At 66.5% G+C, this 55,514-nt stretch carries 55 protein-coding genes (2 of these 55 cut by a window edge); 31 read left to right on the top strand and 24 right to left on the bottom strand.

Annotation, left to right across the window (positions count from 1 at the left end):
• The 7 genes from RAM80_RS15910 to flgL all read left to right on the top strand — a co-directional run.
• Positions 1–363, top strand: the end of a protein-coding gene (locus RAM80_RS15910) for a flagellar basal body rod protein FlgF (RefSeq protein ID WP_416421453.1). It extends 393 nt beyond the left edge of the window; 363 of the gene's 756 nt are visible here — the last part of the coding sequence; the start codon falls outside the window, past its left edge; the stop codon is at positions 361–363.
• A gap of 18 nt (positions 364–381) precedes the next feature.
• Entirely contained in the window at positions 382–1,164 is a 783-nt protein-coding gene (gene flgG / locus RAM80_RS15905) for a flagellar basal-body rod protein FlgG (protein WP_416421452.1), read from the top strand.
• Between the two features lie 8 nt (positions 1,165–1,172).
• Positions 1,173–1,832 (top strand): flagellar basal body L-ring protein FlgH, encoded by a 660-nt coding sequence (locus RAM80_RS15900; RefSeq protein WP_416421451.1) that lies wholly within the window; start codon positions 1,173–1,175, stop codon positions 1,830–1,832.
• Between the two features lie 11 nt (positions 1,833–1,843).
• Complete coding sequence (locus tag RAM80_RS15895) at positions 1,844–2,965, top strand: flagellar basal body P-ring protein FlgI (RefSeq protein WP_416421450.1); 1,122 nt, start codon at positions 1,844–1,846, stop codon at positions 2,963–2,965.
• Positions 2,965–3,849 (top strand): flagellar assembly peptidoglycan hydrolase FlgJ, encoded by an 885-nt coding sequence (flgJ, locus tag RAM80_RS15890; RefSeq protein ID WP_416421449.1) that lies wholly within the window; start codon positions 2,965–2,967, stop codon positions 3,847–3,849. The genes RAM80_RS15895 and flgJ overlap by 1 nt, the downstream gene beginning before the upstream one ends.
• 171 nt (positions 3,850–4,020) lie before the next feature.
• Positions 4,021–5,631 (top strand): flagellar hook-associated protein FlgK, encoded by a 1,611-nt coding sequence (gene flgK / locus RAM80_RS15885; protein ID WP_416421448.1) that lies wholly within the window; start codon positions 4,021–4,023, stop codon positions 5,629–5,631.
• A 16-nt stretch (positions 5,632–5,647) separates the two neighbouring features.
• Complete coding sequence (flgL, locus tag RAM80_RS15880; RefSeq protein ID WP_416421447.1) at positions 5,648–6,847, top strand: flagellar hook-associated protein FlgL; 1,200 nt, start codon at positions 5,648–5,650, stop codon at positions 6,845–6,847.
• 6 nt (positions 6,848–6,853) lie between these two features.
• Here the strand turns inward: flgL and fliR are convergent, their stop codons facing one another.
• From fliR to fliF, 13 genes are all read right to left on the bottom strand, one after another.
• The gene (fliR, locus tag RAM80_RS15875; RefSeq protein WP_416421446.1) at positions 6,854–7,645 is read right to left on the bottom strand and encodes a flagellar biosynthetic protein FliR; all 792 of its coding nucleotides are present in this window, start codon (positions 7,643–7,645) and stop codon (positions 6,854–6,856) included.
• A 6-nt stretch (positions 7,646–7,651) separates the two neighbouring features.
• Positions 7,652–7,921 (bottom strand): flagellar biosynthesis protein FliQ, encoded by a 270-nt coding sequence (gene fliQ, locus RAM80_RS15870; RefSeq protein WP_416421445.1) that lies wholly within the window; start codon positions 7,919–7,921, stop codon positions 7,652–7,654.
• A 25-nt stretch (positions 7,922–7,946) separates the two neighbouring features.
• Positions 7,947–8,594 (bottom strand): flagellar type III secretion system pore protein FliP, encoded by a 648-nt coding sequence (gene fliP, locus RAM80_RS15865; RefSeq protein ID WP_416427494.1) that lies wholly within the window; start codon positions 8,592–8,594, stop codon positions 7,947–7,949.
• A gap of 101 nt (positions 8,595–8,695) precedes the next feature.
• Positions 8,696–9,076, bottom strand: coding sequence for a flagellar biosynthetic protein FliO (fliO, locus tag RAM80_RS15860; RefSeq protein WP_416421444.1), 381 nt, complete (start codon positions 9,074–9,076; stop codon positions 8,696–8,698).
• Complete coding sequence (fliN, locus tag RAM80_RS15855; protein ID WP_416421443.1) at positions 9,073–9,552, bottom strand: flagellar motor switch protein FliN; 480 nt, start codon at positions 9,550–9,552, stop codon at positions 9,073–9,075. Before fliN ends, fliO begins: the two co-directional genes overlap by 4 nt.
• Positions 9,545–10,597 (bottom strand): flagellar motor switch protein FliM, encoded by a 1,053-nt coding sequence (gene fliM, locus RAM80_RS15850; protein WP_416421442.1) that lies wholly within the window; start codon positions 10,595–10,597, stop codon positions 9,545–9,547. The genes fliN and fliM overlap by 8 nt, the downstream gene beginning before the upstream one ends.
• A gap of 3 nt (positions 10,598–10,600) precedes the next feature.
• A complete protein-coding gene (locus RAM80_RS15845) occupies positions 10,601–11,056 on the bottom strand; it encodes a flagellar basal body-associated FliL family protein (RefSeq protein ID WP_416421441.1) in 456 nt (151 codons plus the stop codon).
• Between the two features lie 207 nt (positions 11,057–11,263).
• Positions 11,264–12,520, bottom strand: a complete 1,257-nt coding sequence (locus RAM80_RS15840; protein ID WP_416421440.1) for a flagellar hook-length control protein FliK — start codon at positions 12,518–12,520, stop codon at positions 11,264–11,266.
• An 8-nt stretch (positions 12,521–12,528) separates the two neighbouring features.
• Positions 12,529–12,981, bottom strand: coding sequence for a flagellar export protein FliJ (gene fliJ / locus RAM80_RS15835; RefSeq protein WP_416421439.1), 453 nt, complete (start codon positions 12,979–12,981; stop codon positions 12,529–12,531).
• A 12-nt stretch (positions 12,982–12,993) separates the two neighbouring features.
• On the bottom strand, positions 12,994–14,364 hold the full coding sequence (gene fliI, locus RAM80_RS15830) for a flagellar protein export ATPase FliI (protein ID WP_416421438.1): 1,371 nt from the start codon (positions 14,362–14,364) through the stop codon (positions 12,994–12,996).
• Positions 14,361–15,080, bottom strand: coding sequence for a flagellar assembly protein FliH (locus RAM80_RS15825; RefSeq protein WP_416421437.1), 720 nt, complete (start codon positions 15,078–15,080; stop codon positions 14,361–14,363). Before RAM80_RS15825 ends, fliI begins: the two co-directional genes overlap by 4 nt.
• Complete coding sequence (gene fliG, locus RAM80_RS15820) at positions 15,073–16,059, bottom strand: flagellar motor switch protein FliG (protein ID WP_416421436.1); 987 nt, start codon at positions 16,057–16,059, stop codon at positions 15,073–15,075. The genes RAM80_RS15825 and fliG overlap by 8 nt, the downstream gene beginning before the upstream one ends.
• Position 16,060: 1 nt before the next feature.
• Positions 16,061–17,758 (bottom strand): flagellar basal-body MS-ring/collar protein FliF, encoded by a 1,698-nt coding sequence (gene fliF / locus RAM80_RS15815; protein WP_416421435.1) that lies wholly within the window; start codon positions 17,756–17,758, stop codon positions 16,061–16,063.
• Positions 17,759–18,034: 276 nt separating this feature from the next.
• Here fliF and fliE point away from each other — a divergent pair, with 276 nt between their 5' ends.
• From fliE to RAM80_RS15750, 13 genes are all read left to right on the top strand, one after another.
• Entirely contained in the window at positions 18,035–18,355 is a 321-nt protein-coding gene (fliE, locus tag RAM80_RS15810) for a flagellar hook-basal body complex protein FliE (RefSeq protein WP_416421434.1), read from the top strand.
• Between the two features lie 363 nt (positions 18,356–18,718).
• Complete coding sequence (gene fliD / locus RAM80_RS15805; RefSeq protein WP_416421433.1) at positions 18,719–20,131, top strand: flagellar filament capping protein FliD; 1,413 nt, start codon at positions 18,719–18,721, stop codon at positions 20,129–20,131.
• A gap of 24 nt (positions 20,132–20,155) precedes the next feature.
• Entirely contained in the window at positions 20,156–20,581 is a 426-nt protein-coding gene (fliS, locus tag RAM80_RS15800) for a flagellar export chaperone FliS (protein WP_416421432.1), read from the top strand.
• Positions 20,559–20,930 carry a flagellar protein FliT gene (locus tag RAM80_RS15795; RefSeq protein WP_416421431.1) on the top strand — a complete coding sequence of 124 codons (372 nt, stop codon included), beginning with the start codon at positions 20,559–20,561 and terminating at the stop codon, positions 20,928–20,930. The genes fliS and RAM80_RS15795 overlap by 23 nt, the downstream gene beginning before the upstream one ends.
• Before the next feature lie 182 nt (positions 20,931–21,112).
• Entirely contained in the window at positions 21,113–21,460 is a 348-nt protein-coding gene (flhD, locus tag RAM80_RS15790) for a flagellar transcriptional regulator FlhD (protein ID WP_233270906.1), read from the top strand.
• Positions 21,453–22,007: a flagellar transcriptional regulator FlhC gene (gene flhC / locus RAM80_RS15785; RefSeq protein WP_416421430.1), complete on the top strand. Its 555-nt coding sequence runs from the start codon at positions 21,453–21,455 to the stop codon at positions 22,005–22,007. The genes flhD and flhC overlap by 8 nt, the downstream gene beginning before the upstream one ends.
• Positions 22,008–22,146: 139 nt before the next feature.
• Complete coding sequence (gene motA / locus RAM80_RS15780) at positions 22,147–23,022, top strand: flagellar motor stator protein MotA (RefSeq protein WP_416421429.1); 876 nt, start codon at positions 22,147–22,149, stop codon at positions 23,020–23,022.
• Positions 23,019–23,828, top strand: a complete 810-nt coding sequence (motB, locus tag RAM80_RS15775) for a flagellar motor protein MotB (protein WP_416421428.1) — start codon at positions 23,019–23,021, stop codon at positions 23,826–23,828. Before motA ends, motB begins: the two co-directional genes overlap by 4 nt.
• A 180-nt stretch (positions 23,829–24,008) precedes the next feature.
• The gene (flhB, locus tag RAM80_RS15770; RefSeq protein WP_416421427.1) at positions 24,009–25,178 is read left to right on the top strand and encodes a flagellar biosynthesis protein FlhB; all 1,170 of its coding nucleotides are present in this window, start codon (positions 24,009–24,011) and stop codon (positions 25,176–25,178) included.
• Entirely contained in the window at positions 25,175–27,265 is a 2,091-nt protein-coding gene (gene flhA / locus RAM80_RS15765) for a flagellar biosynthesis protein FlhA (RefSeq protein WP_416421426.1), read from the top strand. The genes flhB and flhA overlap by 4 nt, the downstream gene beginning before the upstream one ends.
• Positions 27,265–29,448: a flagellar biosynthesis protein FlhF gene (flhF, locus tag RAM80_RS15760; RefSeq protein WP_416421425.1), complete on the top strand. Its 2,184-nt coding sequence runs from the start codon at positions 27,265–27,267 to the stop codon at positions 29,446–29,448. Before flhA ends, flhF begins: the two co-directional genes overlap by 1 nt.
• Positions 29,441–29,914, top strand: a complete 474-nt coding sequence (locus tag RAM80_RS15755; protein ID WP_416421424.1) for a hypothetical protein — start codon at positions 29,441–29,443, stop codon at positions 29,912–29,914. The genes flhF and RAM80_RS15755 overlap by 8 nt, the downstream gene beginning before the upstream one ends.
• A gap of 125 nt (positions 29,915–30,039) precedes the next feature.
• A complete protein-coding gene (locus RAM80_RS15750) occupies positions 30,040–30,771 on the top strand; it encodes an RNA polymerase sigma factor FliA (protein ID WP_416421423.1) in 732 nt (243 codons plus the stop codon).
• An 84-nt stretch (positions 30,772–30,855) separates the two neighbouring features.
• Here RAM80_RS15750 and RAM80_RS15745 read toward each other — a convergent pair whose 3' ends face one another.
• From RAM80_RS15745 to RAM80_RS15725, 5 genes are all read right to left on the bottom strand, one after another.
• Positions 30,856–31,260 carry an adenylyltransferase/cytidyltransferase family protein gene (locus RAM80_RS15745; RefSeq protein ID WP_416421422.1) on the bottom strand — a complete coding sequence of 135 codons (405 nt, stop codon included), beginning with the start codon at positions 31,258–31,260 and terminating at the stop codon, positions 30,856–30,858.
• Positions 31,257–32,441 carry a tetratricopeptide repeat protein gene (locus tag RAM80_RS15740; protein ID WP_416421421.1) on the bottom strand — a complete coding sequence of 395 codons (1,185 nt, stop codon included), beginning with the start codon at positions 32,439–32,441 and terminating at the stop codon, positions 31,257–31,259. The genes RAM80_RS15745 and RAM80_RS15740 overlap by 4 nt, the downstream gene beginning before the upstream one ends.
• A 36-nt stretch (positions 32,442–32,477) precedes the next feature.
• Positions 32,478–33,356 (bottom strand): hypothetical protein, encoded by an 879-nt coding sequence (locus RAM80_RS15735; RefSeq protein WP_416421420.1) that lies wholly within the window; start codon positions 33,354–33,356, stop codon positions 32,478–32,480.
• A gap of 110 nt (positions 33,357–33,466) precedes the next feature.
• Positions 33,467–34,558, bottom strand: coding sequence for a FliC/FljB family flagellin (locus RAM80_RS15730; RefSeq protein WP_416421419.1), 1,092 nt, complete (start codon positions 34,556–34,558; stop codon positions 33,467–33,469).
• Positions 34,559–34,598: 40 nt separating this feature from the next.
• Positions 34,599–34,784: a hypothetical protein gene (locus RAM80_RS15725; RefSeq protein ID WP_416421418.1), complete on the bottom strand. Its 186-nt coding sequence runs from the start codon at positions 34,782–34,784 to the stop codon at positions 34,599–34,601.
• Between the two features lie 15 nt (positions 34,785–34,799).
• Here RAM80_RS15725 and RAM80_RS15720 point away from each other — a divergent pair, with 15 nt between their 5' ends.
• Positions 34,800–35,612, top strand: coding sequence for a motility protein A (locus tag RAM80_RS15720; RefSeq protein WP_416421417.1), 813 nt, complete (start codon positions 34,800–34,802; stop codon positions 35,610–35,612).
• Positions 35,609–36,382 carry an OmpA/MotB family protein gene (locus RAM80_RS15715; RefSeq protein ID WP_416421416.1) on the top strand — a complete coding sequence of 258 codons (774 nt, stop codon included), beginning with the start codon at positions 35,609–35,611 and terminating at the stop codon, positions 36,380–36,382. Before RAM80_RS15720 ends, RAM80_RS15715 begins: the two co-directional genes overlap by 4 nt.
• Here RAM80_RS15715 and cadR read toward each other — a convergent pair.
• Complete coding sequence (cadR, locus tag RAM80_RS15710; RefSeq protein ID WP_416421415.1) at positions 36,353–36,802, bottom strand: Cd(II)/Pb(II)-responsive transcriptional regulator; 450 nt, start codon at positions 36,800–36,802, stop codon at positions 36,353–36,355. The two genes, RAM80_RS15715 and cadR, sit on opposite strands and share 30 nt — an antisense overlap.
• 82 nt (positions 36,803–36,884) lie before the next feature.
• On the opposite strand from cadR, the gene RAM80_RS15705 reads away from it, so the two are divergent.
• From RAM80_RS15705 to RAM80_RS15680, 6 genes are all read left to right on the top strand, one after another.
• The gene (locus RAM80_RS15705; protein ID WP_416421414.1) at positions 36,885–39,143 is read left to right on the top strand and encodes a heavy metal translocating P-type ATPase; all 2,259 of its coding nucleotides are present in this window, start codon (positions 36,885–36,887) and stop codon (positions 39,141–39,143) included.
• Between the two features lie 10 nt (positions 39,144–39,153).
• Positions 39,154–40,017, top strand: a complete 864-nt coding sequence (locus RAM80_RS15700; protein ID WP_416421413.1) for a LysR family transcriptional regulator — start codon at positions 39,154–39,156, stop codon at positions 40,015–40,017.
• A 227-nt stretch (positions 40,018–40,244) separates the two neighbouring features.
• Entirely contained in the window at positions 40,245–41,306 is a 1,062-nt protein-coding gene (locus RAM80_RS15695) for a putative 2-aminoethylphosphonate ABC transporter ATP-binding protein (protein WP_416421412.1), read from the top strand.
• Between the two features lies 1 nt (position 41,307).
• Positions 41,308–43,020 (top strand): putative 2-aminoethylphosphonate ABC transporter permease subunit, encoded by a 1,713-nt coding sequence (locus RAM80_RS15690; protein WP_416421411.1) that lies wholly within the window; start codon positions 41,308–41,310, stop codon positions 43,018–43,020.
• A gap of 41 nt (positions 43,021–43,061) precedes the next feature.
• The gene (locus RAM80_RS15685) at positions 43,062–44,087 is read left to right on the top strand and encodes a putative 2-aminoethylphosphonate ABC transporter substrate-binding protein (protein WP_416421410.1); all 1,026 of its coding nucleotides are present in this window, start codon (positions 43,062–43,064) and stop codon (positions 44,085–44,087) included.
• 18 nt (positions 44,088–44,105) lie between these two features.
• Complete coding sequence (locus RAM80_RS15680; protein WP_416421409.1) at positions 44,106–45,257, top strand: TIGR03364 family FAD-dependent oxidoreductase; 1,152 nt, start codon at positions 44,106–44,108, stop codon at positions 45,255–45,257.
• A gap of 102 nt (positions 45,258–45,359) precedes the next feature.
• Here the strand turns inward: RAM80_RS15680 and RAM80_RS15675 are convergent, their stop codons facing one another.
• Both RAM80_RS15675 and RAM80_RS15670 read right to left on the bottom strand, forming a co-directional pair.
• Positions 45,360–46,724 carry a DUF3482 domain-containing protein gene (locus RAM80_RS15675; protein WP_416427392.1) on the bottom strand — a complete coding sequence of 455 codons (1,365 nt, stop codon included), beginning with the start codon at positions 46,722–46,724 and terminating at the stop codon, positions 45,360–45,362.
• Positions 46,708–48,081 (bottom strand): DUF2868 domain-containing protein, encoded by a 1,374-nt coding sequence (locus RAM80_RS15670; protein WP_416427390.1) that lies wholly within the window; start codon positions 48,079–48,081, stop codon positions 46,708–46,710. The genes RAM80_RS15675 and RAM80_RS15670 overlap by 17 nt, the downstream gene beginning before the upstream one ends.
• A 71-nt stretch (positions 48,082–48,152) precedes the next feature.
• On the opposite strand from RAM80_RS15670, the gene RAM80_RS15665 reads away from it, so the two are divergent.
• Positions 48,153–48,665: a dihydrofolate reductase gene (locus RAM80_RS15665; RefSeq protein WP_416427389.1), complete on the top strand. Its 513-nt coding sequence runs from the start codon at positions 48,153–48,155 to the stop codon at positions 48,663–48,665.
• A gap of 92 nt (positions 48,666–48,757) precedes the next feature.
• Here the strand turns inward: RAM80_RS15665 and RAM80_RS15660 are convergent, their stop codons facing one another.
• Positions 48,758–50,149 (bottom strand): L-cystine transporter, encoded by a 1,392-nt coding sequence (locus RAM80_RS15660; protein ID WP_416427388.1) that lies wholly within the window; start codon positions 50,147–50,149, stop codon positions 48,758–48,760.
• 245 nt (positions 50,150–50,394) lie between these two features.
• Between RAM80_RS15660 and RAM80_RS15655 the strand changes: the two genes are divergently transcribed.
• Positions 50,395–51,450: a haloacid dehalogenase-like hydrolase gene (locus RAM80_RS15655; protein WP_416427387.1), complete on the top strand. Its 1,056-nt coding sequence runs from the start codon at positions 50,395–50,397 to the stop codon at positions 51,448–51,450.
• A 106-nt stretch (positions 51,451–51,556) separates the two neighbouring features.
• Here RAM80_RS15655 and ilvD read toward each other — a convergent pair whose 3' ends face one another.
• Positions 51,557–53,398, bottom strand: coding sequence for a dihydroxy-acid dehydratase (gene ilvD / locus RAM80_RS15650; protein WP_416427386.1), 1,842 nt, complete (start codon positions 53,396–53,398; stop codon positions 51,557–51,559).
• Between the two features lie 462 nt (positions 53,399–53,860).
• Here ilvD and mgtE point away from each other — a divergent pair, with 462 nt between their 5' ends.
• Complete coding sequence (mgtE, locus tag RAM80_RS15645) at positions 53,861–54,907, top strand: magnesium transporter (RefSeq protein ID WP_416427385.1); 1,047 nt, start codon at positions 53,861–53,863, stop codon at positions 54,905–54,907.
• Between the two features lie 35 nt (positions 54,908–54,942).
• Here mgtE and RAM80_RS15640 read toward each other — a convergent pair whose 3' ends face one another.
• On the bottom strand, positions 54,943–55,514 hold the 3' portion of the coding sequence (locus tag RAM80_RS15640; protein WP_416427384.1) for a hypothetical protein. Its footprint extends 709 nt past the window's final position; only the last 572 of its 1,281 coding nucleotides appear in the window; its start codon lies beyond the right edge, outside the window; its stop codon occupies positions 54,943–54,945.

Below are 55,514 nucleotides of genomic sequence, written 5' to 3'. Positions count from 1 at the left end.
GGCAGTGAAGTCAGCATCGGCAGCGACGGCACCCTCACCGTGCGCGAGCAGGGCGGCGACGCCAAGGGCCTGGCCACGGTGGGCCGGCTGAAGATGGTATCGGCCCTGCCGGGCACCGTCGAGGCCGGCACCGATGGCCTGTTCCGTGCCCCGCCGGGCCCGGACGGCTCGGTGCAGCCGCTGCCCGCCGACGAAACCATGCGCCTGAGCCCCGGCAACCTGGAGGGCAGCAACATCAGCCCCACCAGCGCCATGGTGGCAATGATCGACAACTCCCGCCGCTACGAGATGCAGATGAAGGTCATCAGCAGCGCCGACGAAAACGCCAAGAGCGCCAACAGCCTGCTGTCCCTGCAGGGCTAATTGAACGAGGAATGATCGATGATCCGATCACTGTGGACGGCCAAGACCGGCCTGGAAGCCCAGCAGGCGCAAATGGACGTGATCGCCAACAACCTGGCCAACGTCAGCACCAACGGCTTCAAGAAGTCGCGGGCGGTGTTCGAGGACCTGCTGTACCAGAACATGCGCCAGCCCGGCGCCCAAAGCACCAGCCAGACCAAGCTGCCCTCGGGCCTGCAGGTGGGCACCGGGGTGCGCCAGGTGGCCACCGAGCGCCTGCACACCCAGGGCAACCTCACCGAGACCGACAACAGCAAGGACCTGGCCATCAACGGCAACGGCTTCTTTGAAGTCGACATGCCCGACGGCAGCACCGCCTACACCCGCGACGGCAGCTTCCAGCTCGACGCCAACGGCCAGATGGTGACGTCCAACGGCTACACCTTGACGGGCGGCATCACCATTCCCAGCACCGCCACCTCGGTGTCGGTGAGCAACGACGGCATCGTCTCGGTGGTGCAGTCCGGCTCCGCCACCTCCACCCAGGTGGGACAGTTGAACGTGGCGCTGTTCATCAACCCGGCCGGCCTGGAAAGCATCGGCCAGAACCTGTACCTGGAGACCGACGCCTCGGGCGCGCCCACCGAGACCACGCCGGGCCTCAACGGCGCCGGCACGCTGTCGGAAGGCTACGTCGAGACCTCCAACGTCAACGTCGTGGAAGAAATGGTCAGCATGATCCAGGTGCAGCGCGCCTACGAGATCAACAGCAAGGCGGTGGATGCGTCCAACGAGATGCTGCAACGCCTGACGCAGCTATGAGGTACGGCATGAACCTGAAGCCTTGCGTGGGCCTGCTGCTGGTGCTGCTGGCCGGTTGCGATGTGCTGCCGCACAAGCCGGTGGTGGCCGACGAAAGCATGGTGGTGCCGCCGTTGCCGCCGCGCCTGGCCGATGGCGCGATCTTCCAGGTGCGCCGTGGCGCGCAGCCGCTGTTCGAGGACCGCCGGCCGCGCATGGTCGGCGACACCCTGACCATCACCCTTAACGAGCAGGTCAGTGCCAGCAAGAACTCGGCGTCCAACGCCGGGCGCACCGGCACGGTGGGGCTGAGCATGAAGGCCACCTCCAGCCGGGCGTCCCAGGAGGGCAGCTATGGCCTGGATGCCTCGGTGGACAATGACTTCACCGGCAGTGGCGGCTCCCAGGCCACCAACTCGTTCACCGGCACCATCGCCGTGGCGGTGATGGAAGTGATGCCCAACGGCAACCTGCGGGTGCGTGGCGAGAAACAGATCGCCATCAACCAGGGCACCGAGTACATCCGCTTCTCCGGGGTGGTGAACCCGCGCACCATCACCGGCGACAACACCGTGGCGTCCACCCAGGTGTCGGACGCGCGCATCGAGTACGTCGGCGACGGCTATATCAACGAAGCGCAGCGCATGGGTTGGCTGCACCGCTTCTTCCTCAACATTTCCCCGCTCTGAGGGCCGGTGCCATGGCTGACCTGATTCGCTCCACCTTCGCCCGCTGCCTGGCGGGCCTGCTGTTGCTGGGCCTGGGTACCATCGCCCAGGCCGAGCAGATCCGCGACATCGCCGAATTCGCCGGCGTGCGCCCCAACAGCCTGGTGGGCTATGGCCTGGTGGTGGGCCTGGACGGCAGCGGTGACCAGACCACCCAGAGCCCGTTCACCGAGCAGAGCCTCACCAACATGCTGTCGCAGTTGGGCCTGACCCTGCCGGCCAACGCCAACATGCAGATGCGCAACATCGCGGCGGTGATGCTGACCGCCACCTTGCCGCCGTTCGCGCGGCCGGGGCAGCAGATCGACGTGGTGGTGTCGTCCATCGGCAACGCCCGCAGCTTGCGCGGCGGCACCCTGCTGATGACGCCACTCAAGGGCGCCGACGGCGATGTCTACGCCATGGCCCAGGGCAACCTGCTGGTGGGCGGCGCGGGCGCTGCGGCCAACGGCAGCAGCGTCACCGTCAACCAGCTGGCCGGCGGGCGCATTCCCCGTGGCGCGGTGGTGGAGCGCGAGGTGCCGCTGCGCCTGGGTGGCAACGACGGCGTGTTGAGCCTGTATTTGAACGAAGCCGATTTCGCCACCACCGAGCGCGCGGTGTACGCGATCAACAGCGAATTCCGCCGCACCGTGGCCTCGGCCGTCAACGGTGGGGTGATCCAGCTGCAGGGGCCGTTGTCGCCCAATGAGCGGGTCAACTTCATGGCCCGGGTAGAAAGCGTGCAGGTGCTGCCGGCCGACGCCAGGCCCAAGGTCATCATCGACTCGCGCACCGGCTCGGTGGTGCTCAACAGCGCTGTGAAACTGGGGCGTGCGGCGGTGGCCCACGGCAACCTGTCGGTGGTCATCGACACCAACAACCAGGTCAGCCAGCCTGGTGCGCTCAGCCAGGGGCAGACCGCCGGCAGCGCCAACAGCAGCATCTCGATCCAGGAGCAGGGCGGCCTGCTGCACCTGGTGGAAGGCAGCGCCAACCTGATGGACGTGGTCAAGGGCCTCAACGCCCTGGGCGCCACGCCCCAGGACCTGATGGTGATACTGCAGGCGCTGAAGGCCGCGGGTTCGCTGCGCGCCGAGCTGGAGATCATCTGATGAGCCTGGCCAGCAGCACCGATGGCTTCGCCCTGGACATGCAGGGCCTGGCCAACCTGCGGCGCACCGCGGCGCAGGACCGCAACGCCGGGGCCCACGAGGCCAGCAAGCAGTTCGAGGCCATGTTCCTGCAGATGATGCTCAAGAGCATGCGCGCCGCCATTCCCAAGTCCGACCTGGACAACGACTCGCAGACCGCCATGTACACCGAGATGCTCGATGAGCAGTGGGCGCAGCACCTGGCTGGCAAGGGCCTGGGCCTGGCCGAGGTGCTGGACCGGCAACTGGGGGTCAGCAGTGGCCAGCGGGTGACGGCGCCGTCGGGCAGGGTCGGCAACGTGCAACAGGCGTTCGCCGCCTGGCAGCGCCGCGCGGTGGGCGATGTCGGCAGCCGTGCGGCCCATGTGCAGGACTTCGTCCAGCGCCTGGCCGGCCCGGCGCAGCAGGCGTCGCGCAGCAGCGGCATTCCCGCCGAGCTGATCGTCGCCCAGGCCGCGCTGGAAACCGACTGGGGCCGGCGCAAGATCCCCACCGCCAGCGGCGAGGACAGCCACAACCTGTTCGGCATCAAGGCCGGCGGGCGTTGGCGTGGGGCGACCACCGAGGTCATGACCAGCGAATTCGAGGACGGCCAGATGCGCAAGCAGGTGCAGAGCTTCCGCGCCTACGAAAGCGACGCCGCGGCGCTGGCGGACTACACCCAGCTGATCGGCAACACCGCCAGCTACGCCGGCGTGCGCAGCGCCCGCGACCCTTTGCAGGCAGCCCATGCGCTGCAGCAAGGCGGCTACGCCACCGACCCCGACTACGCCAGCAAGCTCATCGCCGTCATGGCCACCATCGGCCCGCTGCGCCAGCCCCTGCAAACCGCACGGCTGGAGTAAAGGTATCGAATGGACCTGTGGGAGCTGGCTTGCCAGCGAGCTTTTGGGGCCTCAAGAGCTCGCTGGCAAGCCAGCTCCCACACTGTTGAGCGCGGCAAAAAAACCCGGCTGATTTTTCAAGTTTTCGGGCAATCGGCCGATAACACGTGGCACGTCGTGCAGGAATTATTTATGAGCATCATTTCGATCGGTGTCAGCGGCCTGAACGCGGCACAAGTGGCCCTCAGCACCAGCAGCAACAACATCACCAACGTCTATACCGATGGCTACAACCTGGAGACTACCTCGCTTGCCGCGAGCTCCACGGGGGGCGTGGAGGTGACCAGTGTCGATCGTACGTTCGACCAGTTTATCGCGGCCCAGCTCAACGCGTCCACCAGCACCGAGAGCGCGCTCAGCACCTACTCGACGGAAGTCTCCCAGGTGGACGACCTGCTGGCCGACAGCACCTCGGACCTCGACACCCTGATGCAGGACTTCTTCTCCTCGGTGCAGACCATGAGCAGCGACGCCAGCGACTCGGCGGCGCGGGAAGAAGTGATCGGCTCGGCCGAGACCCTGGTGGCCCAGTTCAACTCCCTGGGCAGCTACCTGGACGACATGCAAAGCAGCGTCTCGTCGCAGATCACCGACCAGGTCGGCCAGGTCAACGACCTCACCGACCAGATCGCCACGCTCAACCAGCAGATCAGCGCCCTGGGCAGCAACTCGGACGCGGCCAACACCCTGATGGACCAGCGCGATTCCCTGGTGACCTCGCTCAGCGAGCTGGTGGACGTCGACCTCACCGTGCAGGACAACGGCAGCTACAGCATTTCCCTGAGCAACGGCCTGTCCCTGGTGTCCGGCTCCAACAGCTTCGAGCTGGCCGCCACCACCTCGTCCAGCGACCCTTCGCAGACCACCGTCAGCTACGTCGACGCCTCCGGCAACCAGACCGAACTGGACGAGTCGACCATCAGCGGCGGTTCCCTGGGCGGCTTGCTGACGTTCCGCAGCGAAACCCTGGACACCGCGCAGAACCAGCTGGGCCAGATGGCCGTGGCCCTGGCCAGCGCCTTCAACAGCCTGCAGACCAGCGGCACCGACCTCAACGGTGACACCGGCACGGCGTTCTTCTCGGTGGGCGACCCGGTGGTGTACAGCAACACCGGCAACACCGGCAGTGCCAGCCTCAGCGCCACGTTCTCCGATGACCTGGACAGCCTGACCACCAGCAATTACACCGTCAGCTACTCGGACGACGACGGCTACACCGTCACCGACGCCAGCACCGGCTCGGCCGTGGCGGCCACCTACGACGCCGACGCCGGCACCCTCAGCTTCGGCGGCCTGACCGTGACCATCAGCGGCACCGCCGATGATGGCGACAGCTTCCTGGTCAAGCCGCTGGCCAGCGCCGCCAGCACCCTGGACACCGAGATCGACGACCCGTCGCTGATTGCCGCCGGTTCGGGCGGCGGCGACAGCGACAACACCATCGCCCTGCAGATGCTCGACCTGCAGAACCAGGACCTGGTGGGCGGCAAGTCGACCCTGGCCGAGGCCTATGCCTCGCTGGTCAGCGAAGTGGGCAGCACCACCAGTTCCATCAGCACGCGGCTGGACAACCAGACCAGCGTCACCGACCAGTTGACCACGCTGCAGCAGTCCTCGTCGGGGGTGAACCTGGACGAAGAAGCCGCCGACCTGGTGCGCTACCAGGCCTACTACCAGGCCTGCGCGAAGATCGTCGAAGTGGGCTCTACCGTCCTCGACACCATTCTCGGCATGGACGCCTGACCAGGAGGCTTAGCGAATGCGCATTTCCACCCAGACCATCTTCAGCCAGGGCCTGAGCAACATGCTCACCCAGGAAGCCGCCTACCTGGACGCCAGCAACGAAGTCTCCAGCGGCAAGCGCGTGGTGAATCCATCGGACGACTCCTCGGCCGCCGCCCAGGCGGTGATCGTGCAGCAGAGTTCATCGCTCAACGACCAGTACGCCGCCTCGCGCACCTCGGTCACCACCTCGCTGTCCACCGAGGAAAGCGCCCTGGACAGCGTCAGCGACGCCATCACCAGCGCCAAGACGCTGCTGATCCAGGCCGGCGACGGCACCCTCAGCGACGAGGACCGGGCGTCCATCGCCACCTCGCTGCAGGGGGTGTACGACACCCTGGTGTCGCTGGCCAACACCACCGACAGCAGCGGCAACTACATCTTTTCCGGCTACCAGAGCCAGAGCCAGACCTTCGTCACCGACGAAGACGGCAACCTGACCTACCAGGGCGACGACAACGCGGTGATGCAGCAGGTCAGCGCCACCGAGACCCTGGCCAGCGGCGACACCGGCCAGACCGTGTTCCTCAGCGTCGGCAGCGCCGCCGGCTTCGTGGCCCAGGCCAGCGCCGACAACAGCGGCTCGGTGACCTTCGACGGTCCGGACATCACCGATACCAGCGACGCCAACTACGGCACTGGTTTCACGCTGACCTTCGCCGTGGACGACGAGGGCGTGGCCACCTACAGCGTCGACGGTGGCGACGCGGTGGCCTATGAGGCGGGCGACACCCTGGAAATCAACGGCCTGTCCCTGACCCTGGACGGCGAGCCGGCCGACGGCGATAGCATCAGCGTCAGCACCGCCAGCGACGCCGACCCGAACATCTTCACCACCCTGCAGAACATCATCACCGCGTTGAACACGCCGGTGGAGGATGACGCCGACCAGGCTGCGCTGAGCAACACCCTGTCCACCAGCAGCCGCGAACTGGACAACGCCCTGGACAACGTCCTGACGGTGCGCACCTCGGTGGGCACGCGCATGAACGAGATCGATGTGCTGGATACCGTCGGCGACGATGCCTCGTTGAACTACGCCACCAGCCTGTCGAACCTCACCGACGCCGACTACACCACCTCGGTGTCCAACTACACCGCGCTGCAAGTGGCGTTGCAGGCGGCGCAGCAGACCTTCTCCAGCGTGCAGGGCATGACCCTGTTCGACTACATCTGACGGGGCTCAGGCCGGCACGATCATGTTGCCGACCAGGGTCTGCAGGAAGTGCAGGGACTCATCCAGCAGTAGCTGGATGAAGTGCCCCAGGTGGCTGGTCAGCGCCATGATCAGCACCAGGCCGGTGCTCAGGGTGACCGGGAAACCCACGGCAAACACCGTGAGCTGCGGCGCCGCACGGTTGAGAATGCCCATGGCCAGGTTGATGATCAGCAGCGCCGCCACCATGGGCAACGCCAGCAGCAGGCCGGTGAGGAAAATGTGCCCGCCGTAGCGCGCCACCATCTCCCACGACGACGGGTCGAAATGCAGGTTGCCCACCGGCAGGCTCTGGAAGGTGCTGGCCAGCAGGCGCAGCACCAGCAGGTGGCCGTCCAGGGCGAGGAACATCAGCAGGGTGGTCATGCTCAGCAGCCGCGACAGCACCATGGTGTTGGTGTTGCTTTCCGCCGAATAGAAACTGGCGAACGCCAGGCCCATCTGCATGCCGCAGATCTCCCCGGCCATCTCCACCGCCGCCAGGGTCACGCGCATCACCATGCCCAGGCTGGCGCCGATCAGCAGCTGTTCGACGGCGATGCCCAGGCTTTCCCAGGACATGATCGGCACGTCGGGCATGGCCGGCAGCACCGGCGCGATCAGCACGCTGAGCAGCACCGCCAGGCCGGCTTTCACGGTGTTGGGAATGATGGTGTGGCCCAGCAGCGGGTCGGCCAGCATGAACGCAGCGATGCGGCACAGCGGCCAGAAGAACAGTGCCAGCCAGTGTTGCAACTGGCCCGGATCGAGCTCCAGCATCGGCCGTCAGCCCACCAGGTGGGGCAGGCCCACCAGCAGGTCGCGGGTGAAGTCGAGGATCATGTCCATCATCAATGGCCCGGCCAGCACCAGCACGGCACAGATGCCGACGATCTTGGGGATGAACGACAGGGTCGATTCGTTGATCTGCGTGGCGGCCTGGAACAGGCTGACCACCAGGCCCACGGCCAGGGTGGTGAGCAGCAGCGGGGCGGCCACGAACAGGCTGACGCGCATGCCCCTGTAGGCCAGGTCCATGACCATTTCCGGTGTCATCGTGGTGGGGCTCCGAAGGTGGGTGTCAGGTGTAGAAACTCTGCGCCAGGGAGCCCAGCAGCAGCTGCCAGCCGTCCACCAGCACGAACAGCATCAGCTTGAACGGCAGGGAAATGGTGGCCGGTGGCACCATCATCATGCCCAGCGCCATCAGCACGCTGGCGACGATCAGGTCGATGATCAGGAACGGCACGAAGATGCTGAAGCCGATCTGGAAGGCGGTCTTCAGCTCGCTGGTGACGAACGCCGGCATGAGTACGCGCATGGGCACCTGCTGCGGGCTGTCCAGGTCCTGCAGGTCGGCGATGCGCGCGTACATGGCCAGGTCGGTCTCGCGGGTCTGCTTGAGCATGAAGCCGCGGAACGGCTGGCTGCCCTTGTCGAGCATCTCCTCCAGGCCGATCTGGTTGCTGGAGAACGGCTGCCAGGCCGTGTCGTAGGCCTTGTTCAGCACCGGCGACATGACGAAGAAAGTCAGGAACAGCGCCAGGCCCAGCAGCACCTGGTTGGGCGGTGCCGAGGTGGTGCCGATGGCGGTGCGCAAAAGGCCCAGGACGATGATGATGCGGGTGAAGCCGGTCATCATCAGCAGCAGCGCCGGCAGGAACGCCATGGACGACAGCAGCATCAGCGTCTGCAGGCTCAGCGACCATTGCTGGCTGCCGTTGCCCATGGCCTGGCTAGTGAAGGCTTCCAGGCCCTGGGTGCCTTGGGCGAAGGCGCTGTCGATACAGGCGGGCAGCAGGCAGGCGGCCAGCAGCAGGGGGCGCAGGTTCATGGCTTGTCCGTCCCGCCCAGGCGTTGCTTCAGGGCCGCGGCCAGGCGCTCGGCGAACGCCGGTGCCAGGGCGGTGGGCGCCACTGCCGGCGCTTGCTCGGGGGCGGGCATCTCGCCCAGCGCGCTGATGTGCTGTGGGGTTACCCCCAGCACCAGCCAGCGTTCCTGCACCTGGACGATGACCACGCGCTCGCGCTGGCCCACCGACGTGCTGCTCACCAGTTGCAGGTGCGCGCCAGGGCGGGTGTGGCCCGGGCGCAGGCGCTTGGCCAGCCAGCCGCACAGCAGGATGCTGGCCACCACCACGGCGAAGGCCAGCGCGGTCTTGCCCAGCAGCGCCAGGCCCAGCAGGTTGTCGGGGGAGGACGAGCTGCTCATCGGTTGAGTTTCTGCACCCGCTCGGACGGGGTGATGATCTCGGTGATGCGGATGCCGTACTTCTCGTCCACAACGACCACTTCGCCCTGGGCGATCAGGTAGCCGTTGATGAGGATGTCCATGGGCTCGCCGGCCAGGCCGTCCAGCGCCAGCACCGAGCCCTGGGCCAGTTCCAGCAGCTGCTTGATGGTGACCCGGGTGCGGCCCAGCTCGACGCTGAGCTTGACCGGGATGTCCATGATCATTTCCAGGTCGCGGCTCACTGCGCCGCCGCCCTGGCCAGCCAGCGGCCGGAACATCTTGCTGGCGGCTGGCGCCGGGGCATCCACGGGCGCGGCTTCCTGCTCGGCGAGGGCCTCGGCCCACGGGTCGTCGAGGCCGGCGTCGTCGCCCTGTTCAGCCATGGCGCTGGCCCATTCGTCTTCCAGCGACGGTTCGTCCGCCGGGTTGTCCTGGGGGGTATTCGGGTCAGTCATGGGCGGAGTCCTTGGCTGGGGGCACGGGGCCTTTCACGAAGCTGGCCGCTTCGGGGCCGGCGGGGGAGTGGTCGATCAGGTCTTTCACCAGCAGGGCGCACAGGCCGTCCTGGCTGCCGTATTCACAGGTCATCACCGGCACGCCGTCGACCTTGGCGACGATGGTGTCGGGCAGCTCGATGGGCAGCACGTCGCCCACCTGCAGGGCCATGACCTGGCCGATGCTGGTGTCCAGCTCGGTGAAGTCGGCCACCAGCTCGATGTGCGACTGGGTGATCTCGCCGGCCATCTTGCGGCTCCAGGCGCGCTCGGCGTCCGGGTCGCTGTCGGTCAGCGGGCCGTTGAGCAGCTGGCGCAGCGGCTCGATCATCAAGTAGGGAATGACGATGTTGAAATCGCTGGAGAGGTTGCCCACCTCCAGGTGGAAGGTGGTGTTGACCACGATCTCGTTGGGCGAGCTGGTGATGTTGGCGAACTTGGCCTGCATTTCCGAACGCAGGTATTCGATTTCCAGCGGGTACACCGAGCTCCAGGCGTCCTGGTAGGCGCTGATGGCCAGGCTCAGCAGGCGGCGGATGATGCGCTGCTCGGTGCGGGTGAACTCGCGGCCTTCGGACTTGGCCAGGAAGCGCCCGTCGCCGCCGAACAGGTTGTCCACCACCATGAACACCAGGTTGGGCGGAAACACCGTCAGCACGATGCCGCGCAGCGGTTTCATCGCCAGCAGGTTGATGTTGGTGGGCACCGGCACGTGGCGGGAAAAGTCGCTGAAGCTCTGGTAGCGCACGCTGTCCACGGTGATGTCGGCGCTGCGGCGGATCAGGTTGAACAGGCCCATGCGGAAATAGCGGGCGAAGCGTTCATTGATGATATCCAGCGCATGCAGCCGCTCGCGGATCACCCGATGCTGGGTGGCCGGGTCATAGGGGCGGATATGAGCGTCCCAGCTGGTGGCATCGCCATCGGCGGGGTGTTCGTCCTCGCCACTGACGCCCTTGAGCAGGGTATCGATCTCTTCCTGCGACAACAGGTCTTCTAGGGCCATGGGCTATTGCACGATGAAGTCGGTGTAAAGGACGTCGAGTATGGAAAGCTCGGGTTGGGGTGTAGCCAGGGGCCGCTTGACCAGCTCCAGCACCTTGGCGGCCAGGGCGCTCTTGCCTTGGCTGGTCATCAGCGCGGTGCTGTCCTGTTCGCCCAGCAGCTTGAACAGCTGGCTGCGGATTTGCGGCACGTAGGGTTGCAGGAACGCCTGGGTAGCCTTGTCGCCCACGGTGATGCTGAAGCCGATGTACAGCAGGCGCTGCTCGTGCTGGGGGTTCTGCAGGTTCACGGTCAGCGGCGGGATGGTCACCAGCTCCGGCGCCGCAGGCGGCTGGGCAGCCGGCGCGGTAGCGGTTTCCATGCGGGTCACGTAGTACCAGGTACCGGCGACGCTGGCCGCGGCCAGCACCACAACGCAGAGGATCATCAGCAGCCAGGGGGTCTTGCGGGTCGTGCTCATCCGGTGTCTTCGTAGGTCTGATCAGACAAGCCGCGAGTATGAACACCGGGGCCTGCGGACCATGGCCGGATAAGGGCAGGCAATGCCCCGTATCTTCGGGTTTTGATCCTGTCTGGAATCGTCGGCGGCCCAATCGCGACCAAGGTCGGCTCCTACCACGATCGGCGTAGGAGCCGACCTTGGTCGCGATGCAGGCGCCACGTTGCTTCAGGTGTAGAGGTCGATGCGGGTCAGCAATGGGGTCGCGATTGGTTCGCTGGGTTCTTCTTCGGCTGCGGTTGCACCCGACGACGGGACATACGGCGCCTGCTGGTCCCGCGCCTGGCGCGACGGCTGGTCGCTGACCGAGGTGTCGCCCAGGGTGATGCCCTGGGCGGCCAGGGCTTCGCGCAGCTGTGGCAACGCCTGTTCCACGGCGCTGCGCACCGCCGGGTGGGCGCAGACGAACTGTGCCTGGGTGCCGCTGGTGTCCTGCTTGAGGCTGATGGACAGCGGGCCGAGGTCGGCCGGGTGCAGTTGCAGGTCGACCTGGTGCTTGCCGCGCTGGTGCAGGTTGAGGACTTGCTGGCTGAGGCCCGACTGCCATTGCGAGCTGCCGACGGCAGCAGTCAGGCTGGGGTTGTTGGTGTTGACCTGCGCGGTGTCGCTGCTCACCGCTGGGCTGGCGGTGGGTGTCCAGGCGCTCAGGGCATCAATGGGCGGTGGGCTGGAGCTGTCGCTGTCGGTGGCGGTGTTGTCGTCCTGGGTCGGGGCGGGCGTCACGGCTGCGGTGGTATCGGTGGGTACGGCGGCGACGGGCGGGGTTTCGTCTTCGCTGACGGCAGGCTCGGTTTTCGGCTCAGTGGTCTTCACGCCGGGCAGGGCGGTGCTGCGCTGGGTCACCAGGGGCGTGGTCTGTGCTGCGGTGTCGGCAACCTCAGGGGTGGTCACGACCGGCGCGGGCATAGGCGCGGGTGCAGCGTAGGCCTGTACCGTGCTGGGGTCCGGAGTGCCGGCGGTGTCGATCAGGTGCATTCGGTCGCGGATATGCTGCAGCTGCGTATCCACGCTGTCGTCGGTATCAGGGGTGGCTTGAGTGTCGGCTGGCTCGGCGGGCGCAGGCGGCACTTCGATGTCTGCGGTTTCCTCTTGCGTCACGACCGGCTGTGGCTTGGCCACTGCGATCGCCGGTGCCGCCACGGGAGCCGTTGGTTCGGACACTGGCTCGGGAGCCGGTTCAGGCAATTCCGGCAAAGGCTCGGTCGGCAGCTCGACGTCGGCTGTTTCGAGCGGAACAGGTTCGGTCAAGACGGGTGGCGTCTCCACGGCCGCCTCTACTGCTACGGGCGCGGTTTGTACTGGCTCCGCCTGCACCTGGACGGCGGCGTCCAGCGCCTGGGCGAAGACGCTGCCGTCGGTGTCGGCCGCCGGGGCCTGGGTGGCGCTGGCGGTTGCCGGGCTGGCCAGCAATGCGGTGATGTCCATGGTGCCTCTCAAGTGCGGGAAAAGGTGCCGGGCTGCTGGCGCATCCGGGCCCCGAGTTCGTCGTCCAGGCGCTGCTCGCGGCGGCCGGCGGTCAGTTGCAGCTGTGCCGCGCGGCGTTGCAGCAGGGTGTCGTAGGCGTGCGCCTTGCGCCATTCGGCCTGCCAGGCCAGCTGGCACTTGTCGATCTCGGCCTGCTGCTTGGCCATGCTCGCGCGCGCGCGGTCCATGGCGGTGTCCAGGGAGGTCAGGAAGGCGCGGTAGTTGGCCAGCCCGGACGGGCTCATGCCTTCCTTGTGCAGCTTGTGCTGCAGGCCCTGGCGGTATTCCTGCTGGTACTGCTGCAGGGTCTTGAGCTGGGCGGCCAGCTGGCGCAGTTGCTGGCGGTGCTGGGCCAGGGTGCGGGCCGCGGCATCCTGGGCCTTGTGCGCCAGTTCAGACAGCAGGTCGAGGGACGAAGTCATGCGGGGGTCTCGTCATTTGCCCGGGAACAGCTGGTTGAGGGCCTGGAGCGTGGCGTCCAGGGTGGTCTGTTCCTGGATGCGCTGTTGCAGGAAGCGCTCCAGGTGTGGGTTGAGCTGCACCGCGCGGTCCAGCAGCACGTCGTGGCCGGGGGCGTAGGCGCCGACGGTGATCAGGTCGCGGTTGCGCTGGAACTTGCTCAACACCTGCTTGAACTGCTGGGCCTTGCGCTGCTGGCTGTCGCTGACGATGGCGGTCATGGCGCGGCTGATCGACGCCTCGATGTCGATGGCCGGGTAATGCCCGGCTTCGGCCAGGGTGCGCGACAGCACGATGTGGCCATCGAGAATCGCCCGCGCCGAGTCGGCAATCGGGTCCTGCTGGTCGTCGCCTTCGCTGAGCACCGTGTAGAACGCGGTGATCGAGCCGCCGCCGGGCGGGCCGTTGCCGGCGCGTTCCACCAGTTTCGGCAGCTTGGCGAACACCGACGGTGGGTAACCCTTGGTGGCCGGCGGCTCGCCGATGGCCAGGGCGATCTCGCGCTGGGCCATGGCGTAGCGGGTCAGCGAGTCCATGATCAGCAGCACGTCCAGGCCCTGGTCGCGGAAGTCCTCGGCCACGCGGGTGGCGTAGGCGGCGCCCTGCAGGCGTTGCAGCGGCGAGGTGTCGGCGGGCGCGGCAACCACCACGGCGCGGCGCAGGCCCTCTTCGCCAAGGATGTTGTCGATGAAGTCCTGCACCTCGCGGCCACGCTCGCCGATCAGGCCCACCACGATGACGTCGGCGCGGGTGTAGCGGGCCATCATGCCCAGCAGCACCGACTTGCCCACCCCGGAGCCGGCGAACAGGCCCAGGCGCTGGCCGCGGCCGACGCTGAGCAGGGCGTTGATGGCGCGAATGCCGACGTCGATCTGGCGGTCGATGGGCGCGCGCTTGAGCGGGTTCAGCGGCGGCGTGGCGAGCGGGCTGCGGCGCACGTCGGCCAACGCGCCCTTGCCGTCCAGCGGCTCGCCGCGGCTGTCCAGCACCCGGCCCATCAGCGCCGGGCCCAGCGGGAACTGGCGGCTGGCGGCGCCGCCGGTCTCGCGCTCGTCCAGCGGCAGTACGCGGGCGCCGGGTTGCAGGTCGCCGATCTCTTCCAAGGGCATCAGGTACAGGGTGTCGCTGGCGAAGCCCACCACCTGCGCCTCGGCGTACTCGCCGGCCTGGGTCTCGATGCGGCAGGCGCCGCCCAGGGGAATGCTCAGGCCCACGGCTTCCAGCACCAGGCCGGTGGCGCGCACGATGCGCCCGCTGTGCACGTAGCGCGGCGCCTGGCCCAGGGCCAGGCGCTGGGCGTCGAAGTGCTGCTGCCAGCGCGTGGTGATGGGGTTGGCCGGGGTCATGACGTGGCGGCCGGCAGGTTGTCGTGCAGGCGGCTGCGGATGCCGGCCCAGGCGGTTTCCAGGGTGGCGTCGAGTTCGCCGCTGGCGCTGCTCACCCGGCAACCGCCACGGGCCAGCCCGGCGTCGGCCAGCAGGCTCCAGCCGGCGGCTTCCAGCGGCTCGCCGAGGGCTTCGCGCACCAGTGGCAGGTCGTCCGGGTGCAGCCACAGTCGCGGCTTGCCGGCCAGCGCCGGCTCGTGTTGCAGCAGCGCCTGCACGGTGTGGATCACCTGCTCGGGATGCGCCTGCAACGCCTGGCCGGCGATCTGCCGGGCAGCGGCCAGGGCCACCTCGGTGAGCTGGGTCAGCAGTTGCCCGTCGAGCTGGCGCAGGGCCTGGTCGAAGTTGTCGCACAGGGTCTGCAGCGGTGCCAGGGTGGCGTGGATCTGTTCCTGCAGCGCGGCCTCGCCGGCCAGCCGGCCCTGCTCCAGGCCCTGGGCATAGCCCTCGGCCTGACCGGCGCTGAAACCGGCCTCGTGGCCCTGGCGCCGGGCTTCCTCGCGCACCTGGTCGCGCCGCGCCTGCAGCTCCAGCTTGCGCTGGAAGGCATGCTTGCGCTGGGCTTCGGCCTGGGCCTCGTCCAACTCCAGGGCAGGCGGCGCTTCGCTGGGCAGCACGGCCATGCGCCAGGGCTGCCATTGCCCGGGCGCGTCGGGCCAGGCCTGGTCGTCAGACATAAGAGTCGTCCCCGTTGCCGGTCACGATGACGCCGTTGTCGGCCAGGCGGCGCACCACCTGCAAGATGGCTTTCTGCTCGGCCTCCACTTGGGACATGCGCGTCGGCCCGCGGGCCTCCATGTCTTCGCGGAACAGCTGCGCGGCCCGCTGCGACATGTTCATCAGGAACTTGTCCAGCAGCGCCGTCGGCGCACCCTTGAGGGCGATGGACAGCGAGTTGGTCTCCACTTCCTGGAGGATGGTCTGGATGCCGCGGTCGTCGATGTCCAGCAGGTTCTCGAACAGGAACATCTCGTCGAGGATCTTCTGCGTCAGGTCTTCGTTGTGCGCGCGCAGGGTCTGGATGGCCGACTCTTCCAGGGTCGAGTTCATCAGGTTGAGAATCTCGGCCACGGTGCGCACGCCGCCCATCTTGCTGCGCTTGAGGTTCTGGCCGTCGAGCATGCCGCCCAGCACTTCGGTCAGCTCCTGCAGCGCCACCGGTTGCACGCCGCTGAAGGTGGCGATGCGCAGGATGATGTCGTTGCGCTGGCGCTCCTCGAACAGTTCGAGAATGTCCGAGGCCTGGTGGCGGTCCAGGTGCACGAGGATGGTGGCGATAATCTGCGGGTGTTCCTCGCGGATCATCTCGGCCACCAGCGAGGCCTCCATCAGGTTCAGCTTGTCGATGCCCGAGCCGCCGTCGTTGGCCTCCAGGATATCGTCGATCAGGCTGGCGGCGCGCTCGCTGCCCAGGGCCTTGGTCAGCACCGCACGAATGTGGTCGCTGGACTGGATGTTGATGGCCGCGTACTGCTCGGTTTCCTCGATGAACTCTTCGAGCACCTTGCGCATTTCGTCGTGGGACACCTGGCTCAGGCGCGCCATCTCCATGCTGATGCTTTCCACGTCCTGGCTGGGCAGCAGCTTGAACACTTCGGCGGCCTCGTCGGCCTCCAGCGACAGCAGCAGGATGGCGCTGCGGCGGGTAGCGGTCATTTTACTTGTCATCTTTTTTCATCCAGCCCCTGATGATCATGGCGATCAGGCGTGGGTCTTCCACGGAGATCTCGCGCAGGCGTTTCATGTTCTGCTCGTAGCCCTGGGCCTTGCGCTGGCCGGCCGGCATTTCCACGGTCTCGCCGCTGGCGGTGACGATGGTCGGCGGTGCCTCGGCTTCCTGGGCGGCCTTCAGGGCCTGGGCGTGGCGCTTGTTCATCGGGCGCAGCACCATCAGCCACAGCAGCAGGGCGATCAGGGCCACCAGCAGGTAGCGCGACAGGCTCATGGCCAGGCCGTAGAACTCTGGCGTGCGCCACCAGGCCAGTTCCGGGCCGCTGGTGTCTTCGCTGGCGAACGGGCTGTTGATCACTTTCAATTCATCGCCGCGCGCTTCGGTGAAGCCCATGGCCTGGCGCACCAGGCTGTCGATGTTGGCCAGTTCTTCCTTGCTCAGGGGTTCCTGGGCCGGCTTGCCGTCCTTCTCGGTGGCGCGGTAGTTGATGACCACGGCGGTGGTCAGGCGCGTGACTTCGCCCTGGGCCTGCTTGACGTGCTCGACGCTGTGGTCGACCTCGTAGTTGGTCATGCGCTCGCTGTGCAGGGTCTTGCTGCGTGCCGAGGCGCTGGTGTCGCTGTCGTCGTTGGCGGCCTGGCTGCCTTCGCCCGGTTTCGCCGGCGCGGTGGCGCGGGTCGCCGGTGGCTGGTTGGGCGGGGTGTTGGTCAGCGCGCCGGGCACGCCGCGGGCGGCCGAATCGCTGCCGGCCAGGCTTTCGTTGACCTGCTTGCTGCGTACCGCGGCGTGATCGGGCGACTGGTTGGGCTCGTAGTGTTCGGCGGTGCTCTCGCGGCTGTCGAAGTCGACCTTGGCCACCACTTGCGCGTGCACGTTCTGGCGGCCCAGCAGCGGCGCGAGGATGTCCTCGATGCGGCGCTGGTAGGAGCGTTCGATGTCGCGCACGTAGGTCAGCTGGGTGCCATCCAGGCCGTTGCTGTCGCTGGGGTTCTGCGACAGCAGGCGGCCGCTCTGGTCGACGATGGTGACGCCGTCGATGCTCAGGTCGGCGACGCTGGAAGACACCAGGTGGGCGATGGCGTTGGCCTGGCTCTGGCCCAGCTCGCGGCCGGGCTGCAGGTTGAGCATCACCGAGGCGCGGGCCGGTTCGCGTTCACGCACGAACACCGACTGGCGCGCCATCACCAGGTGCACCCGGGCGCTGGCGATCGGCCCCAGGGACTCGATGGTGCGCGCCAGTTCGCCTTCCAGGCCGCGCTGGTAGTTGAGCTGTTCGGCGAACTGGCTGACGCCGAAGGCCTGCTTGTCCATCAGCTCGAAACCGACGTTGCCGCCCTTGGGCAGCCCCTGTTCGGCCAACTGCAGGCGCAGTGCGTTCATCTGCGCGGCCGGCACCAGGATGGCGTGGCCACCTTCGCTGAGGCGGTAGGGGATCTGGCGCTTCTCCAGCTCGCTGATCACCTGGCCACCGTCGGCCTCGCCGAGGTTGGAGAACAGCACGCGGTATTCAGGCTCGCGCGCCCACAGGGCCAGCACCACCAGCAGGGCCACGGCGGCCGCGCCGGCCAGTACCAAGGGCAGCGGTTGCCCGCGCAGGCGCGCCAGCAACGGTTCGAAGACGCCGGTCTTGTTCTTGGCGGGGGTGACTTTGGCGGAGCCTTTCCCTTGGGCCGCGTTACTCACACGCACCTCGCAGGCGAGGGTAGGGGCGGTACAAAAGACATTGCTCGTTCCGGTGTCGAAAGTGGTCGAGAAGCCTCGCCGCAGTGGTGCGGCGGAGCAGCCTGTTGCCAGCGCTGGCAGGTATCGCAGGGCGGCTATTATCTCGACCCGCCCCGGATCTAAAGGACGGAAAAGCCAGCGCTTTTGTAGCCAATTGGTTGCTTGTGAGAGACGGCCACCTTGTTAACCTTTGGTGCTATCACCTTGCCTTCTTTTCTGTCTGGACAAGTTCTTGCCATGAATACATCCGCAATTGCCGCCGCCCTGCAGCAACTCAACCTGATGGCCAACGAGTCCCAAGGCGCAAGTTCTGTTCTGTCGAGCAGCGCCGCCGGTGGTGGCTTCGGCGGCGAACTGCAGGCCTCGCTCAAGCGCATCAACCAGCTGCAGAACACCGCCGTGCAGCGCTCCAACGCCTTTCAGGCCGGCAGCCCGGACGTTTCGCTCAATGACGTGATGGTGGATATGCAGAAAGCCTCGGTGAGCCTGCAGATGGGCGTGCAGATGCGTAACCGCCTGGTGACGGCTTATAAAGATGTGATGGCCATGCAGGTTTGAACGAGGGAAATGTATCTGTCTGTACGTATGTCGATACGTTCGAGTGTTTGAAGGTCGTGATGAAAAAAAATTCAGGAATGAACTAAGGGTGTACTCGGGTGGATACCCGGAGGGCTCAGGTGTGTAACTGGCTTATTACTTAGGTTGTAGCGACGAAAGTGCCGTCAACATGGGTCGTTGCAAGTCTGGAAGTTACAAAAAAAGCCTTTGTTTAAAAGGCGTTACTTAAAAAATAAATAGACATGTGTCGTTAAAGTTTTATATTCGGCTGCCGATTTCCTCTGCGTCATTGCGAATGTTTCATTCGTGATGGGGTGACTTTTGATTGGCCCTGCTTAATAGGCGCGGACCTGTGAGGACTATATGACGACGACCACTTCCACTTCTTCCTCTTCTGCTACCAGCGGAACCATTACCTCGTTGGGCGTGGGGTCGGGGCTGGATCTGGACTCGATTCTCGATAGCCTTGAAGAGGCCCAGGAAACCAGCCTGTTGACGCCGATCGAGAACGAAGAAGACGACATTAACGCCGAAATCACCGCGTATGGCACCTTGACCAGTTCCCTCACCAGCCTGCAGACGGCCATCGAGACGCTGACCGATCCCGACACCTACGATGCCCTGACCAGCAGCGTCAGCGGCACCGGCACGAGCGCGGCCGTCACCAGCGAGGCGGTGACCGGCACCTATTCGATCGTGGTCAGCCAGCTGGCCAGCGCGCAGAGCCTGGCCACCGATGGTGTCGCCGATTCTACAACAGCCCTGGGCACCGGTACCCTGACTATTACAGTGGGTGACGACGAAAGCTTCAGCATCGACCTGACGTCGAGCAACAACACCCTGGAAGGTATCCGCGACGCCATCAATGACGCCGGCGGCTCGGTAACTGCCTCCATCGTCAACGACGGCAGCGACACCCCGTACCGCCTGGTGCTGACCTCCAACGACACCGGCACCGACTCGGAAATGACCGTGACCTTCGACGGCACGGGCGATGCCGCCGACCTGTTCGGCTACAGCGCCGACAGCGACAGCAACGCCATGACCGAGACCGTGGCCGCCGCCGATGCGCTGCTGACCGTGAACGGCCTGAGCGTCACCAGCCAGAGCAACACGGTGGAGGAGGCCCTGCAGGGCGTGACCCTGAGCCTGACCGACACAGGCACCTCGACCCTGACGGTGAAGCGCGACACCGACTCGATCATCGATGCCATCAACGATTTCGTCGACGCCTACAACTCGTACGCCTCGACCATGGACACGCTGACGTCCTACGACGCCGACGACGACACCGCCGGCACCCTGCTGGGTGACTCCACCACGCGCCGCGTGGACAGCACCCTGAGCAAGGACCTGTACAACTCGATCTCCAACAGCACCTTCAGCTACCTGTCGCAGCTGGGGATCAGCCTGGGCGTGGACGGCACCCTGAGCATCGACGACGACACGCTGGAAGACGCGGTGACCAATAACCTCAGCGACGTCACCGACTTTTTCGTGGGCACCGATGACAGCGAGGGCTTCGCCACCCAGATGGCCGCCGACCTGGATACCTTCCTGGACGAGGACGACGGCTCGATCGTCTCGGTGGTCAACGACCTGAACGACCAGCTCGACGACCTGGAAGAGAAGTACGAAGACAAGCAGGACTACATCGACAGTGTGATGGACCGCTATACCGAGCAATTCACGGCCCTGGACACACTGATTTCCGAGCTTGATTCGACAGCGGACTACCTCACTACCCAGTTCGATGCGTTGAGCAGTGATGATTAATCCTCGATAGATGGGAGTGAGGTTGTGAGTGTATTGCGCGGAGCGAATGCCTACGCGACGGTGGGGTTGGAGAGCGGCATCCTGGCTGCTTCGCCGTACCAACGAATCGTGATGTTGTTCGACAGCTACCAGGCTGCCATCCGTACCGCCCGGCTGCATATGCAGGCGGGCGACATGGCCGGCAAGGGCCGGGCCATCACGTCGGCCATCAAGATCGTCAGCCGCGGCCTGCGCGGTTCGCTGGACCTTGAGCGCGGCGGCGAGATCGCCGCTAACCTGGACCAGCTCTACGACACGGTGGTGCGGCTGTTATTGCGGGCCAATCTGCATAACGACGAGGAGGTCCTGGATGTGGCAGCAAGCCTGATTGAAAACATTGGTTCCGCGTGGCGGCAGATAGGACCTCGAGTCGAGGGGGAGGATGGCGATGTCGCAAGCGCAGGTGGTTGAGTCGTACGAGCGGTTGCTGGCGCAGTCGCAACGCATGCACGAGTGCGCGTTGCAGGGGGACTGGGAGCAAATCCTGTTGTTGAAGTCCGAGGGGTTGATCGATGAAGAGACCCTGCGGCGCGAAGAGGCCGGGGTGCAACTGGACGACGAACATCGTCGTCGCAAGTTCGAGTTGATCAAGCTAATACTCGAACTGGAAGTTGAGGTTCGCAAATGCCTGGCCGAGCGCCAGAGTCATCTGGGTGCACTGATAGTTGCCGGCCGCTTGAAGCGCGGACAAGGCAAGGCATATATGCCAAGTGCCACTGTTAGGCCACTACTTAGGGCAGTGGTTCGTCCGGAAGTTTAATACTGCGACAGGATGTCGCGACCAATAAGAAATGTATCTCCAACATTACCCGCCAACGAGCCGTGGCAACACTTTGTTGTCATCTTGATACCGGTTGGTGGGCCAGGGTTATAAATAGCAAATCGGTCCGTAATATCTAGGCGGACCTGCCAACTGATACGACAAGTGCAGGGGAGTAGCAAGTGTTGAACGCCGATAGAGGTCTGGAAGACATTCAGGATCTGAATTTTTCTTATTTGTTGCTGGTACAACGGCTGTTGCGCAAGGACCGTGCTACCGCCATGTTCCGTCTCAAGTTGACCGAGGGCATGGCGGACCTGCTGGTAAAGCTGACCAGCAAGCAGCTGACCCAGTTGGCGCGCATCAACCAGCTGGTGTGCCGCCCGGTGTTCGATGAAGCCGAGTGCCTGTCGCGGGTGTTGGGGAACTCCCGCGAGCTGGGCCTGGTGGAAATTCATTCGTCGTTGCTGATGGCGTCGGTGGACGCCGGGGGCGACACGGGGGGACGCGTGGGGCAGGCGCATGTCTGAGAAAAGTCTGGTCGAGGAGATGTTCCAGGTGCAGCTGGCGATCGAGCTGATCGAGCTGGGCGCGCGCCTGCAGGTGCTGGAGGTGGAAACCAGCCTGAGCCGTGGCCGGCTGATCCGCCTGTACAAGGAAGTGCGTGGCGTGTCGCCACCCAAGGGCATGCTGCCGTTCTCCACTGACTGGTTTGTGACCTGGCTGCCGAATATTCATTCGTCGCTGTTCTATGGCATTTATCTGCGGCTGACGCGCATTGGTTGTGATCGCATCGAGGCGTTCATCAAGGCCTACCGCCTATACCTGGAGCAGGTAGGCGGCGACGATGAGTCCGAGGTGGTGCTGGGCCTGACCCGCGCCTGGACGCTGGTGCGCTTCTTTGAAAGCGACATGCTGGAGCTGGTCTGCTGCTCGTCCTGCAGCGGCAATTTCGTCGCCCACTCCCATGGCCCGGCGCAGCGCTATGTGTGCGGGATCTGCCAGCCGCCGTCGCGCGCGGGCAAGACGCTCAAGCGTCGCGAGAGTGAAGAGCTGGACGATTTGCGCCAGGCGTAGGAATTCGCGGTGCCTGTGACGCGGCCTGACGGCCGCTGCTACAAGGCTGCGTCATTGCCGCGAGGCCTTGGATTAAAGTTGCCCCCCGCCACGCCGATCTTCGCCAAGGCCACTCCCGGCGTTGAAAAAGGAACGGCCCGTGCTCATTGCGTTAGGACTCATCGGTATCCTGTTGTCGGTCTTCGGCGGCTACGCGCTGTCAGGCGGCAGCCTGGGGCCGCTGTACCAGCCCACCGAAATGCTCATGATCGGTGGCGCGGCCCTGGGGGCCTTCATTGCTGCCAACAACGGCAAGGCAATCAAGGCCACCCTGGGCACCGTCGGCCGCCTCAAGCGCAGCACCCGCTACCACAAGGCCTTGTACCTGGACGTGCTGGCGCTGCTCTACCACCTGCTGGGCAAGGCCCGCCGCGAGGGCATGCTGGCGGTGGAGCGCGACATCGACGAGCCCGGGCAGAGCCCGTTGTTTGCCGACTACCCGGCGTTGCTCGACGACCCGATGATCCTCACCTTCATCACCGACTACATGCGCCTGATCCTCAGCGGGCAGATGCAGGCCCATGAGCTGGACGAGCTGATGCTGCACGAGATCGAGGCCTTCGAGCATGAAGCCCATATCCCGGCCGATGCCCTGTACAAGGTCAGCGACGCGCTGCCGGCGTTCGGCATCGTTGCCGCGGTGATGGGCGTGGTGAAGGCGCTGAGCGCCGTCAACGTGGGCCCGGACCTGATGGGTGAAATGATTGCCCATGCCCTGGTGGGCACCTTCCTGGGCATCTACCTGGCCTATGGCGTGATCGCCCCGCTGGCCAGCCGCATCGACCGCCAGGTGGCCGAGGCGGTGAAGATGCTGCAATGCCTGCGCATGACGTTGCTGGCCAGCCAGCAGGGCCTGGCGCCGATGCTGGCGGTGGAGTTCGGCCGCAAGGCCTTGCACCACGGCGAGCGGCCGTCGGCCCTGGAACTGGAAAGCTACCTGCGCGGTACGCCGGTCGGCGCCATGGCCCTGGGATGAGCGAGCGTCCGATCATTGTGCGGCGGCGCAAAGGCGCCGGCCACGGCCACCACGGCGGCGCCTGGAAAATCGCCTTCGCCGACTTCATGACCGCGCTGATGGCGCTGTTCCTGGTGCTGTGGGTGCTGTCCAACGCCAGCAAGTCGCAGAAGAACGCAGTGGCCGACTATTTCAGCACGCCGCTGCTCAGCGCCATCAACCGCAGCCAGAACCCCATACCCGGCGGCACCCCGGCGCTGGCGTTCAAGGAGACTTCGCTCAACCCCATCGAGCTGCCGGCGCGGCCGTTGTCCGAGGAAGAGTTCAAACGCCTGGATGCCCTGCGCCAGCGCCTGCAGCGGGTGATCCGGCTGAACCCGGCGCTCAAGGACCTGAGCAAGCAGATCCTCATGGAGCTGACGCCCGAAGGGCTCAACCTGCAACTGATCGACAGCGAGCAGCGTCCCATGTTCGAGCTGGGCAGCGCGCGGGTGGCGCCGTACATGCGCACCCTGCTGCGCACCATCGCGCCGGTGCTCAACGAACTGCCCAACAGCGTGCAGATCAGCGGCCACACCGACAGCCACCCCTATGCCGGCGGCGAGGCCGGCTACAGCAACTGGGAGCTGTCGGCCGACCGCGCCAAGGCATCGCGGCTGGAACTGGTGAGCGGCGGCCTGGACTCCGCCAAGCTGCTGCGCATCTCCGGCATGGCCGACCGCATTCCCACGCGCAACGCCGAGCCGGCGGACGCGGCCAACCGGCGCATCGAGATCACCGTGCTGGATAGCCAGGTGGCGCAGAAGATCCTCACCCGCAACGAGTGACCGCAAGCCCTTGTGGGAGCTGGCTTGCCAGCGAGCTTTTAGGGGCTCAAAAAGCTCGCTGGCAAGCCAGCTCCCACAGGTGTTCAGCACAAATAAGCGTGGTTTCTGCTTCTGTTCCGGCGATGGGGCCGGCAGGCGGCTAAGCAAAATACCGCCCTTATCACCAGCCGATGAACCGCCATGGCGGAAGACACTAGCAACGAAGACAAAACCGAATCGGCGTCAGCGCGCAGAATCGAGAAAGCCCGCGAGCAGGGCCAGGTGGTGCGCTCCCGCGAGCTCAACACCTTCCTGGTGCTGCTGACTGGCGTCGCTGCGCTTTGGGGCGGTGGCGGCTGGTTCTACGGGCAGCTGTGCCAGGTGCTGGAGCACGGGCTGCTGTTCGAACGCGCCCAGGCCTTCGACAGCACGCGCATGGTCCAGGCCGCGCTGGGCCTGGCACAGCTGGGGTTGCTGACGGTGATGCCGTTCCTGCTGGTGCTGATGCTGGCCGGTGTCGCTGCCTCGCTGCTACTGGGCGGGCTGGTAATCACCCTCAAGGCCCTGCAGCCGAATTTCTCGCGCATGAACCCCATCGCCGGCCTGGGCCGCATGTTTTCCCTGCGCGCCTTGGCAGACCTGGGCAAGGCCCTGGCCAAGGCGTTCCTGGTGGGCTGCGTGGCGGTGCTGTTCCTCAAGAGCCATGCGTTGCTGTTGCTCGACCTCACCGGCATGCCCGTGGAGCTGGCGCTGGCCACGGCCATGGGCCTGGTGGCCAAGGCCTGCGCGCTGGTCATCGGTTCGCTGGTGCTGGTAGTGGGCCTGGACGTGCCGTTCCAGTTCTACACCTACTACCAGAAGCTGCGCATGACCCGCGAGGAGGTGCGCCAGGAGCACAAGGACACCGACGGCGACCCGCACATCAAGGCGCGCATCCGTCGCCAGCAGCAGCTGATGGCGCGCTCGCGAATGATGAGCAAGGTGCCCAAGGCCGACGTCATCGTCACCAACCCCACCCATTACGCCGTGGCCCTGGCCTACCAGGACAAGATGTCGGCGCCGCGGGTGATCGCCAAGGGCGCCGATGAGGTGGCCGCGCGCATCCGCGAGCTGGGTGATGAGCACCGCATTCCCATGCTCGAGGCGCCGGCCCTGGCCCGTGCCCTGTATTTCCACGTGGATATCGACCGCGAGATTCCCGCCACCCTCTACACCGCCGTGGCCGAGGTGCTGGCCTGGGCCATGCGCCTCAAGCGCGTCAGTGAGGCCGGTGGCCGGGTGCCGCCCAAACCGAAAAACCTGCTGGTACCCGCCGGCATGGATCAGCCTGGCCCCCTGGGGGCTGCCGCCGAGGAAACACCGAACCAATGAACGCCATGACCAACCTGCTGGGTCCCGATTCCTGGCTGGCCAGGGCCGACCTGAAACTGCTGGCCGGCCCCGTGCTGATCGTCATGATCCTGTCGATGATGATCCTGCCGCTGCCGCCGTTCGTGCTCGACCTGCTGTTCACCTTCAACATCGCCCTGGCGATCATGGTGCTGCTGGTGAGCATGTTCACCGAGAAGCCCCTGGACTTCTCGGCGTTCCCGGCAGTGCTGCTGTTCACCACCTTGCTGCGCCTGTCGCTGAACGTGGCGTCCACCCGCGTGGTGCTGATGGAAGGCCACCAGGGCCCGGATGCGGCCGGCCGCGTGATCGAGGCGTTCGGCGAATTCCTGGTGGGCGGCAATTTCGCCGTGGGCATGGCGCTGTTCCTGATTCTGGTAATCATCAACTTCATGGTCATCACCAAGGGCGCCGGGCGCATCGCCGAGGTGGGCGCGCGTTTCACCCTGGACTCCATGCCAGGCAAGCAGATGGCCATCGACGCCGACCTCAACGCCGGCCTGATCGGCGAGCCGGAAGCGCGCAAGCGCCGCCGCGAGGTGGCCCAGGAGGCCGACTTCTACGGTTCCATGGACGGCGCCAGCAAGTTCGTGCGCGGCGACGCCATGGCCGGCCTGGTGATCATGGGCGTCAACGTGGTGGGCGGCCTTATCATCGGCATGTTGCAGCACGGCATGGCCTTCGCCGATGCCGCGCACACCTACACCATGCTCACCATCGGCGACGGCCTGGTGGCGCAGATCCCGGGGCTGGTGATTTCCATCGCCGCCGGTGTCACCGTCTCGCGAGTCAATACCGAGGAAGACGTTGGCCAGCAGATGATCGGCCAGCTGTTCATACGCCCGCAGGTGCTGATTCTCACCGCTGGGGTGATCGGGCTGCTGGGCCTGGTGCCGGGCATGCCCAACCTGGTGTTCCTGTTGTTCACAGCGCTGCTCGGCGGCCTGGGCTGGTGGCTGCACAAGCGCGACCAGCAGCAGGCCGCCGCGCCGCAGGAGCAGGTGGTGCCCAAGGCCGCCGCGCAAAGCTCCGAGGCCAGCTGGGATGACGTCAGCCTGGTGGACACCCTGGCGCTCACCGTCGGCCACCGCCTGATCCCGCTGGTGGACAGCCGCCAGCAGGGCGAGATGCTGGTGCGCATCAAGAGCGTGCGCAAGAAGTTCGCCCAGGACGTGGGCTTCCTGCCGCCGGTGGTGCGCGTGCGCGACAAGGTCGACATGCTGCCCAACACCTACGTCATCAGCCTCAACGGCGTGGAGGTAGGGCGCGGCGAGCTGTTCCCCGGCAAGTGGCTGGCGATCAACCCCGGCCAGGTCACCGGCAAGCTGGAAGGCGAGGTGATCGTCGACCCGGCCTTCGGCCTGCCGGCCATCTGGATCGACTCGAGCATGCGCGAACACGGGCAGATCTTCGGCTACACCGTGGTCGACGCCAGCACCGTGGCCGCCACCCACCTCAACCACCTGCTGTACCTGCACGCCAAGGACATGCTGGGCCGTGGCGAGGTGCAGAAGCTGCTGGACAAGCTGGGCAAGGACAACAAGGCGCTGGTGGAGGAGGTGGTGCCCAAGCTGGTGTCCATGGGCACCTTGCAGCGCATCCTGCAGAACCTGCTGGAGGAAGAAGTCTCGATCCGCGACCTGCGCAGCATCCTCGATGCCCTGGCCGAGTTCGTCACCGCCCAGCCCGAAGCCGACGTGCAGGACATGACCGCCGTGGTGCGCGTGGCCCTGGGCCGCGCCATCACCCAGCAGTGGTTCCCCAACAAGACCGAGCTGCACGCCATTGGCCTGGGTTCGAACCTGGAGCAGGTGCTGCTGCAGGCCGTCACCAGCGGCGGCGCCCTGGAGCCGAGCCTGGCCGACAATCTGATGCAGCAGACCGAAATCGCCCTGGCGCGCCAGGAGGTCAGCAACCACCCGGCGGTGGTCGTGGTGCCGAGCAAGCTGCGGCCGCTGCTGTCGCGCTTCCTGCGCCGGCGTCTGCGGCAGCTGGTAGTGATGTCCCTGGCAGAGATTCCGGAGGGCCGGACCTTGCGTATAACCAGCCTGATTGGAGGGGGTAACTGATGGGCGTGCAACGATTCGTCGGCGCCAACAGCCGAGAAGCCATGCACCAGGTGCGCCTGGTGCTGGGGGAAGATGCGCTGATTCTGTCCAGCCGCAGCGTCGAGCAGGGCGTGGAGATCATGGCCGTGGCCGACGGCGAGCCGGCGCCGCTCAGCCCGCGCCGCGCGGCGGCGGCCTATGCCCGCCAAGCGCCGGAGCTTGCTGTACCTGCACCTGCCGCTCAGGCACCCATGCCAGCCAATGACTTCACGGCCCTTGGCGAGCTGCTGCGCGGTGAAATGGAGCAGATGCGCCAACTGCTCAAGCACCAGCAACCGGCACCCGTCGACGAGCCGCGCCAGGCCCTGCTGCGCGACCTGCTGGCCAGCGGCTTCAGCCACTGCCTGAGCCAGGAACTGCTGGACGCCGCCCCCGTGGCACCGCCGCTCGACGGCCCCGGCCGGGCCACCTGGCTGGCCGAGCGCCTGGGCGCGCGGCTGTCGGTGCTGGCGGACGACACGGCGCTGCTGGAAGAGGGCGGGGTCATCGCCCTGGTCGGCCCCACTGGCGTGGGCAAGACCACCACCACCGCCAAGTTGGCCGCACGTTTCGTCATGCGCCACGGTGCCGGCGGCCTGGCGTTGGTGACCACCGACAGCTTCCGTATCGGCGCCCATGAACAACTGCGCATCTACGCCGAGCTGCTGGGCGGCGAAGTGCACGCGCTGGGCGCCGAGGACGACATCGAGCAGCTACTGGCCAGCCTCGCCGACAAGCGCCTGGTGATCATCGACACCGTTGGCATGAGCCAGCGCGACCAGCGCCTGCTGGCGCAGATCAAGCGCCTGGCCAACGGCGACAGCCTGGTGCGGCTGATGCTGGTGCTCAACGCCGCCAGCCACGGCGACACCCTCGACGAGGTGGTGGACACCTACCGCCGCGCGGCCGTGAGTGCGGGCACCCGCCTGCGTGACTGCATCATCAGCAAGTGCGACGAGGCCCCGCGCCTGGGGCCGGTGCTGGACGTGCTGATCCGCCACGACCTGCGCCTGAATTACTCCGCCAGCGGCCAACAGGTGCCCGAGGACCTGCAACTGGCCGACCCGGCGCAGTTGCTGGGGCAGGCCCTGACCCGCGAACGGCCCTCCCTGTACAGCGCGCAGCCGGGCGCCGCGGCGGGCAAGGGGCAGCAGCTCGACACCCTGGCCCGCAACCTGCTCGGCCATGGCCGCTCGCTGGGCACCCTGCGCGCCAGCCTGCACCAGCAGGTCGAGGATTTCGGCCTGCTGGAAAGCGCCTGGCAGATGGCCGAACTGGCGCCCGCGGACCAGGGCCAGGCCTTGGCCCGGCTGCTGGCCGCAGCCCCGCTCGCCGTCGGCTCGGCGCGCCAGGCGCTGTGGGGGGCGGAGCGACCGGTGGTGGGCGCCACCTGGCGCATGCCGGTGCTGAGTTTCGCCGCCGATGGCGCCTTGAGCATCCGCCCGTGGCTGGCCCACCAGTTGCCCATCGGTGCGCGCCAGCGGCTGGACTGGAGCGCGGCGACGTTGCAGGCCAGTAGCCATGTGTGGGCCGGCTGCCCGGGGCGCGACCTGGCACAGCGCCTGCAGCAGTCGGGGCAGGCCTGGCTGGCGGGCGCCCAGCGTGGCCAGCGGGTGGTGCAGGGCGGCCAGGCCTGCAACCTCGCGCAGCTTGCCGAGCGCGGCCAGGCCCACGGTTTCCAGGCCCTGCGCCAGCGCGGTCGCTGGGTGAAGTTTGAACTCAGCCACCTGCCGGTGACCCTGGCGGCCCTGCCCGGACAGCCCGTGCGCGCCTGGTTCGGCACCCTGCGCCACTGCGACAGCGAACAGGTGCTGGGCCAGCGTTATTGGCTGGCGGACGGCAATGCTGAAGTCGCGCAGCAGGCAGCCAGCATCGGCCGGTTGCAGATGTGCGAGTCCTTGCCATCGCTGACCCTGCGCGCCTGGAACATCCTCGGCGAGCGCCAGGGGCCCTTGCACGCGGAGCTGCGCCTGTTCCTGGCCGCGGCGCTGGCGGCCTGCGCCTGCCGCCTGGACCAGGAGGACGCGCCCTGGGCGCCGGTGGTGCGCCAGCAACTGCTGGAACTGTATGGCAAGCGCCGGGTGTGCAGCCCGCTGTTGCTGCTGGAAAGCCTGCTGCACATGCTCACCAGCCGCGCCGCCCTGGCCGGCCTGCTTCATGAGTGACCAGGCCCAGGGCCTGCGCCGCTGGGCCGAGCTGCGTGCGCGGCAGAGCCAGCGCCCTGTGCCGACGCTGGTGGTCGTGGGGCCGCCGTCCGTGGCGGTTGCGGCCATGGCCACGCTGCGCCGCTGGGCCGGCCTGGGCCACCCATGGGTGGGCGACCCGGCGCGCTGGCAGGTGCTGACGGTGAGCGCTGGCGCTGGCAACGTCGCCGAGCTGGCGCGGCAGCACCCGCGCTGGGCCCTGTGGCTGGGCGCCGGGCCGGACGATTACCGCCGCGCCTGCCTGGAGCTGCGCCAGCTGGTCGCCGCCGGTGGCCCGCGGCGCCTGCTGATGCTGCATGGCGGTGTGGCTGCACGGGCAACCGTGCTGGAAAACCTGCGCGGCGCGGCCTTGCGGATGCTCGGCGTGCAGCTGCTGATGGTGGCCGAAACCCCCGTCTCGCCGGCCCTGACCGCCACCCCTGGATAAAGTTCAATCTACCGAAAAGCCACCAAACGCCACGGCTATTCCGCCCTTACCCACGCAGGGTAAGCAGTAATAATGCCCGCGCCCATGACCCGCCAGCCACGCCGTGACCCCACGTGGGGCAGGGCATGCCCTCAGTTTCCTCATCACACCAGGCCTGCAGGATGTACACAGCTCAGGGAAAAATAAAATCAAGCGAGTTGCTGGAACAGTACCTGCCACTGGTACGGCGGCACGCGCTTGAGTTGAAAACCAGGGTGCCAGCCAACGTCGAGCTGGATGACCTGGTGCAGGCCGGCAGCATCGGCCTGCTGGACGCCCTGGCCCGCTATGACACCACCCAGGGCGCCACCTTCGGCACCTTCGCTTCCCAACGCATCCGCGGCGCCATGATCGACGAGCTGCGCAGCCGCGACTGGGCGCCACGCAGCGTGCGCCGCAACGCGCGCGCCATGAAGGGCATCATCCGGCGCCTGGAGCAGGCCCTGGGCCGCCCGCCCGAAGAGCGTGAAATCGCCCAGGCCATGGAGCTGTCGCTGGAGCAGTACCGGCAGTTGCTGCTGGACATCAACGGCTGCCAGCTGATGCCCATCGAAGACATGGGCGAGGAAGAAGCCAATGGCATCAGCAGCGGCTACGGCGCCTCGCCGTTCGTGGAGCTGGTACAGGAACGCAACCGCGACCGTTTCATCAAGGCCCTGGATGCGCTGCCCGAGCGTGAGCGCATGCTGTTGGCGCTGTACTACCAGGAAAAGCTCAACTTCAAGGAAATCGGCGCCGTGCTCGGCGTCAGCGAGTCGCGGGTGTGCCAGCTGCACAGCCTGGCGGTGTCGCGCCTGCGCGACGCCCTGGCCGATTAGAATCTCTGACATCCTGTGGGAGCTGGCTTGCCAGCGAGCTTTTCAGGGCCTCAAAAGCTCGCTGGCAAGCCAGCTCCCACAGGGTTACGCTGCCGGCGCGGGGCGGGCCAGGCAGTGCTTCAGCGCTGAACTGGAAATGCCCGGCGTGCGCGGCAGGTAGCGCACTTCGCACAGCGACCTGAGGGTGTCGAAGTGCCCCTTCCAGTCATCCCCCATGCCGAACACCGACACGCCCAGGCGGCGAATGTCGTCGGCTTTCTGCGCCCAGCAGGTTTCCGCCAAGGTCATGTCCACGCACTTGAGCGAGCGCACGATGTCCAGGCGGTCGGCGAAGGGAATCACCGTCTGCTTGCCCTTGAGCAGGTTGAACTCGTCGGTGGACACCCCGACGATCAGCGTGTCGCCCAGCGCGCGCAGGTTGCGCAGCAGGTTCAGGTGGCCGACGTGGAACAGGTCGAAGGTGCCGTAGGTGATGACGATGCGGCTCATGCTGGCAGCACCGCATCCAGGGCCGCGCGCGCCTGCAGCAGCAGGCTGTCGTCGGGGCGGTGCACCAGCGCGTGGCCGGCCAGGGCGCGGGCCTTGTGCAGGTGGCCGCTTTCGATGTGCGAGTAGATCCGCGACACGGCGTAGCACTCGGTCAGCAGGGCAAAACCACAGAGGTTGCGGGCGGCGATCACTGTGTCGAACTGCGCATCCGGGGTGCGCCAGTCGCCATATACGGCGGTCAGCCAGGTGTCGGCGTCGCGCAGTTGCCACAGCGGCCTGCCGTCGGGCGCCTGGCCCTTGTCCAGGTGCAGGGTGGGGTAGCGGGTCTGGCGGTGCCATTCGCGCGGGCCGTCCTTTACCCAGAAGCCGGTGCAGGTGTTGCCGTCGCCGTCGACCACGAAGCCCGACAGGTCCAGGGACACCTTGTGCAGCGGATGGTAGAACGCCTTGGGGTTGGTCAGCCGGTGCGAGCCCACCGGCTCCACCCAGCCGCGGCGGAGCAGGCAGTGGGTGGCGCGCTCCATTTCGCAGTGGGGCAGGCCGAAGTCGATGTCCTTGTCGAACGGCAGCAAGCCGCCCTCGCGGGTCAGGCCCAGCAGGGTGCCGTAGGCGGCGAAGGCATGCACGCCGGCCTGGCACAGCGCCGCCAGGGTGTCCCACAGCAGTTGCTCCACCTGGGGCTTGTTGAAGTCGCTGCGCGGCGCCTTGGGCGTCTGCGTGATCGGCTGTTGCAGGCGCAGGGCCAGGGCCTGGCGGTAGTGCTCCAGGGCTTCGGGCAGGCGCACCTGGTGGTGGCGGATCACGCCCATCACCAGTTGCGCCGATGTGCTCTGGGGGGCCAGTTGCAGGGCCCGGGTCACCAGGGTTTCGGCGCGCTCGCTGTCTTCCTGCTGGTTGTGGATCTCGCCCAGCTTGACCAGCACCTGCACCTGGTCGGGGTCCAGTTCCAGGGCGCGCTCGAGCAGCGGTTTGGCTTCGGCGGTGTGTTTGTGCTTGCTCAGCAGCAGGCCCAGGTCGGCGTGCAGGCGGGCGTTGCGCGGCGCCAGGGGCAGGGCCTGGCGGAAGCTGGCGATGGCTTCGTCAGTGCGCTGCTGCTTGAGCAGGGCGCGGCCGCTGTTGATGTAGGCGTTGGCCGCTGCTTCGGACTTGTTGTGCAAGGGGATGCGGGCGGTGCGAGACATGATGGACCCCGGTTGAGTGGCTGGACGAGCAGGCCGTTACCACGGCGCTGGGCTGTACTCGGCGGTGAGGGTGAAGGTGGTGGCCTCGAGGCTGGCTGCCGGCACGTAGTGGCGGGCACTCAGGTAGCGCGCGGCCTGGCCCTGGTCGATGTCGGCCAGCAGGCGGTAGGCCAGGTCGTGCAGCCCGTAGGCAGTATCGAGGGCAAAGGCCAGCTTCAGCCGCCGCTGCGCTGGCAGCTGCGCCAGGCGCGCAGGCGTCGGGATGAACAGCGCCTGCACCGTGTGCAACTGGGTGGCGCGTGGCTCGGCCAACTGCAGGTCGGCGGGGAACTGGCTCAGGTGGCTGGGTGTATGGAAGCGGTAGAACTGCAGGCCATGCTCGGCCAGGCGCTGGCACAGCGGGCCAAACTCGAAATCGCCAGCGTGGGGGGTGAGCATCGACAGGCTGACCTGGGCCAGCAGCACCTGCTGCAACGTGGCGGCGCCATGTTCGAGGATGGCCAGGGTGTCGTGGCGGTCGTCCAGCACCAGCCAGTCCAGGGCCTTGAGCCCTTGCAGCTGGTCGAGGCGGGCGCTGCGGATAGGCAGGCGCGCCAGCACCTGGGCACCGCGCTGCAACGGCGCGGGCACCGGCACCAGCGGCTGCGGCGCGCGGCTGCTGCTTTGGCGCGGGTCCAGGCAGGCGTGCAGGGTCAGCGGGCGGCCATCGCCCAGGGCCACGCCGTTGATCATCTGCACTTCGGGGTGGTCGGCCAGCGGCGAGCCGTGCAGCAGGCTGGCGGGGTCGAAAATGATGACCCTCAGGGCGTCCAGGGCCATCAGCTCGGCGAAGTCGGGGCGGCTGGCAAGGCCGGCGCCGTGGTCGAGGGTGACCAGGCGGCCCTGGAAATTCCAGTTGAAGGTGATCGCCGTCATGGTCCGGTGGTCCTGAAGGAATTCTGTGGGAAAGCCAAGGGTAGGGCGCGCGGCCCTGGGGTGAAGCGGCAAGAACAGGCCCGCCACGGGGCCTGTTCCGCTTATGGCGCTTATTGCAGCAGCGACAGCATTTGTTGCGGGGTGGAGTTGGCTTGCGCCAGTACCGAGGTACCTGCCTGTTGCAGGATCTGGGCGCTGGTCATGGCCGAAACTTCAGTGGCGTAGTCGACGTCTTCGATACCCGAACGTGCCGAGGTCAGGTTGGTCTCGGTGGTGGAGATGTTGGAGATCGCCGAGTCGAACCGGTTCTGCACCGCACCCAGGTCCGAACGCATGGAGTCCACGGTGTTCAGCGCCGAGTCCAGGGTGGTCAGGGTGTTGGTGGACTTCTTGGTCACTTCGTTGTCAGTGTCGATGCTCACCGAGACCGTGGCGGTGGAACCACTGCCATCGACGGTCACGTCGGCGGCGTAGTAGGTGGCAGTCGAACCGCTGCCTACTTGCAGGAAGTAGTCGCCGTCGTCGTCCTGCACCAGGGTGCCGCCGGTGGAACCGCTGCCGCCGTAGGTGATGGCCTTGCCCGACTTGTCGGTGATGGTGGTGGTGGTGCTGGACAGCGTCATCGAGGCGCCGCCTTCGTCTTCCACCGAAGCGCTGCTCAGCGAGCCGTCGTAGCCGTTGACGTTGAAGCCGCTCAGGCCCAGGGTGGAGCTGTTGATTTCGCTCAGCTTGATGTCGATGGTCTCGCCATCGTTGGCGCCTACCTGGATGGTGATGGTCTGGTCGGAGTCCAGCACGCTCACGCCGTTGAACGCGGTCTGCGAGGAGATACGGTCGATCTCGTCCAGGCGCTGGGTGATTTCATCCTGGATCGACTGCAGGTCGGACTGCGAGTTTGTGCCGTTGGCGGCCTGTACCGACAGCTCACGGATACGCTGCAAGTTGTCGTTCACCTCGTCCAGCGCGCCTTCAGTGGTCTGCGCCAGGGAGATGCCGTCGCTGGCGTTGCTGCTGGCCTGGTCCAGGCCGGTGATTTGCGAGCTCATGCGGTTGGCAATGGCTTCACCGGCGGCGTCGTCGGAGGCGCTGTTGATTTTCAGGCCCGAGGACAGGCGTTCGATGGAAGTGCTCAGGGAGCTTTCCGACGAACTCAGGTTCTTCTGGGCGATCATCGACGTGATGTTGGTATTAATGACGGACATGCTGCACTTCCTTCTGTGTAGGGGCCTGGAACCCAGGGTTTCAGCGGCTTTGGCCTAACCCTTGGGTTTTAACCGCGAAGATCGGCACCACCCCTTCCACCTTTAGAAATGCCCGAAAATTTTTTCCCCGGCGGCGTTCGTCGCTGGATTTCGACGGGAAAAAGGGCTGTGTTAGCGGCATTGAATCCACCACGCGCGCGTTATAAATCCGGCCGTTGCTGTTCATTTACCGGAGCCCGTGATGAATCCCTCGACCCTGATCGGCCTGTTGTCAGGCCTGGTCCTGCTGGCCTTGCTGTTGCTGTTTTCGGCGCAACACCCGCTGATGTTCCTTGACCTGCCGAGCCTGGGCATCGTGCTGATCGGCACCTTTGCCGCCACCTGCCTGAGCTACCCGCTGAGCGAGGTGCGCCGGGTGCTGGGGCTGTTCGCCACGGTGATCCGCAAGGAGCCGGTGCATGCCCATGACGACATCGAGCAGCTGGTGAGCATGGCGCGGCTGTGGGTGGACGACGACCTGCGGGCGGTGGAGAAGGTGCTGGCAAACACCCGCAACCCCTTCCTGCGCTCGGGCGTGCAGTTGGTCATCGACAAGACCCCGGAAGCCGAGATCATCGAGCTGCTGCAATGGCGCATCGTGCGCATGCGCGCCAAGGAGCGCGCCGAGGCGCAGCTGTTCCGGGTGATGGCCAGCTATGCGCCGGCGTTCGGCATGCTCGGCACCCTGGTGGGGCTGGTGAACCTGATGTTCGTGCTGGGCGACGGCGACATGGTCACCATCGGCCACCAGATGTCGGTAGGCCTGATGACCACCCTGTATGGCGTGCTGCTGGCCAACCTGGTGCTCAAGCCAGTGGCGGTGAAGCTGGAGCGGCGCACCGAGCAGCGCGTGCTGCTGATGAACATGGTGATCCAGGGCGTGGCGATGATGTGCAACAAGCGCAGCCCCGGCCTGATCCGCGAGACCCTGGGCACCTTCGTCAGCCACCACCCCGACGAGATCCGCGAACAGCTGCGCATCACCCCGCGCCTGGGCGAGAGCGCCCGCCCATGAGCCGGCCACTGGAGGCCCTGGGGCGCACAGGCGGCGAGGGCGACGACGACAGCTGGATGATGACCTACCTGGACATGATGACCCTGCTGCTGGTGGTGACCATGGCCATGTTGGCGATTACCACGCGCCTGCACGGCAACCCGCCGCCAACCGTGGCGCCGCTGCCGTTCATGGGCCAGGGCCTGCTGCCCCACGGCCTGGCGCTACTGGGGCGGCCGCAGGTGGTGAAGCCGGTGCTGGCCACGGTGCCAAAGGCCGAGCCTGCGCCCGCGCCGCCTGCACCACCGCCGTTGCCGACCACCGAGGACCTGGCAAAAAACCTGGGCATCGACGCCCTGGGCAAGGACATCCAGGTGGATATTTCGCAGAAGACCGTGAGCTTTCGCCTGAGCAGCGAGCTGCTGTTCGAGTCCGGCCAGGCTGACCTGAGCCGCGCTGGCATCGGCGCCTTGCAGCAGTTGCTGCCGGTGCTGGGCAAGAACAGCCAGCCGATCCTGGTGGAAGGCCACACCGACGCCGAGAAGATCCAGAACCCGCGTTTCCCGTCCAATTGGGAGCTGTCCAGCGCCCGCGCTGCCAGCGTGGTGCGCTACCTGCAGGGCAACGGCGTCGATGGCCAGCGCCTGCGCGCGGTGGGCTTTGGCGATACCCATCCGTTGGCGGATAACGCCACGGTGGCCGGGCGGGCTGAAAACCGCCGGGTAGAAGTGGTGCTGGAAGCCGTGCCCAGCCCGCCGCCGTCAGTGGCCGTGGCTACGGCCCACATGTGAGTGTTCGGCCTCGGGCGCTGTCACCGCGCCGTTGATCTCCAGGCGCTGGAGAATGCCGCACTGGTCGTTCTCGCCCACGGTGCCGCAGCGCTGGCGCAGTTCCAGCAGCTGGGCTTGCAGGGCCTGCAGGCCGTCGATGCGCGCACGCACGTGGTGGATGTGCTCGTCGATCAGGGTGTTGACGCTTGCACACTGGTCCTGGGGGCTGTCGCGCAGGGTCAGCAGGCTGCGGATTTCGTCCAGGGTCATGTCCAGGGTGCGGCAGTTGCGGATGAACGTCAGCCGCTCGACGTGGGCCTGGGTGTAGAGCCGGTAGTTGCCGTCGCTGCGGGCGGGCGGCGGCAGCAATTGCTCGCGCTCGTAGTAGCGGATGGTCTCGACCTGGCAGTCGGTGGCCTTGGCCAGTTCGCCGATTTTCATGGCTGCGCCCTCCAAAGGTGCTTGACCCTATAGTGGCTACAGGGTGTTCACTTGGCAACAGGCACTTTACCGGACCTGACCAATGAGCCAGCAGCCAACCCACAGCCACAAGCATGACCACGGCCACGCCCATGAGCACGCCGCCATTCGCGGCCACGCCCACGGCGGCAGCTGCTGCGCCAGCGACCAGCCGGCGCCGCCCGCTACCGTGCGCCTGAGCGCCACGGCCAGTGCCGACGCGCGCCTGAGCCGCTTCCGCATCGAGCAGATGGACTGCCCCACCGAGCAGACCCTGATCCAGAACCGCCTGGGCAAGCTGGCCGGCGTCGAGGCGCTGGAGTTCAACCTGATCAACCGGGTGCTGGGCGTTCGCCACTCGTTGGCCGCTGATGACGTGATTATCGAGGCCATTGCGGGCCTGGGCATGAGCGCCGAGCCCCTGGATGCCCAAGGCCAGGCTAGCCCTGAAGCGCCGGCACCGGTGCGCAAGCCCTGGTGGCCGCTGGCGCTGTCGGGCGTTGCCGCGGTGGCCTCGGAAATCGCCCATTTCAGCGGCCTGGCGCCCAGCTGGTTGATCGCCGGGCTGGCGTTGCTGGCGATTGCCAGTGGCGGCCTGACCACCTACAAGAAGGGCTGGATTGCCCTGAAGCACCGCAACCTGAACATCAACGCGCTGATGAGCATCGCCGTCACCGGCGCAGTGCTGATCGGCCAGTGGCCGGAAGCGGCCATGGTGATGTTCCTGTTCACCGTGGCCGAGCTGATCGAGGCGCGCTCCCTGAGCCGCGCGCGCAACGCCATCGGCGGCTTGCTGCAACTGACCCCCGAACAAGCGACCGTGCGCCAGGCTGACGGCCAGTGGCTGGAACTGGACGCCCGCAAGATTGCCCTGGACGCTGTCGTGCGGGTGCGCCCTGGCGAGCGCATTGCCCTCGATGGCGAAGTAGTCAGCGGGCAATCCAGCGTCGATCAGGCGGCCATCACCGGCGAAAGCCTGCCGGTGGAGAAGGCCGTGGGCGACAAGCTGTTCGCCGGCACCATCAACCAGGCCGGCGCCCTGGAATACCGGGTGACCGCGCTGGCCAGCAACTCCACCCTGGCGCGCATCATTCATGCCGTGGAACAGGCCCAGGGTGCCCGCGCCCCAACCCAGCGCTTTGTGGATAACTTCTCCCGGGTGTACACCCCGGCGGTGTTCGCCCTGGCCCTGGCCGTGGCGGTGCTGCCGCCGCTGTTCATGGCCGGCGCCTGGTTCGACTGGATCTACCGCGCGCTGGTGCTGTTGGTGGTCGCCTGCCCGTGTGCGCTGGTGATCTCCACCCCGGTGACCATCGTCAGCGGCCTGGCCGCGGCAGCGCGCAAGGGCATCCTGATCAAGGGCGGGGTGTACCTGGAAGGTGGCCACAAGCTGGACTTCCTGGCCCTCGACAAGACCGGCACGCTGACCCATGGCAAACCGGTGCAGACCGACTTCGTGCCGCTGGACCCTGCCTATGCCGCCACTGCCGAGCAGATCGCCGCCAGCCTGGCCGCCCGCTCCGACCACCCGGTGTCCCAGGCCATTGCCCGCCCGGCGCTGGAAGCCGGCGAGGCGCTGCTGGAGGTGGCGGACTTCCAGGCCCTGGCCGGGCGTGGCGTGAGCGGTAGCGTCAACGGCCAGCTGTACCACCTGGGCAACCACCGCCTGGTGGAAGAGCTGGGCCTGTGCTCGCCGCAACTGGAGGCCCAGCTGGACGTGCTGGAGCGCCAGGGCAAGAGCGTGGTGCTGTTGCTGGACGCCAGCGGCCCGCTGGCCTTCTTCGCCGTGGCCGACACCCTCAAGGACAGCAGCCGCGAGGCCATCGCCCAGCTGCACGCCCTGGGCATCAAGACCCTGATGCTGACCGGCGACAACCCCCACACTGCCAGCGCCATCGCCGCCCAGGTTGGTATCGACCAGGCGCGCGGCAACCTGCTGCCGGCGGACAAGCTGCAGGCCATTGAAGAGCTTTATGCCCAGGGCCACCGGGTGGGCATGGTCGGCGACGGCATCAACGACGCGCCGGCCCTGGCCCGCGCCGAGCTGGGCTTTGCCATGGCAGCGGCGGGCACCGATACTGCCATCGAGACCGCCGACGTGGCGCTGATGGACGACGACTTGCGAAAAATCCCGACGTTCGTCAGGCTCTCGCGCCAGACCCGGTCGATACTGATGCAGAACATCGTGTTGGCGCTGGTGATCAAGGCCGTGTTCCTGGCAATGACCTTTGCCGGGGTGGCGACGATGTGGATGGCGGTGTTCGCCGATATGGGCGTCAGCCTGTTGGTGGTCTTCAACGGGTTGAGGCTGCTGCGCAAGTAATGAGGTGGTGATGCTGAGTGCCGAGCTGAAGGCGTTTTACATGGTGGCCCGGCTGGGCAGCATCACCCTGGCGGCGAAAAAACTGGGCCTCAGCCAGCCCACCGTGACCACGCAGATCCGCCACCTGGAAAGCCAGTACGCGGTGGAGCTGTTCTACCGTGGCGGCCGCCGCCTGACCCTGAGCGACGACGGCGCGCGCCTGCTGCCCATGGTCAAGGCGCTGCTGCAGCAGGAAGCCGACATCGAGTTCTTCCTGCGCAACAGCGGCCAGGGCGAGGGCGCCCTGCGCATTGCCGCCACGGCGCCTTACTACATCCTCGACCTGGTGAAGATCTTCCGCGAGCGCCTGCCCCAGGTGGAGGTGTCGATGGAGATCGGCAACTCCCAGCAGGTGCTGGAAATGCTCGAGGACTACCGCGTGGACCTGGCCGCGTCCTCGCAGCTGGTGGACGACGCCCGGCTGATCCGCCGGGTGCTGGGCACCGACCCGCTGGTGCTGGCGGTGCACCGGCATCACCCCTTGGCGGTGCACAACCAGGTGCCGCTCAGCGCCCTGGCCGGGCAGTGCCTGCTGATGCGCGAGCGCGGCTCCACCACCCGCAGCCTCACCGAGCAGTGGATGAAAGATGAGCAGGTGGCCATTGGCACGGTGCTGGAGATCGGCAGCCGCGAGTCGATCCGCGAGGCGGTGCTGCGCAACATCGGCGTCAGCCTGATCGCCCGCCACGAGGTGCCGCACAACCCCGAGCTGAAGGTGCTGACCATCGACAACGCGCCGGTGATGCACGAATACCTCTACTGCCTGAAAGAACGCCGCCAGGCGCGCCTGCCCGCGGCGTTCCTGGGCCTGGCCCAGGAAGTCTCGTCCCTCTGATGAATCTGTAGCAGTGGTCGCTTTTGTGGGAGCTGGCTTGCCAGCGAGTTGTTAAACGCCCAAAAGCTCGCTGGCAAGCCAGCTCCCACAAAAGACGGGGTTTTGCAGGATCCGTTGTTACAACCCAAATCCGCCAATACCACTATCGGCAGCTTTTGCCCTACTGCCACAGGACGTTCGCATTCGCTGCCTAGGATGACCCCCATCTGCTAGATGAGGTCCCGTCCATGAACCATTCCCCTGTTACCGGCGCGCACATGTCCGTGCGTGGTATCCACAAGCGCTTCGGCGCCTTCACCGCGCTCAACGACGTCTCGCTGGACGTTACCGCCGGTGAGCTGGTGTGCCTGCTGGGCCCGTCGGGCTGCGGCAAGACCACGCTGCTGCGCTGCATCGCCGGCCTGGAGCGCCAGGACCGGGGCCAGCTGTACATCGGCGACCGCGACATCTCCTTGCTGCCACCCCAGGGCCGCGACTACGGCATCCTGTTCCAGTCCTACGCGCTGTTCCCCAACCTCAATGTCGAGGCCAACATTGCCTACGGCTTGTCGGGCCAGAGCCGTGACCAGGTGCGCAAGCGTGTCGGCGACATGCTGGAGCTGGTGGGCCTGTTGGGCAGCGAGAAGAAATTCCCCGGCCAGCTGTCCGGCGGCCAGCAGCAGCGCGTGGCCTTGGCCCGCGCCCTGGCGCCGTCGCCGTCGCTGTTGCTGCTGGACGAACCCATGTCGGCCCTCGACGCCCGGGTGCGCGAGCACCTGTGCACCGAGCTGCGCCAACTGCAACGCCAGCTGGGCATCACCACGCTGATGGTTACCCACAACCAGGACGAGGCCATGCTGATGGCCGACCGCATCGCCGTGATGAACAACGGCCAGGTCGAGCAGTACGCCACCGCCCAGGAGATCTACGACAAGCCGGCCACGCCGTTCGTCGCCGAGTTTGTCGGCCAGGGCAACTGGCTGCCGTTCCAGCGCAGCAGCGACAGCCATGCACAGGTGGGCGGGATGAACATGCGCCTGGCCCCCGATGCCAGCCGCGCCAACAGCGGTCGGCTGTTCTGCCGCCCGGAGGCCATCAGCGTCAACCCGCCGGTGCACGAGGAAAACCTGTTCCAGGCGCGGGTGCGCGAGATCACCTTCCTGGGCAACCGCTGCCGCATGAGCTTCGAATTCAACCAGTTCCCCGGCCACGCGCTGCTGGCCGAAGTGGCCCCCGAATCCATGCCGCGCCTGGGCAGCCCGGACATCTGGGTAGCCCTGCCGCCGCGCAGCCTCCAGGTGTTCGCCTGAGATGGCCGCGCAGATGAGCCTGCCGGTGATGGACGCAAAAGCGCCGGCCCAGTCTTCGTCGGCTGCCCTGGGTGACCGTCTGTTCGTGGTCGGCGGCAAACTGCTGTTGCTGGCGTTCCTTTGTGTGGCGGTGCTGATGCCGCTGCTGGCGATCTTCTGGCGCGGCTTCACCCCGGTGGCCGGTGGCGGCTGGGCGGCGGCCCAGGACCTGGTGGCCAGTGACAATTTCCATTGGCTGCTGGGCAATAGCCTCAAGGTGTCGTTCAGTGTGGCCGCCATCGTCGTGCCGCTGGCCTACCTGTTCGCCTACGCCCTGCAACGCACGTTGATCCCCGGCAAGGCGGTGTGGCGTGGCATATCCCTGCTGCCGCTGCTGGCGCCGTCGATGCTGCCGGGCATTGCCCTGGTCTACCTGTTCGGCAACCAGGGCCTGCTGCGCGGGCTGGTGGCTGACAATATCTACGGTTTCTGGGGCATCGTCCTGGGCGAGGTGATCTACACCTTTCCGCATGCGCTGATGATTCTGCTGTCGGCCCTGTCGTTGGCCGATGCGCGGCTGTTCGACGCCGCCTCGAGCATGGGTGCCAGCCCCTGGCGCGCCTACCGCAGCATCACCTGGCCGGCCACGCGCCAGGCGGTGTTCGCGGCGTTCTGCCTGGTGTTCACCCTGACCATCACCGACTTCGGCGTGCCCGTAGTGGTGGGCGGCGACTATCAGGTGTTGGCGCTGGAAGCCTACAAGGCGGTGGTGGGCCAGCAGCAATTTGGCCGCGGCGCCTTGATCGGCATGATCCTGCTGCTGCCTGCGCTGTTCAGCTTCGGCGTCGACGCCTGGCTGCGCCGCCGTCACGGCGAGGCCATGAGCGGCCGCGCCCAGGTGTTCCGCCCCGCGCCTTCGCGGCTGCGCGATGGCTGTTACCTGGCGGTAGTGTTGCTGGTGTGCGCGGCGCTGCTGCTGGTGGTGGGCATGGCGGTGTACTCGTCGCTGGTGAAATTCTGGCCCTACAACCTGTCGCTGTCGCTGGTGCATTACCAGTTCAACACCACCGCCGGCGGCGGCTGGTTGGCCTACAGCAACAGCGTGAAGATGGCCTTGGGCACGGCGCTGATCGGCAGCGCGGTGATTTTCACCGGCGCCTACCTGATGGAAAAAACCCAGGGCCTGCGCCGCCTGAACCTGCTGCTGCGCATGCTCAGCTTCGTGCCCATGGCCGTGCCCGGCCTGGTGCTGGGCCTGGGCTACGTATTCTTCTTCAACCTGGGCGGCAACCCGCTGCATGTGTTCTACGGCACCATGACCTTGCTGGTCGTGTGCACCGTGGCCCACTACATGACCACCGCGCAAATGACCGCCACTACGGCCCTGCGCCAGCTGGACGGCGAGTTCGAAGCCGCGGCGCTGTCGCTCAAGGCGCCGCTGTACCGGCATTACCTGCGGGTGACCGTGCCCATCTGCCTGCCGGCGCTGCTGGACATCATCCGCTACCTGTTCGTCTCGGCCATGACCACGGTGTCGGCGGCCATCTTCCTCTACAGCCCCGACACCATCCTGGCGGCGGTGGCGGTGCTGAACATGGACGACGCCGGCAACGTTGGCGGCGCCGCGGCCATGTCCACCTTGATTCTGCTGACCTCGGCCGCCGTGTCGCTGCTACTGGCCTGGGCCTCGCGCGGCTTGCTGCGCCGCTCCCAGGCCTGGCGCCAGGGCCTTTGATTGCACACCCACTGACCTCCAACTGACTCAGGAACCGCACCATGTTCAAGCCACTTGCTCTTGTCGCTGCCGTTGTTGCCGCTTTCAGCCTGCAGGCCAGCGCAGCCACTACCCAACTGACCGTCTACACGGCCCTGGAGCCGGAGCAGCTGACCACCTACAAGGACGCGTTCGAGAAAGCCAACCCCGACATCGAGATCAAGTGGGTGCGTGACTCCACCGGTATCGTCACCGCCAAGCTGCTGGCCGAGAAGGATCGCCCGCAGGCCGACGCGGTGTGGGGCCTGGCGGCCTCCAGCCTGGCCATCCTCGACCAGCAGGGCATGCTCGAAGCCTACTCGCCGAAAGACCTGGGCAAGATCGGCGCGAACTACCGTGACGCCGCCAACCCACCCAAGTGGGTAGGCATGGACGTGTGGGCCGCCACCATCTGCTTCAACACCGTGGAAGCCGAGAAGCAGGGCCTGACCAAGCCGGTGAGCTGGCAGGACCTGACCAAGCCCGAGTACAAGGGCAAGATCGTGATGCCGAACCCGGCCTCGTCGGGCACCGGCTTCCTGGACGTCAGCGCCTGGCTGCAGACCTACGGCGAGAAGCAGGGCTGGAAGTACATGGACGACCTGCACCAGAACATTGGCCAGTACGTGCACTCCGGCTCCAAGCCCTGCAAGCTGGCGGCCTCGGGCGAGTTCCCGATCGGCATCTCGTTCGAATACCCGGCCGTGCAGCTCAAGCGCCAGGGCGCGCCGCTGGACATCATCCTGCCGAAGGAAGGCCTGGGCTGGGAAATCGAAGCCACCGCGGTGATCAAGGGCACCCCTCATGAAGAAGCCGCGAAGAAACTCGCCGACTTCTCCGCCAGCCCCGCGGCCATGGAACTGTACAAGGAAAACTTCGCCGTGCTGGCCCAGCCGGGCATCGCCAAGCCGCAGACCGAACTGCCGGCCGACTACGAACAGCGCCTGATCAAGAACGACTTCAGCTGGGCGTCGAAGAACCGCGACAGCATCCTGACCGAATGGCGCAAGCGCTATGACGGCAAGTCCGAGAAGGTTGCGGCCCAGTAATTCCAGGGAGGCGTTCCCATGACCCAACACAGCGACATGCTCATCGTCGGCGCCGGCATCCTGGGCTTGTCCCATGCCTACGCCGCCGCCAGGCGCGGCCTCAAGGTCCGCGTGTTCGAACGCAGCGCCACGCCCCTGGGGGCGTCGGTGCGCAATTTCGGCCAGGCGCTGGTCACCGGCCAGCCCGTGGGCCAGATGCATGCCCTGGCCAAGGCCAGCCGCAGCCTGTGGGCGCACTGGGCCGAGCAGGCCGGGTTCGCCCTGAAACGCAACGGCTCGCTGCTGTTCGCCCGCAACGAGCTGGAACACCAGTTGCTCGAGCGCTTCTGCGCCGAGCGCGCGGTGGAGCATGGCTACCGGGTGGAGCTGTTGCAGGGCGAGGCCCTGAACCAGTTGTACAACGGCCAGTTCCGCCACCACCACGCGGCCTTGCTGGGGCTGGATGACCAGCAGCTGTATTCGCGCGAGGCGATTCCGGCGCTGGTGGAGTTCCTGCGCGGGCAGGGCGTGGAGTTCCACTTCTCCACCCTGGTGCGCGACGTGGAACCGGGCAAGCTGCGCAGCACGGCGGGCACCTTTACCGGCTCGCACATTGTGGTGTGTTCGGGCCACGACTACCAGACGCTGCTCAGCGACGCCATGGCGGCCTTGCAGCCGCAAGTGTGCCGCCTGCAGATGCTGCGCGTGCGCCCGCAGTTCGAACTGGACCTGCAGCAGGCGGTGCTCACCGGCTTGAGCTGCCTGCACTACGGCGCGTTCGAGGGCCTGCCGGAGACCCGGGCCCTGCAGGCCCAGGTGCAGCAGGATAGCCCGCACCTGGTGGAGCAGGGCATTCACCTGCTGGTCAGCCCCACGCCGTACCGCGAGCTGATCATCGGCGACTCCCACCACTATGGCCGTGACGCGTCGCCGTTCAACGCCGAACAGGTGGATGACTGGATGATCGAGCTGGCCGAGCACACGCTGGGTGGCAAGCTCAAGGTGGTGGAGCGCTGGCAGGGCGTGTATGGCGCCAAGGGCAGCAAGCCGTTCTCGTTGCTGCGGGTGGCGCCGGGCTTGAGTTCGGCGCTGATGCACACGGGCGTGGGCATGAGCGTGGGGCCGGCGCTGGCGGAGCGTAACGTCGCCGACCTGCTGGGCGAAGCCCCGCACGGCCTGGACGGCCTGTAACGAACGCGTAGCCGCTGCCGAAGGCTGCGCTGGCCCGCATGTACACCGGAGATCTTCAGTGTGGGTGATGGCCAGCGCAGCCTGTCGGCAGCGGCTACAGAGTCAGAGTTCTGTACTCAGATGCTCGATCTGTTCGTGGCGTTCGGGCTGGTTGGGGCGCGGGTGGGGGTTGAGGGTGGACCACTGCGGGTGCGCGCGGGCCTTGCCCAGTGGTTCGGGCAGCTTGCCCTCGCGCCAGCTCTTGTCCTGGGGCACGGCGACCTCGATGCTGCCCATGGCCGCGTGCCCGCGCGCGTCCAGTGCTTCCAGCAGTTGCCGTTGGCGCAAGGCCAGCAGGCGTAGCACGTTGTCGTCCACGGTCAGCTCGCGCTGGCCCTTGAGCTTGCCCAGCAGCCGGCCGCCGTAGCCCCGGGCGGTCTGCAGCGCGCCGCCGGCGATGGCGCCAGCCAGGGCTGCCAGGCCCAGGGTAATACCGCCTACCAGCAGGTCGACGCCGGCGCCGGCCGCGGCGCCTGCCGCTATCCCGCCCCCGACTTTCACGCCCAGCTGCTTGAGCGTCTCGGGGTTGAACAGGTCGTCGCCCCAGCGCCCGTCCAGCAGGGGCAGGTCGCTGGCGGCGGCGTCCTCCAGGCGGAAGGCGTAGAGCTTGAGCAGCGCCTGCACGCATTTCTGTTCGCGCTGGCGCACCGCTTCGCGCAGGGCGGCGATGGCGGCGTCCACGCCTTCGCGGTCGGCGGCCACGCTGCGGCGGCAGGCGGCGCAGTCGATCAGCAGTTCGGCAATCAGCGAACGTGCCCGCTGGCGGCGCGCCAGGCGCTGGGCCTGCTGGTCGTCGATCAGCCGTTGCAGGCTGGGGCGGGCGTGTTCCAGCAGCAGCGCCAGGCTTTCATACAGCCGCCGCTCGCCATCTTCCGGCGGCGCCACGCTGTCGAAACGCACCAGCGCGTGCAGGCCCAGGCGCGCCAGGGCTTCGCGCCACTGTTCCTCGCGGTGGCCGGGGCTGGCGACGAAGTTGAGCACCGGCAGCAGCGGCTTGCCGCAACCGTTGAGCACTTCCAGTTCGTCGCGGTACTTGGCCAGCACCGGCTCGCGGGCGTCGATCACGTACAGGCCGGCGTCGCTGGCCAGCAGTTGGCGCAGCACCTTGGCTTCCTGTTCGAAACGCTGGCGGGCTTCGCTGCCCTGCAGGAAGCGCTCGGTGCGCGCCGGGCCGTCCAGGCGCTCGCCGGGGCGATCGAGGCGTTCCAGGTAGTCGAGCAGGGCGATGGCGTCTTCAAGGCCGGGGGTGTCGTACAGCTCCAGCAATGCCTCACCGTCCACCGACAGCCGCGCGCCCTCCACGTGGCGGGTGGTGCTGGGGCGGTGGGAGACCTCGCCAAAGCCGACGTCACGGGTGAGGGTGCGCAGCAGCGAGGTCTTGCCGACGTTGGTGTGGCCGACCACGGCCAGCTTAAGAGGCTTGGTCATTGCCGGTCTCCAGCCAGGTCAGGGGCAGGCTTGCCACCACGTCTAGGCCCAGCCGGGCCAGGGCCTGGTGCCAGTCGTCGAGGCGCTCGGCATCCAGCTGCTGGCCGGCAGGCGCGGGTAGCAGCCAGATGCGGGTATGGCCGGCGCTGCGCGCCAGTTCGGCGATCAGCCCCAGGCTGCCGCGGTCGGGCGAGCGGCGCGGGTCGCAGGCGATGGCCAGGCGCGCGGCGGGGTAGCGCGCCAGCTGGTCGAGCAGGCGCCGGCGTGATTCGCGGCTGTCGAGGACCCCGGCATCGCCCACCGTGGCGGGCAGGGCGGGCGGCCAGGGCTGCTGGTCATCGAGTTCCAGGCCCACCAGCAGCGCGCCGCCGGTAGTTGCCCCGGCCAGCGGCGCCGGCACTTCGTGCAACTGCGCCGGGGCGCTGTCGTTGACGCCCAGGCGTTCGCTGCTGGGCATCAGTGGCTCGCGCAGTTCGGCGTGGCCGGGCAGGCTCAGGTCCAGCTGCAAGCGCTTGCGCCCCAGGCGCCAACGCCCCCAGCAGGCCAGGGCCAGCAGCAGCCGCGGGACGATGCCGAACACCATCAGCACGCCCACCAGCCAGCCGGCCCAGGCCTGGCGAGCGCTGTCCACGGCCAGCACGCTGTCGCCGCTGGCGCGGATGGTGTCGACGTCCGGCACGCTGAAGCCCAGCAGCGCGGGCAGGGCGCCCAGGCCGCGGGTCATGGCCACGAAGGTGTCGGGGCCTAGAATGGTGGTTTCCCAGACGAAGCCGTAGCGCCGGGTGGCCAGCAACAGCAGCAGGATCACCAGCGCGCTGCCCAGGGCCAGCAGCCACAGGCCATTCACCAGCGCGCCGAGCACCCAGCGGTTGAGGCGCTGGCGTTGCAACAGCACCACCAGTGCCGGACCCAGGTGCACGGCGTTGGCGTCGCGCGCCAGCCGGGCGCTGAGCCACATCCACAGGCGGCCCAGGCTGGCCGTGTGCTCGCCGGCCAGCAGCAGGCCGCTGAGCCAGCCCAGCAGCAGAATCCAGTTCAGCCCCAGCAGGCTGCCCAGCGCCCAGAAGACGTTGACCGGGCCGTTGCCCAGGGCGGCGAAGGCCAGGCCGGCGCCGCTGAAAATAACCAGCACCGCCAGCAGCATCACGCTCAGGCGCGCGCCCTGCTTCCAGTGGCGCAGGGCGGGCAGCAGGCCGTCGCGTTCGGCCAGCCACAGGGCCCGGTGCTGCACCCGCGCGGCCAGGTCGCCGCCCTGTTGGCGGGCGCGGCGGTTGGCCTCCTGGTCGTCCAGGGGGCCGGCCTGCTCTTCGCGCAGGCGTATGGCTTCGGTAAGCCAGAGAGTGTCCAGTGCTGTCACGCCACCATCCATTGATCAAACCAGCCCAGAGCATAACCCAGCGAGGCCCCGTGCTCTGCTATCCTCGCGGGATGAAAAATACACTCCCCCTCAGCCTGATCGCGGCGCTCGCGCAGAACCGCGTCATCGGCATCGACAACAGCATGCCCTGGCACCTGCCGGGTGATTTCAAATACTTCAAGGCCACCACCCTGGGCAAGCCGATCATCATGGGCCGCAAGACCTGGGATTCGCTGGGCCGGCCGCTGCCGGGCCGGCTGAACATCGTGGTCAGCCGCCAGGAAGGCCTGGTGCTGGAAGGCGCCGAGGTGTACCCGTCGCTGGAAGCCGCCATCGCCCGCGCCGAAGCCTGGGCCCAGGCCAATGGCGCCACGGAGCTGATGTTGATTGGTGGGGCGCAGTTGTATGCGCAAGGGCTGGACCTGGCCGACCGCCTGTACCTGACCCGCGTGGCGGCCAGCCCGGCGGGCGATGCCTGGTTCCCTGAATACGACGAGACCCAGTGGCTGCTGGTCTCGAACACCGAAAACCCGGCGGTGGGCGATGCCCCGGCGTACGCCTTCGAAGTCTGGGACCGCCGCTAACCTTTCGCCGCGCCTGCCTTTGTGGGAGCTGGCTTGCCAGCGAGCTTTTCGGGGCCTCAACAGCTCGCTGGCAAGCCAGCTCCCACAAGCGTTTACCGGTGCGCCAGCTCGGCGTGCTCGTCGGCATCCAGCAGCGCCCGATCGGTCTGCTGCAACACCTGGCTGGCAATGGTGCCGGCCGTCATCGAACCGCTGACGTTCAGCGCCGTGCGGCCCATGTCGATCAGCGGCTCCACCGAAATCAGCAACGCCACCAGCGACACCGGCAGCCCCATGGCCGGCAGCACGATCAGCGCCGCGAACGTCGCGCCACCGCCCACGCCCGCCACGCCGGCCGAGCTCAGGGTCACGATCGCCACCAGGGTGGCAATCCACATCGGGTCCAGCGGGTTGATGCCCATGGTGGGTGCCACCATCACCGCCAGCATGGCCGGGTACAGGCCCGCGCAACCGTTCTGGCCAATGGTAGCGCCGAACGAGGCGGCGAAGCTGGCGATGGCCTGCGGAATGCCCAGGCGCTGGGTTTGCGCCTCGATGCTCAGCGGGATGGTGGCCGCGCTGGAGCGGCTGGTGAAGGCGAAGGTCAGCACCGGCCACACCTTGCGGAAGAAGCGCAGCGGGTGCACGCCGGCGATGCTCAGCAGCACGCCGTGCACCATGAACATCAGCGCCAGGCCGATGTACGACACCAGCACGAAGCTGCCCAGCTTGAGGATGTCCTGCAGGTTGGAGCTGGCGACCACCTTGGCCATCAGCGCCATCACGCCGTAGGGCGTCAGCTTCATCACCAGGCGCACCAGGCGGGTTACCCAGGCTTGCAGGGTCTCGATGGCGCTGACCACTTTCGCGCCTTTCTCGGCGTCATCCTTGAGCAGTTGCAGGGCGGCCACGCCGAGGAAGGCGGCGAAAATCACCACGCTGATGATCGAGGTCGGCTTGGCCCGGGCCAGGTCGGCCACCGGGTTCTGCGGCACGAAGGACAGCAGCAGCTGCGGGATGTTGAGGTCGTTGACCTTGCCCACGTAGTCGCTCTGGATCGCCTGCATGCGCGCCAGTTCCTGGGTGCCGGCCACCAGGCCCTCGGCGGTGAGGCCGAACAGGTTGGTCAGGCCCACGCCGATCAGCGCGGCAACGGCCGTGGTGAACAGCAGCACGCCGATGGTCAGGAAGCTGATCTTGCCCAGGGACGAGGCGTTGTGCAGGCGCGCCACGGCGCTGAGGATGGAGGCGAAGATCAGCGGCATCACGATCATCTGCAGCAGCTGCACATAACCGTTGCCCACCAGGTCCAGCCAGCCGATGGTGGTTTTCAGCAGCGGGTTGCCCTGGCCGTAGATGGCGTGCAGGGCGCTGCCGAACAGCACGCCCAGCGCCAGGCCGATGAGGACCTTCTTCGCCAGGCTGAATGAGGTGCGGCTGGTTTGCGCCAGGCCTAGCAGCAGGGCCAGGAACACCAGCAGGTTGAGTAGCAAGGGCAGGTTCATTGAAGCTCCAGGGGAATTGATTCCGGCGCTTGCGCCTCTGATGGGCGCTGGCCAACCACAAACTCTAACACCCTGAATTTTCTGTCATTTATACGAAGTTCGCATGAGCTAAGTCGTTTTTGGAATAAGAGGGTGGCGTTTACAGGCAAGCGCGTGGCGCGATCGGGCCCCTGGCGGTCGTGTTCGCGCCAGAGTTGTCATGAGCATTTGCTAGGGTCCGTGCATCACTCTGGGGAGCACCACCGATGAAGCCACTGCGTAACCTGATTGCCGTCACCCTGGGCCTGGCGTTGGCCAGCCCGGTCTTCGCCACTGAACTCAAGCACTGGCCTGAGGCCCAGGCCAAACAGCTCGACGCGATGATCGCGGCCAATGCCCACAAGGGCAACTACGCGGTGTTCGACATGGACAACACCAGCTACCGCTACGACCTGGAAGAGTCGCTGCTGCCGTACCTGGAAAACAAGGGTGTGCTGACCCGCGAGAAACTCGACCCGTCGCTGAAGCTGATCCCGTTCAAGGACACTGCCGGCCACAAGGAAAGCCTGTTCAGCTACTACTACCGCCTGTGCGAAGTGGATGACATGGTCTGCTACCCGTGGGTGGCGCAGGTGTTCTCTGGCTTCACCCTGACCCAGCTCAAGGGCTACGTGGACGAGATGATGGCTTCGGGCAAGCCGGTGCCAGCCACCTATTTCGAGGGCGATGTGGTGAAGACCATGAACGTCGAGCCGCCCAAGGTGTTCACCGGCCAGGCCGAGCTGTACAACAAGCTGATGGAGAACGGCATCGAGGTGTACGTGGTGACGGCGGCCTCGGAAGAGCTGGTGCGCATGGTGGCGGCCGACCCCAAGTATGGCTACAACGTGAAGCCGCAGAACGTGATTGGCGTGAGCACCTTGCTCAAGGACCCCAAGACCGGCGAGCTGACTACCGCGCGCAAGCAGATCGAAGCCGGCAAGTATGACCCCAAGGCCAACATGGGCATGGAGCTGACCCCGTACCTGTGGACCCCGGCCACCTGGATGGCAGGCAAGCAGGCGGCGATCCTGACATATATCGATCAGTGGAAGAAACCGGTGCTGGTGGGCGGTGACACGCCGTCGAGCGACGGCTACATGCTGTTCCACAGCGTCGACGTGGCCAAGGGCGGGGTGCACCTGTGGGTGAACCGCAAGGCCAAGTACATGGACCAGCTGAACGGCATGATCAGCAAGAACGCGGCGGCGCAGGCCAAGGAAGGGTTGCCGGTGACGGCGGACAAGAATTGGGTGATCGTGAAACCCGAGGAAATCCAGTGAAGTTCACATAATTCCGGGGTGATCGCTGATGTGGGAGCTGGCTTGCCAGCGAGTTTTGGGGAGGCCCGAAAATCTCGCTGGCAAGCCAGCTCCCACCGGTCGTCTATTACAGCCCGTCCAGCATCGCCTTGTTACGCACCGCGCCCTTGTCGGCGCTGGTCGCCAGCAGGGCGTAGGCCTTCAGCGCGGTGGTCACCTTGCGTGGGCGGACTTCGGCGGGCTTCCAGCCTTTCTTGTCCTGTTCCACGCGGCGTGCCGCCAGTTCTTCATCGCTGACCAGCAGGTTGATCGAACGGTTCGGAATGTCGATCAGCACCTTGTCGCCGTCCTGCACCAGGCCGATGGCGCCGCCCGCCGCTGCTTCCGGCGAGGCGTGGCCGATGGACAGGCCCGAGGTACCACCCGAGAAGCGACCGTCGGTCAGCAGGGCGCAGGCCTTGCCCAGGCCCTTGGACTTCAGGTACGAGGTGGGGTACAGCATTTCCTGCATGCCCGGGCCGCCTTTCGGGCCTTCGTAGCGGATGATGACGATGTCGCCTTCCTTCACTTCGTCGGCGAGGATGCCGCGCACGGCGCTGTCCTGGCTTTCGAAGATCTTGGCGTTGCCTTCGAACACATGGATGGACTCATCCACGCCGGCGGTCTTCACCACGCAGCCGTCCAGGGCGATGTTGCCGTACAGCACGGCCAGGCCGCCTTCTTGCGAATAGGCGTGCTCGAAGCTGCGGATGCAGCCGTTCTCGCGGTCGTCGTCCAGGGTTTCCCAGCGGGTCGACTGGCTGAAGGCGGTCTGGGTCGGGATGCCGGCCGGGCCTGCCTTGAAGAAGTGGTGCACCGCTTCGTCGTTGGTCTGGGTGATGTCCCACTTGGCGATGGCTTCTTCCATGCTGCGGCTGTGCACGGTCGGCAGGTCGGTGTGCAGCAGGCCGCCACGGGCCAGCGAACCGAGGATGCTGAAGATGCCGCCGGCGCGGTGCACGTCTTCCATGTGGTACTTCTGGATGTTCGGCGCCACTTTGCACAGCTGCGGCACCACGCGGGACAGGCGGTCGATATCGCGCAGGTCGAACGCCAGCTCGGCTTCCTGGGCGGCGGCCAGCAGGTGCAGGATGGTGTTGGTCGAACCGCCCATGGCGATGTCCAGCATCATGGCGTTCTCGAACGCCTTGAAGTTGGCGATGTTGCGCGGCAGCACCGACTCGTCGTTCTCGCCGTAGTAGCGCTGGCACAGCTCGACGATGGTGCGGCCGGCCTGCAGGAACAGCTGCTCGCGGTCGCTGTGGGTGGCCAGGGTCGAACCGTTGCCCGGCAGGGCCAGGCCCAGGGCTTCGGTCAGGCAGTTCATGGAGTTGGCGGTGAACATGCCCGAGCACGAACCGCAGGTAGGGCAGGCGCTACGCTCGTACTCGGCGACTTTCTCGTCAGAAGCGCTGGAGTCGGCGGCGATGACCATGGCGTCTACCAGGTCCAGGCCGTGGCTGGCGAGCTTGGTCTTGCCGGCTTCCATCGGGCCGCCGGAGACGAAGATCACCGGGATGTTCAGGCGCAGGGCGGCCATCAGCATGCCGGGGGTGATCTTGTCGCAGTTGGAGATGCAGACAATGGCGTCGGCGCAGTGGGCGTTGACCATGTATTCCACGGAGTCGGCGATGATCTCGCGGCTCGGCAGCGAATACAGCATGCCGTCATGGCCCATGGCGATGCCGTCGTCGACGGCGATGGTGTTGAATTCCTTGGCCACGCCACCGGCGCGTTCGATCTCGCGGGCTACCAGCTGGCCCAGGTCCTTCAGGTGCACGTGGCCCGGGACGAACTGGGTGAACGAGTTGGCGATGGCGATGATCGGCTTCTTGAAGTCGGCGTCCTTCATCCCCGTGGCGCGCCACAGGGCGCGGGCGCCGGCCATGTTGCGGCCGTGGGTGGACGTTTTCGAGCGATAGTCAGGCATGGAGCACTCCGGGCGGCTAATCAGGTATCAGTAAGGGAGTGAGCTTCTCTTGTCCTTTGCAGCGGCGACAGGTAGCTGCCACTGCGGATGAGGTCGGTGACGCTGCAGGATCGCTGCGCGCTCGACCGGAGCTCATAAACCCGCCGGGGGATGATTGGCGATGAATAGCTCGATTCTACACCGCTGGCGGCCGGATGGAATGCCAGGAACGACCACGTGCGTCTGGCCGGCGATTTGTAGGACGTTTCTGATTTTGCCGGAAGGGGTATTTAAGCCTTGCCTACATGGTTACTATCCCCGCGCCGCATGTGCGGCTGACGAGAAATAACCCCCATGGACCACCCCAGTTTAAGTTCCTTCGAGAACCACATTCTGGCCCCGACCGCAGCGGCGGCGGGCCTGCCTGTGAGCTGACGCGTCCGCTCGCCAGGCAGCCCTGCGCCGCTGACTGGAGAGCAACACATGACTACCCTGAACTACGAAATCGATTCGCAACGCAGCCGTGCCCAACTGGAGCGCGACGACCTGCGCAAGCTGGCCACCTACCCCGAGGACAGCGCCGGCGCGCTGATGACTAGCGGCTATTCCACCGTGGGCGTGCACCTCAGTGCCGCCGAGGCCATCGACAGCCTGCGCCGCGAGGCGGCCGACGCCGACACCATCTACCAGACCTACGTGCTCGACGAGCAGCGCTGCCTGCTGGGCACCCTGTCCCTGCGCGAACTGATCCTGGCTGCGCCGCAGATGCGGGTGGGCGACCTGATGATCACCCCGGTGATCAGCGCCCGGGTCGATGCCGACCAGGAAGAGGTGGCGCGCCTGATCCGCCATCACGACCTGCTGGCCCTGCCCATCGTCAACGGCGACGGCGCGTTGGTAGGCATCGTCAGCTGTGACGACGCTATCGACGTGGTGGTGGAAGAGGCCACCGAGGACTTCCACAAGGGCGCGCTGATCGGCAAGCACCTGGGCAACATCGCCACCGCCTCGGTGGGCGTGCTGTACCGCAAGCGCGTGCTGTGGCTGGTACTGCTGGTGTTCGGCAACCTGTTCTCCGGCGCCGGCATCGCGGCGTTCGAAGACGTCATCGCCGCCAACATCGTGCTGGTGTTCTTCCTGCCCCTGCTGGTGGACAGCGGCGGCAACGCCGGCGCGCAATCGGCCACCTTGATGGTGCGCGCCCTGGCGACAGGCGACGTGGTCATGCGCGACTGGCTGCGCCTGCTGTGGCGCGAATGTTCCGTGGCGCTGTTCCTGGGCGTCACCATGGCCGTGGCCGTGGCCCTGCTGGGCGCTATCCGCGGCGGCTGGGACATTTCATTGATCGTTGCCAGCAGCATGCTGGTCATCGTGCTGATCGGCAGCCTCATCGGCATGAGCCTGCCGTTCATGTTCAGCCGCCTGCGCATGGACCCGGCGGTGGCCAGCGGCCCGCTGATCACCTCCATCGCCGATGCGGCGGGGGTGTTGGTGTACTTCGGTATTGCTTCGATGGTGCTGGATCTCTGAAACCCACCCCGCGTAGCCGCTGCCGCAGGCAGCGGCTACGCCTTGGCTTTCAGCCGGCTCGAGGAATGCTGAATCAGCCAGATCCGCAGGCCAAGCCCCAGTGACACGCATAACAGGGCGATGCTTTGGATATTCATGTACCACGCCACATCCACAACTTGCGGTGTTATGAGATAGACCACGGGGATCAGTGTCGAGAAGATCATGACATTGACCGCTATCTGAGGGGTCAAAGTGTCCCCTGCACCGCGCAGGTGCCCCATTGCAAGCGAGAGCAATCCGTTGCTGAAAAGGAACAGCAGAAGGGTAATGAATAGTGTGCCTGAGGGGACCAGCACTGATCCTCCCACAAACTCCAGCAGCCATTCACCCAGCAGTACGCCCACACTGGCAAAGATCAGTGTGATCAGGCAGAGCCACGACAACCCCATCCAGTATGAATGGTGCCTATCAAGGAGCGTCTTGCTGATGTACAGGCTGTGTGCCTGGCCCAATGCGACGTAAGGCAGCAAGAGCAAGCCGGACAGGGTCATGAACACTGACAACTGGGATACCAGGTTGGTGTCCAGCACCGCCATGCGCTCATTGAGCAGATAGAAATAGAGCT

The organism is Pseudomonas sp. App30 (assembly GCF_047947025.1).
Classification (GTDB): domain Bacteria; phylum Pseudomonadota; class Gammaproteobacteria; order Pseudomonadales; family Pseudomonadaceae; genus Aquipseudomonas.
The sequence above is the reverse complement of the archived record's forward strand: the minus strand, read 5'-3'. Positions and strand labels throughout refer to the sequence as shown.

What these genes read in the sequence shown, in the direction of transcription:
- fliJ (WP_416421439.1), bottom strand. Translation starts at nt 12,981, where the DNA reads ATGACTTCGTCCCTCGACCTGCTGTCTGAACTGGCGCACAAGGCCCAG.
- RAM80_RS15750 (WP_416421423.1), top strand. Translation starts at nt 30,040, where the DNA reads ATGCCCTCAGTTTCCTCATCACACCAGGCCTGCAGGATGTACACAGCT.
- mgtE (WP_416427385.1), top strand. Translation starts at nt 53,861, where the DNA reads ATGACTACCCTGAACTACGAAATCGATTCGCAACGCAGCCGTGCCCAA.
- fliE (WP_416421434.1), top strand. Translation starts at nt 18,035, where the DNA reads ATGAATACATCCGCAATTGCCGCCGCCCTGCAGCAACTCAACCTGATG.
- flgL (WP_416421447.1), top strand. Translation starts at nt 5,648, where the DNA reads ATGCGCATTTCCACCCAGACCATCTTCAGCCAGGGCCTGAGCAACATG.
- RAM80_RS15675 (WP_416427392.1), bottom strand. Translation starts at nt 46,724, where the DNA reads ATGACCAAGCCTCTTAAGCTGGCCGTGGTCGGCCACACCAACGTCGGC.
- flgK (WP_416421448.1), top strand. Translation starts at nt 4,021, where the DNA reads ATGAGCATCATTTCGATCGGTGTCAGCGGCCTGAACGCGGCACAAGTG.
- flgG (WP_416421452.1), top strand. Translation starts at nt 382, where the DNA reads ATGATCCGATCACTGTGGACGGCCAAGACCGGCCTGGAAGCCCAGCAG.
- RAM80_RS15740 (WP_416421421.1), bottom strand. Translation starts at nt 32,441, where the DNA reads ATGTCTCGCACCGCCCGCATCCCCTTGCACAACAAGTCCGAAGCAGCG.
- fliQ (WP_416421445.1), bottom strand. Translation starts at nt 7,921, where the DNA reads ATGACACCGGAAATGGTCATGGACCTGGCCTACAGGGGCATGCGCGTC.
- fliN (WP_416421443.1), bottom strand. Translation starts at nt 9,552, where the DNA reads ATGACTGACCCGAATACCCCCCAGGACAACCCGGCGGACGAACCGTCG.
- flhF (WP_416421425.1), top strand. Translation starts at nt 27,265, where the DNA reads ATGGGCGTGCAACGATTCGTCGGCGCCAACAGCCGAGAAGCCATGCAC.
- fliG (WP_416421436.1), bottom strand. Translation starts at nt 16,059, where the DNA reads ATGACCGCTACCCGCCGCAGCGCCATCCTGCTGCTGTCGCTGGAGGCC.
- RAM80_RS15685 (WP_416421410.1), top strand. Translation starts at nt 43,062, where the DNA reads ATGTTCAAGCCACTTGCTCTTGTCGCTGCCGTTGTTGCCGCTTTCAGC.
- RAM80_RS15825 (WP_416421437.1), bottom strand. Translation starts at nt 15,080, where the DNA reads ATGTCTGACGACCAGGCCTGGCCCGACGCGCCCGGGCAATGGCAGCCC.
- fliM (WP_416421442.1), bottom strand. Translation starts at nt 10,597, where the DNA reads ATGGCCCTAGAAGACCTGTTGTCGCAGGAAGAGATCGATACCCTGCTC.
- fliI (WP_416421438.1), bottom strand. Translation starts at nt 14,364, where the DNA reads ATGACCCCGGCCAACCCCATCACCACGCGCTGGCAGCAGCACTTCGAC.
- flgJ (WP_416421449.1), top strand. Translation starts at nt 2,965, where the DNA reads ATGAGCCTGGCCAGCAGCACCGATGGCTTCGCCCTGGACATGCAGGGC.
- flhC (WP_416421430.1), top strand. Translation starts at nt 21,453, where the DNA reads ATGTCTGAGAAAAGTCTGGTCGAGGAGATGTTCCAGGTGCAGCTGGCG.
- cadR (WP_416421415.1), bottom strand. Translation starts at nt 36,802, where the DNA reads ATGAAAATCGGCGAACTGGCCAAGGCCACCGACTGCCAGGTCGAGACC.
- flhA (WP_416421426.1), top strand. Translation starts at nt 25,175, where the DNA reads ATGAACGCCATGACCAACCTGCTGGGTCCCGATTCCTGGCTGGCCAGG.
- RAM80_RS15655 (WP_416427387.1), top strand. Translation starts at nt 50,395, where the DNA reads ATGAAGCCACTGCGTAACCTGATTGCCGTCACCCTGGGCCTGGCGTTG.
- RAM80_RS15895 (WP_416421450.1), top strand. Translation starts at nt 1,844, where the DNA reads ATGGCTGACCTGATTCGCTCCACCTTCGCCCGCTGCCTGGCGGGCCTG.
- fliR (WP_416421446.1), bottom strand. Translation starts at nt 7,645, where the DNA reads ATGCTGGAGCTCGATCCGGGCCAGTTGCAACACTGGCTGGCACTGTTC.
- RAM80_RS15900 (WP_416421451.1), top strand. Translation starts at nt 1,173, where the DNA reads ATGAACCTGAAGCCTTGCGTGGGCCTGCTGCTGGTGCTGCTGGCCGGT.
- ilvD (WP_416427386.1), bottom strand. Translation starts at nt 53,398, where the DNA reads ATGCCTGACTATCGCTCGAAAACGTCCACCCACGGCCGCAACATGGCC.
- RAM80_RS15695 (WP_416421412.1), top strand. Translation starts at nt 40,245, where the DNA reads ATGAACCATTCCCCTGTTACCGGCGCGCACATGTCCGTGCGTGGTATC.
- RAM80_RS15795 (WP_416421431.1), top strand. Translation starts at nt 20,559, where the DNA reads ATGTCGCAAGCGCAGGTGGTTGAGTCGTACGAGCGGTTGCTGGCGCAG.
- RAM80_RS15745 (WP_416421422.1), bottom strand. Translation starts at nt 31,260, where the DNA reads ATGAGCCGCATCGTCATCACCTACGGCACCTTCGACCTGTTCCACGTC.
- RAM80_RS15665 (WP_416427389.1), top strand. Translation starts at nt 48,153, where the DNA reads ATGAAAAATACACTCCCCCTCAGCCTGATCGCGGCGCTCGCGCAGAAC.
- RAM80_RS15715 (WP_416421416.1), top strand. Translation starts at nt 35,609, where the DNA reads ATGAGCCGGCCACTGGAGGCCCTGGGGCGCACAGGCGGCGAGGGCGAC.
- RAM80_RS15845 (WP_416421441.1), bottom strand. Translation starts at nt 11,056, where the DNA reads ATGAGCACGACCCGCAAGACCCCCTGGCTGCTGATGATCCTCTGCGTT.
- motB (WP_416421428.1), top strand. Translation starts at nt 23,019, where the DNA reads ATGAGCGAGCGTCCGATCATTGTGCGGCGGCGCAAAGGCGCCGGCCAC.
- RAM80_RS15730 (WP_416421419.1), bottom strand. Translation starts at nt 34,558, where the DNA reads ATGTCCGTCATTAATACCAACATCACGTCGATGATCGCCCAGAAGAAC.
- RAM80_RS15720 (WP_416421417.1), top strand. Translation starts at nt 34,800, where the DNA reads ATGAATCCCTCGACCCTGATCGGCCTGTTGTCAGGCCTGGTCCTGCTG.
- RAM80_RS15755 (WP_416421424.1), top strand. Translation starts at nt 29,441, where the DNA reads ATGAGTGACCAGGCCCAGGGCCTGCGCCGCTGGGCCGAGCTGCGTGCG.
- RAM80_RS15705 (WP_416421414.1), top strand. Translation starts at nt 36,885, where the DNA reads ATGAGCCAGCAGCCAACCCACAGCCACAAGCATGACCACGGCCACGCC.
- RAM80_RS15725 (WP_416421418.1), bottom strand. Translation starts at nt 34,784, where the DNA reads ATGAACAGCAACGGCCGGATTTATAACGCGCGCGTGGTGGATTCAATG.
- fliP (WP_416427494.1), bottom strand. Translation starts at nt 8,594, where the DNA reads ATGGGCAACGGCAGCCAGCAATGGTCGCTGAGCCTGCAGACGCTGATG.
- RAM80_RS15735 (WP_416421420.1), bottom strand. Translation starts at nt 33,356, where the DNA reads ATGACGGCGATCACCTTCAACTGGAATTTCCAGGGCCGCCTGGTCACC.
- flhB (WP_416421427.1), top strand. Translation starts at nt 24,009, where the DNA reads ATGGCGGAAGACACTAGCAACGAAGACAAAACCGAATCGGCGTCAGCG.
- fliD (WP_416421433.1), top strand. Translation starts at nt 18,719, where the DNA reads ATGACGACGACCACTTCCACTTCTTCCTCTTCTGCTACCAGCGGAACC.
- RAM80_RS15690 (WP_416421411.1), top strand. Translation starts at nt 41,308, where the DNA reads ATGGCCGCGCAGATGAGCCTGCCGGTGATGGACGCAAAAGCGCCGGCC.
- RAM80_RS15680 (WP_416421409.1), top strand. Translation starts at nt 44,106, where the DNA reads ATGACCCAACACAGCGACATGCTCATCGTCGGCGCCGGCATCCTGGGC.
- RAM80_RS15700 (WP_416421413.1), top strand. Translation starts at nt 39,154, where the DNA reads ATGCTGAGTGCCGAGCTGAAGGCGTTTTACATGGTGGCCCGGCTGGGC.
- RAM80_RS15840 (WP_416421440.1), bottom strand. Translation starts at nt 12,520, where the DNA reads ATGGACATCACCGCATTGCTGGCCAGCCCGGCAACCGCCAGCGCCACC.
- fliO (WP_416421444.1), bottom strand. Translation starts at nt 9,076, where the DNA reads ATGAGCAGCTCGTCCTCCCCCGACAACCTGCTGGGCCTGGCGCTGCTG.
- RAM80_RS15660 (WP_416427388.1), bottom strand. Translation starts at nt 50,149, where the DNA reads ATGAACCTGCCCTTGCTACTCAACCTGCTGGTGTTCCTGGCCCTGCTG.